The following is a 55,050-nucleotide window of genomic DNA, read 5'->3' as shown; positions in this document are numbered from 1 at the left end:
CCCCGCCAGCCACCCGCGCAGGGCCGAGGCGTCCAGCGCCGCCACCTGCGGGTCGAGGGCCAGCAGGTCGATGCCGCCGGGACCGACCAGCGCCGCCAGCACGGGACGGGCGTCCGGGCCGGGCAGCGTGAAGTCCAGCAGCGCCGCCGTCTGCGGCGACCAGCGCAGCACGCGCGCGACCTGCGCGACCAGCGGTTCGCTCAGGGTGGGGTGCAGCGGGCCGGGACCGCTGAACATCCGCTCGGGGGCCGTCACGAGCGACTTCCGCAACTGGGCAGGGAAGAACGGCAACACACAGACAGCGGCAGCAGAGCGGGGGGCAGCATCGCCCCGAGTGTAGGCGATGGGCGGGCGCACCGGCGCGGGAAAAACCGTCAGTTGCACCCGGCAGCGGAGGCGCCGCCCGTGACGGCCGGTCGTGGTGTCCCGCGCGGCGCAACTGCAACCCGCGCCGGCATTCAGTGTGGCCCGGCCCGCCTAGAATGACGCTCATGACGGACGTTTCCACCACAACCCCCACCACCCCCCTGACGCGCGGCGAGGTGCCGCGTGACGTGCTCGTGGCGTGGCTCAACGAGTACCTGAATGTCGGCGCGTACCCGGACCCCAGCCTGAACGGCCTGCAGATCAGCGGCACCGACGTGATCCGCCGCGTGGCCGTCAGCGTGGACACCAGCCTCAAGACCCTCCAGCATGCCGCCGACAGCGGCGCGGACCTGCTGATCGCGCACCACGGTCTGTTCTGGGGCCAGCCGCTGCCCGTCACCGGCCCGCACCGCGACCGCCTGCGCGCGGCGATCATGGCCGACCTGAACCTGTACGTGTCGCACATTCCGCTGGACGCGCACCCGGAAGTCGGGAACAACGCCATGATCGCCCGCGCCCTGACCCTGCAGAACCTGCGCCCGTTCGGGGACTGGCAGGGCCACAAGATCGGCCTGGCCGGCGAACTGCCGTTCGAGCAGACCCTGCAGGACTTCGCGGACCGCGTGCAGAAACTCACGGGCGAGATCTGCCTCGTGCACGGCGGCGGGCAGTCCCCCACCGTTCACCGCCTGGGCATCCTGAGCGGCGGCGGGGCCGGCAGTGTCGCCGAGGCCGCCGCGATGGGCCTGGACACCCTGCTGACCGGCGAACCCGAACACAAGCACTTCCATGACGCCTTCGAGTACGGCGTGAACGTCGTGTACGCCGGACACTACGAGACCGAGGTCTTCGGCGTGCGCGCCCTGGCCGCCCGCCTGGAAGACGAGTTCGGGCTGGCATGGCAGTTCCTGCACCACCCCACCGGCCTGTGACCGGGACCGCGACCCACCCGCCCGGCGGCCTGTTCATCTCGCTCGAAGGCCCCGAAGGCGCGGGCAAGAGCACGCAACTGGCCCGCCTCGCCGCGCAACTGGAAGCCCACGGGCAGACGCACACCGTCACCCGCGAACCCGGCGGCACGCCCCTGGGCCTGCGCGTGCGCGAGGTCCTGCTGGACCCGGCCCTGACCATCGACCCACTGCCGGAATTCCTGCTGTACTCGGCCAGCCGCGCCCAGCTGGTCCGCAACGTCATCCGCCCGGCACTGGAACGCGGCGAGGTCGTCCTCTGCGACCGCTACGCCGACTCCAGCCTCGCGTACCAGGGCGGCGGGCGCGGCCTGAACGCAGGGTTGCTGCGGCAGATCACGCAGGAGGCGACCGGGGGGCTCACGCCGCACCTGACGGTCCTGCTGGACCTCGACCCGGCCGTGGGCCTGGAACGCGCCGCCCGCCGGGGGCAACCCGACCGGCTGGAACAGGCGGACCTGGACTTTCACCGCCGGGTCCGTCAGGCCTTCCTGACGCTGGCCGCCGCCGACCCCGACCGGTTCCTGATTCTGGACGCCACGCAGGACCAGGACACCCTGGCGGACCTGATCTGGCAGGCTGCGCAGGCCCGCCTGCCCTGATACGGACTGCCGTTTATTTCGTTAACAGATCGGTGGTGTTCCGATCTGTCGGCGAAACAGACGGAATCCGTATGATACGGACAGCTGCAAGGCACGCGCCGCCCCGGAGTCCGGTGGCGGCGCGCGTGTCGATCGGCGGTGAACTTCTGCTCAGCGGCGGGGCGCGGCGCGGCCACCCACGCCGGGATCGACCTTCACGCCCGGCACCTTCACCTCGAACAGCGTGCCCCAGCGTTTGCCGGTCAGCAGCAGCGTGCCGCGTTCCGGCACGAACGCAATGCCGTTGGGCACGTCGTCGAAGGTCAGGGGCCGCCCGGCCTGCGCGGCGTCCCGGCTGGCCTCGCGGGTCAGGGCGGACACGTCGATCCAGGCGGTGACCTTCCCGGTCTGCGGGTCGATTCGCGCGATCCGGTCGGTCAGCCACACGTTGGCGTACACGCTGCCCTGCACGTACTCCAGTTCGTTCAGGTTCTTCACGGGCTGCCCCTGGTCCGTAACCCGGACGGTCCGCACGGCCCGGAAGGTTTTCGGGTCGCGCCACACCAGCGAGGACGTACCGTTACTCATGATCAGGTGCTTGCCGTCGTGCGTGAGGCCCCAGCCCTCGCCGCTGTACCGGAACCGGCCCGTTTCCTTCAGGGTCGCGGCGTCGAACGTGAAGGCCACGCCCTCCTGCCACGTCAGGTGGTACGCCGTGGACCCCAGGACCGTCACGCCCTCACCGAACGCAGTGGGAATGGGTGTCGCCACCTGAAGGTCGGGCTTCCCGGTTTTCAGGTCGGTGCGCCGCACGCCGGAACGCCCGGTCTCGCCGGTGCTTTCCACGTACCGTCCGCCGCCCAGGTACTGCAACCCCTCGGTGAATGCCGCGCGGTCGTGCGGGTAGCGGGCCGTGACGACCGGAACGATCACCGGCGCCGCCGGAGTGGCCGCAGCCGGGGCTGACGCGGTCTGGGCCGCAGCCGGGCCGCCCGCAGGCAGGAGCAGGAAGGGAAGCAGGAGAAGGGAACGCCGCACGCCCTCATGGTAGACCGAGCCGGGCCGCAGACCTTCATGCTTCCTTGAGGGCTGTCCAGAACAGGGCCGCGACCTGCGCCGCTCATACGGACTGCCGTCTGTTTCGCCGCCAATCCGAGTCCGGATCAGCCGGTTCCCAGGACGGCCGCCGCGCCCTCCCGGACCGCCGCGTGCGGGTCGTCCAGCAGTGCCCGGACGTGTCCCGGTTCACCCCACTGGCCCAGCGCCCAGGCGGCCGCCTCGCGCACCTCCCAGGCGGGGTCCTGCGCGCCCAGCAGCAGCAGCGGCCAGCCGCGCGGGTCGCGGGTGTTGCCCAGGACCGTCAGGGCGTTGCGGGCCATGCCCTTGCGCCGGGGGCGCAGGAACGCCGTGCCCGCCCACTGCCGCTCGAACTCCCGCTCGCTGACCCCGAAGAAACGGCTCAGGTCCGGGTGCGCCAGGTGCGGGTCGGGTTTCAGCAGGCGTGCCAGCGGCCCGGCCTTCACGGTCCACGGGCAGACCTCGCTGCACACGTCGCACCCGAACAGCCAGTCGCCCACCCCGGCCCGCAGGTCGTGCGGCACCGGGCCACGGTGTTCGATAGTCAGGTACGAAACGCAGCGCCGCGCGTCGATGGCGCGGTCCGGGCCGATCGCGCCGGTCGGGCAGGCCGTGACGCAGCGCACGCAGCGGCCGCAGCGGTCCGGGTGCGCCGCGCCGCCGTCCGGGGCGGGCAGGTCGGTCAGGACAACCGCCAGCGTCACGAACGCCCCCAGGCCCGTGTTGATGGTCATGCCGGACCGGCCGCGCCAGCCCAGCCCCGCGCCGGACGCGAACAGCCGCTCCATGACCGGCCCGTGATCCACGTACCCGCGTGCGCGCACGCCCAGCGCCGCCGCCTCCTGCTCCAGGCGGGTCAGGACCGGCTGCAACTGATCGTGGTAGTCCGGCGTCCAGGCGTACCGCGCCACGCGGCCCACCCGCACGCCCCCCTCTGGACGGACGGGCGGCGCGAAGGCATGCGACACGCCCAGCACCAGCACGCTCCCCACACCCGGCAGCCGCTGGGCGGGATCGGCCCGCACCGGTAACTGCCGTTCCAGGTAGGTCATGCCCGCGTGCCGTCCGGCGTCCAGCCACGACTGGTATTCCTGCACGGCGGCGTCCGGTACCGGTGCCGGAGCCCAGCCGACCGCGTCGGCGCCCAGCGACAGGGCCAGTTCGGACAGTTGATCGGCCGGACTGCTCATACGGGCTCCGACTGAATGGGCTGCAAAGCCCGTCGGGTCCGAGCGGATGCGAGTGGGAGCCGGGCGGGTTCCGGACGTGGAGCTAGCAATCCGGTGACGTTCCGGATTGCTGGCGAAACAAACGGAATCCGTATCACGGGGCGCAGTATGCCCCGAAAGCAGCCCGGCCGACCGTGCCCGGTGACTGGAGTGGATGACCCTTACCCGAGTTGCGCGGCAGCCGCCCCGTCCAGGAACCACACGGGGCCGGTCACGCCCGCGACCGGGTGGTTGCCCTCGCCGCGCTGCACCTCGGCCAGCACGCCCGCCTTGCCTGCGCCCGTGACCAGCAGCCAGCGCTGACGCGCGGCGTTGATCTCGGGGAACGTGAAGGTCAGGCGCTCCGTGTCGAGTTTCGGCACCCGGTTCGCCGTGACCCGCCCACCGGCGTTCAGGGCGTCCGTGCCGGGGAACAGGCTGGCGGTGTGCCCGTCGTCGCCCATGCCCAGCAGCACCACGTCCAGTTGCGCGGGCAGCGCCTGCGCGTAGGCCTGCGCGGCGTCGCTCAGCGGGCGGACCTCGCCCTCCATGCGGCGCACCTGTTCCGGCGGCACCGGCACGTGCCGCAGCAGTTCCTCGTGCGCCAGGCGGTAGTTGCTGTCCGGGCTGTCCGGCCCGACCGAGCGTTCGTCGCTGAAGTACACGTGCGTGGCCTCCCACGGGACGCCGGGCAGGTCGCGCAGCGCGGCGTACATCAGTTTCGGGGTGCTGCCGCCGGACAGCGCCACGTGAAACGCGCCGCGCGCCGTGACGGCCTCGCGGGCCGCCTGCACGAACGCGTGCGCGGCGGCCACGGCCGTCTCCTGCGGGGTGGGGAAGACCCGGCGTTCACTCAGGGCGGCGCTCACAGCGTCTCCTTGGCGAGCGCCCAGGCGTGCTCGAACACCTCGCCGCGCTCCGGGCGGGCCATCACGCGCGCCAGTCCGTCGGCCAGCGTCATGGTGGGCACCGGCACCTCGGATTCACGGTTCACGCCGTCCCAGCGGCACGTCAGGCGCACCACGTCGTTCCCGGCGCCACTCTCGGCGCTCAGCACGAAGCGCACGCCGTCGCCCAGCAGTTCCACGCCGCACAGGTCGCCGTTCTCGCGCCCGCAGCGGCCCGAACGGAACTCCACGTTCCGCAGGTCCGTCCAGCCCAGCGTGTCGGCAATGAATCCCGCGTACAGCCGCGCCGGAAGGTCCTTCTTCCCGGCGTGCCGGACGATCAGCCGGTCGATGCGCGGCAGTTGCCGGGCCGCGTCGGGGCTGTCGAACACCTGCGCCAGCGCCTCACGCCACGGCGCCGAGCGGCTCCAGCCCAGGTCCGCCAGCGCGTAGTGCCGCGAGGGCGGCATGTCCAGCGTCAGGCTGTCCACGATCACCTGATCGGCCAGGTCGGTCAGTTCGGCCAGCAGCGTGCCCTCCGGGCGGCTGTCCGCGCCCCACCACACGTGGTTCACGGTGGCCGGGCGGATCAGCGGCAGGATCGCGCCCTGAAGCTGCTCGGCGCTGGCCTCCAGCGTCAGGCGTTCCACGTACAGCCCGCCGGTCTGCGGTACGAGGCTGGCGTGCACGGTCAGGTCGTCCGTGCCGTCCATCACGCCGATGATCTGCCGCCCCGCGTACCGGCCCTCCAGGCCCGCCAGTGCCGCCTGCACGCGCTCCAGGTGTTTTTTCACGGTCAGGGCGATGATGTTCCCGGTGTACGCGCGGGTCTCGACGTTCGTCTGCACCCACAGTTCGTCCAGCGTCACCTGGGCCTTGCGGACGGTCGTGTCCACCGGGCCCAGCGGTTTCAGGTCGGTCGCGTAGGTCATGAGTGCCCTCCGGGCAGGCGGATGGCGGACAGCGAGTGGCTGATGGCTGATGGCTGATGGCGGATGGGGAGGATCTGATCCATCACCGGTCCTCCATACTTCAGCGTCTTCACAGGCGCCGCCAGCGGCGGTCGTCGCCCATCAGTTCGTCGGCCTCGTCCGGACCCCAGGTGCCGGACGTGTAGTTCGGGAAGTCTGGTCCCTTCTCGCGGCGGCCCGGTTCGGCCTCCCAGACGTCCAGGATGCCGCTCACGATCTGCCACGCCAGGTCCACCTCGTCCTCGCGGGGGAACAGCGTGGCGTCCCCGACCATCGCGTCGAGCAGCAGGCGCGAGTACGGGCTTTCCAGCTGCGCGCCGAACGCGTCGTAGCGGAAGTCCATGACCACCTCGCGCAGCACCATCTCCTGCCCCGGCGTTTTACTGCTGAACTTCAGGCTCACGCCCTCGTCCGGCTGGATGCGGAAGGCCAGCACGTTGCGTTCCAGCCCACCGGGGAAGATGCCCAGCGGTGGGCGTTTGAACACCACGGCGATCTCCGTGACCTTCTTCGGCAGCCGCTTCCCGGTCCGCAGGAAGAACGGCACGCCCTGCCAGCGCCAGTTGTCCACTTCCAGTTTCAGGGCCACGTAGGTGGGCGTGACACTGCCGGGCTTCACGTTCGGTTCCTCGCGGTAGCCCGTGACCTTCTCGCCGTACATGGTGCCCGGCCCGTACTGCCCGCGCACCGCGACCGACTTCACGCGGCCCGACGGGATCTCCTTGACGGCGCGCAGCACCTTGACCTTCTCGTCGCGGATGGCGTCCGCGTCGAAGGCGGCCGGGGGTTCCATGGCGGTCAGCGCGAACAGCTGCATCAGGTGGTTCTGAAGCATGTCGCGCACCACGCCCGCCTCCTCGTAGTACCCGGCGCGGCCCTCCAGGCCCAGGTCCTCGCTGGCCGTGATCTGCACGTGATCCACGTACCCACGGTTCCACAGCGGCTCGAAGATCGCGTTCCCGAAGCGGATCGCCATCAGGTTCTGCACGGTCTCCTTGCCCAGGTAATGGTCGATGCGGTACACCTGCGACTCGTCCCAGACCTTGTGAATGGCGTCGTTCAGTTCGCGGGCACTGGCCAGGTCACGCCCGAAGGGTTTCTCGATCACCAGCCGGCGCCAGCCCTCGCTCTGATCCGCCAGGCCCAGGCGGCCCAGGCCGTTACTGATCGGCTCGAACAGGCTGGGCGGGGTCGAGAGGTAGAACAGGGCGTTCTTGCGCCCGCCGTGCGCTTCCTCGGCCCGGTCGAGTTCCTTGCCGACCAGGTCGTACACCTCGTCCCCGGCGAAATCACCGTACTCGTAGTACAGCAGGTCCCGGAATTTCTCCAGGCTGCCGGGCTGAATGGCGTCGGTCTCCTTGCTTTCCTTCAGCGCCGCGATCGCGTAGTCCTTGAAGGCCTCGTCCGTCATCTCCTGACGGCCCACGCCCACGATGTTGAACGCACTGCCCAGCAGGCCGTCCTGCCACAGGCCGAACACGGCGGGCAGCAGCTTGCGGCGCGACAGGTCGCCGGTCGCGCCGAAGATCACCAGCGTGGCGGGTTCCGGCGCGCGGTTGCGGCGCATCAGCGCCCGGAAGGGATTCTGGCCGTCATGACCGGGCGCCGAGCCGTCCTCGACCCGGCCTGCCGTGCGCGCCGGTTTCCGGGCGGAGGTCTGCGCGGTCTTCACGGTGGCTCCCCGCCCGGCCGGAGCAGGCTGCGCCACGCCCACCGTGCGGGCCGCGAGGTCCGTCTCCACGTTCGCCTTCACCTTCGCCGCGCTGGCCTTGCCCGCACCCTTCCTGCCCGCACCCTTACCGGCTGCGCTCCCGGCCGGAGCCCCGGCAGCGGCTTTCGGGTCGGCTTTCGAAGTCGCTTTTGAAGTGGCTTTCGTGGGGGCTTTCGGGGTGGCCTTCGCGGCCGCTTTCTTCGGGGTGCTCATTCGTCACCCTTCACACGCTGCTGGCCGGTCTCGCCCAGCTGCTCGGCGCTGCTGCCGTCCCCTCCGCCGCTGCGGCCGATGTTCGCCGGGGCCGACGCACTGGGGTGATCCCCGGCCTGCACTTCCGGCACCATGCCCTCCTTGCGGGGCGTCTCGACGGTCTTGACCGCGTGCCCACCGAAGGCGCGGCGCATGGCCGAGAGCATCTGCCCGGCGTAACTGACCTCCTGCTGGCTGCGGAAACGCATCTGCGTGGCGAGCGTGATGACCGGCGTGGGCACGCCCAGCTCGATGGAATCGATGATCGTCCAGCGGCCCTCGCCGCTGTCGGCCACGTAATCCGAGAGTTTCTCGAACTCGGCCTTGTTCTGCAGTGCCTCGGCCGTCAGGTCCAGCAGCCACGAACGCACCACGCTGCCGTGACGCCACAGTTCCGCGATCTGCGCCATGTCCAGGTTGAAGCCCTGGTGGGCTTTCATCAGCTCGAACCCCTCGGCGTAGGCCTGCATCATGCCGTACTCGATGCCGTTGTGGACCATCTTCACGTAGTGGCCGCTGCCGGCCGGGCCCATGCGTCCCCAGCCGCGGTCCGCGCCGGGCGCGAGCACCTCGAACACCGGGCGCAGGCGTTCGACGGCCTCCTCGGTCCCGCCGATCATCATGGCGTAGCCTTCCTGAAGGCCCCACACGCCGCCGGACGTGCCGACGTCCACGAAGTGAATGCCCACCCTGGCGAGTTCCTGGGCGCGCTGCACGCTGTCTTTGTAGTTGCTGTTGCCGCCGTCGATGACGATGTCGCCGGGTGCGAGGCGCCCCGCGAGGTCGTCGATGACGCTCTGGGTGATCTTCCCGGCGGGCACCATCATCCAGACGGCGCGCGTACCAGGCTCGCCGAGCGAGGCGATCAGTTCGTCCATGGAGCGCGCGCCGCGGGCGCCCTGCGCCTCGATGTGCGCGACGCTGTCCTCGCTGCGGTCGAAGCCCGTGACCTCGATGCCGCCGCGCGTGAGCCGCAGGACCATGTTGCCGCCCATCTTGCCGAGTCCAATCATGCCGATCTTCATTGCGTGACCTCCTGCCGTCCGGAACCGATTCCAGTCCGGCGGCTTTACCGCCCGCCACTATACGACTGCGCTGCGGGCCTCCCATCTGTCCTCAGCTCACGTTTCGGCCCTGAGCTGTTCTGAAGGGCAGGTGGGGGCGGCCACGTCCCGGAGCTGTCCGGCGTGTGCGGCGCGACCCGGAGCGGCTGGGTACTCATGAGGCTGAGTACTCATGAGGCTGGGCAATCCATGAGAGAGACCGTGTTGACATATATCTGTTGAAACAACTACTTTGGAAGACAGGTCTCCCACTGTCAGGGGACCGGCCACGCCAGGAGGACACCCCCGCACGAAACGCTGCTTCCGTCACCCGGCCCGGCCACCGCAGGGAGACAATGACCCACACATGCCAGACACCCTGACCACGGACACCGTAAGTCCAGACGCCCCGACCTCCGCCACCCAGCCCGGCGCACCCGGCAGCCTCCAGCACCAGGCGTACCTGGCCCTGCAACGCCTCGCCCTGCGCCAGCAGCACGAATGTTCGGAACTGCTCCGCGAGTACGGCCTGAGCGCCCCGCAGTTCAACGTGCTGCGCATCCTGCGCGGCGCAGAAACGGACGGCCTGACCTGCAGCGAGATCAGCGACCGCCTGCTCGTGCACGACCCGGACGTGACCCGCCTGCTCGACCGCCTCCAGAAGGCCGGACTGGTCAGCCGCGACCGCGACCGCCCGGACCGGCGCATCGTCGCCACCCGCCTGACCCCCGCCGGACACGACCTGCTGGCCCGCATCGACCGGCCCCTGATGGAGCTGCATGCCCAGCAGTTCGCGCACCTGAGCGGCACCCGGCTTCAGCAACTGCTGACGCTCCTGACCCCCCCGGAGGACACCCCATGACCACCCTGACCCCCACCACCGCCGACCGCACCGACCTCGCCCTGCTGCTGATCCGCCTCGCCGCCGGACTGGTCTTCGTCATGCACGGCATTCAGAAATTCTTCACGTACACGCTGCCCGGCACCACCCAGGCATTCACGCAGATGGGCGTACCCGTGCCCGGCATCAGCGCCCCCCTCGTCGCGGGCGTCGAACTGATCGGCGGCCTGCTGCTGATCGCGGGCGTCCTGACCCGCTGGGCCGGCGCGGCCCTGGCCGTGAACATGCTCGCCGCCATTGCGCTGGTCCACCTGAAAGCCGGGTTCTTCAACCCGAACGGCGTGGAATTCCCGCTGGTCCTGCTGGCCGCTGCCGCCGCGCTGGCCGTCGCCGGCCCCGGCCGTTACCGCCTGCCCGCCGGCCCCGCCTGAACCAACAGGGCCTGAACCCAGAACGCGCGCGGCCTGACCTGCGTTCCGCCCCCCGTCACGACCGGGTAGGCTGAGTTTCATGGGCAGTCACCTGTGGTGGTACGTCGAACCCTACGAACCGGATGTCGCGGTCGTCCTGCACCGGGTCCGGCAGCGTGAATTCCAGGCGGGCCGGTACTCGCCGGTCATTCCGTACCCGGCGTTCCCGGTGACCGCGCACTCGCCCGCACCGGGAACGCCGCACGACAGCATCGACGACGCCCTGGAAGCCGCAGACGCCGACGGCACGCGCACGATCCTGGACGTGCCGGGCCTCGCAGCCAGCGACGACGACTGGGGCATGAGGCAACTGAGCGACGAGGCACTGCTGAACCTGTTCGGCACCACGCAGCCGACCCTGACGCAGGTGCAGGCCAGTGACGCACTGACCGAACCCCTGGGCCGGGGAGAGAGTCTCTACGTGGTGGCCTACGCGGCCGGGCAGCCCGCGCACCTGTACTTCACCGGCTACTCCTTCGACTGATCCAGGCGGCCCGACCCGGACCCTGTGCCCGGAGAGACCAATGCCCGCGCCACCCGGTGCTACCGTACCCTCATGACCGCCACCGTCCCCACCGGAACCGCCCTGCTCGACCGGGCCGCGCAGGGCGAGCGCCTGCACCACGCCGAGATCGAGGCGCTGTACGCCCTGCCGCTGCCCGACGTGGCCGCCGCCGCGCACCACCTGCGCCTCGCGCGCCGCGACCCGCGCACCGTATCGTTCCTGATCGACCGGAACATCAACTACACGAACATCTGCAACGTCGGCTGCAACTTCTGCGCCTTCTACCGCACGCCCCGCCAGAAAGACAGTTACACCCTGGATTACGAGCAGATCAGCCACAAGATCCGCGAACTCGAGGCGGTCGGCGGCACGCGCATCCTGCTTCAGGGCGGCGTGAACCCCGCGCTGGGCCTGAACTACTACACCGGCCTGCTGCGGCACGTGAAGGCCAACCACCCCACCATCCGCATCGACGCCTTCTCGCCCGAGGAGGTGCTGTTCATGGAGAAGACCTTCGGGCACACCCTGGACGCCCTGCTGGACATCCTGATCGAGGCCGGACTGGACGGCCTGCCCGGCGCGGGCGGCGAGATCCTGGAAGACGACGTGCGTGCCAAGGCCGCGCCTGCCCGCATCCGCAGCGAGGACTGGTTCCGCATCATCGACGCCGCGCAGCGCAAGGGCCTGTACACCATCGCCACCATGGTCATCGGGTTCGGTGAAACGTACGCGCAGCGCGCCAGTCACCTCCTGAAGATCCGCGACCAGCAGGACAGGGCGGCCCGCGAGTACGGCGGGAACGGCTTTTCCGGTTTCGCCATGTGGACCCTGCAGACCGAGCACACCCGCCTGCACGGCAAGGCGCCGGGCGCGACCGCGCACGAGTACCTGCAACAGCTGGCCATTGCCCGCATCGCGCTCGACAACGTGCCGAACATTCAGGCGTCATGGCCCGCGCAGGGCTTCAAGGTCGCGCAGTCCGCGCTGTACTACGGCGCCAATGACCTCGGCAGCACCATGCTCGAGGAGAATGTCGTCTCGGCGGCCGGGGGGCACGGGCGGCACAACGCGACCGTCCGCGAACTGATCCGCATCGCCGTGGACGCCGGATTCGACCCCGCCATCCGCAACAGCCGCTTCGAGATCATCGAACGCCCGGACGTGAACGCCATCCTGGCGCGCGGCGAGACCAACCCGGAAGGGGACCGCGCCGTCGGCGCCTCTGCCGCCCGCTGACCCTGCTGCTCGCTGACTCTGCTGCCCGCTGAACCACAGACAGACGCACGCACCTGCCGGAACGGACCGGGGTGCGTGCGTCTGTCTTCAGTTGTGTCTTTTCGCGGTGCCGTCTCTCCTGGGGCCACCCGTGTCGGTCAGGCCGCGCCGGGGTAGCGGTACGCGGCGTCGCGGCGTACCTGCCGTTCGATGTCGTCCAGGGTCGCGGCGTACAGTTCGGCACTCACGCGGCCCAGCAGTGCCAGTTCCAGCGTGGCCTGTTCCAGCGTGTCGTGCACGCTGCGGTGCTGCCAGCCCGGCCCCTCGGCTTCCAGGCGCACGCGGCCAGCTGCGGTGAGAATCCTCACGCGGCCAGCGTCCAGCCGCGTATCGCTGAAATGACGGGGAACGTTCATGCCCACAGCATAACCAGCGCGCATGACGGGCGCATCCGCCAAAGTAATGATGTCTTCACGCAGCGGGCGGCCGTTACTGTGGCCTGTCCCGCTCCGACCCTTTCTGCTCGGCGGTTTTCTGCTCGGCGCGGCGGCGCAGTTCGGCTGCGAGGTCCGTGAAGTCCTGCGCGCCCGGCAGCACCCGGCGGGACTCCTGCTTGGCTTCCTGCACGACCCGCACCTGCTGGTCCCTTGAGGCGGGCAGGCCCAGCGTGCGCCGCTCGAAGTAGTTCTGCGCCAGTCGGCCCAGCGCGAACGTCCAGCCGTACACGGCGGGCGCGGTGATCAGGCCGCCGATCACGGGCAGCGCCAGTTTCGCCAGTCCGCGCATGACCTGCCGGGCGGCGAACCCGTACGCGAAGGTCACGCCGAGTTCCTGCGCGATCTCGCGGGCGCGTTCGCTGCTGACATCGAAGCCGTAGATCTTGCCGATGTGCAGCACCATCTTGGCCTGCACGGGCGAGATCAGCAGGATGTCCGCGAAGGGGATGGGTTCCACGGCAATCGCGCCGGCCAGCAGAGCGGCGCTCTTGATGACTTCCTCGACGTTCTCCTCGCGGCTCAGGGCCGGGTCCACATCGAAATTGAAATTGTCCAGCACCTGTTTCACGAGCGGCGGCAGCATATCCCCGAGTGTACCGCCGCCGCCCGGAGGCGCGTGAGGCTGCCTTCACCGTCCCTGCACGCCCCCCCCCCGCGCACTCCCGCGTCCCTCCGGTCACGCTTCCGGTCACGCTTCGGGGCATGCTTCCGGTCACGGCAGGAGAACGGGCACGCGCAGGGGGGGAGGTCGCGTGCCCGGTCGGAGGGAAGGATGAGGGGCATAACACCACTCGCCTCTCATGGTACGTACCGTCCCTTACACCCGCATGACAGGCAGCTCAGGGTGAACTGCATCAAGACCGGATGCGCCGCTCATCCCGGCCTGGGCGGCGCCGCTCAGCGTTTCCAGCGGACGCCGTCCTTGGTGTCCTCGACAGTCACCCCCACCTTCGTCAGGGTGTCTCGCAGCTCGTCGGCCTCGGCGTACTGCTTGTTCAGGCGGTAGTTCTGCCGGGCCTTCAGGACGAGGTCCATCAGGGCGCCCACCACCTGCGAGTCGTCGCTCTGCGTGGGGGCCGCGCCGCCCGCGAACAGGCCCAGCACCTCGCCACCAAGGTCGCGGTAGGCGCGCTGGGCGGCTTCCAGCGTGCCGCGCGGCACCTCGCCCGTGTTCATGGCGGCATTCAGGTCGGTGGTCAGCCCGAACAGCGCCGCGACGGCCTTGGGCGTGTTGAAGTCGTCGCGCAGGGCGTCCTCGAACGCCTGGACGTGCGCGGCGATCTTCGCGTCCAGCGCGGCGTTCTGCCCGGCAGGTGCATTCGGCAGGCGGCGTTCGACCTCGTGCAGCGCCTCGGTCAGGCGGCGGTATCCGCTGCGGGCCGACTCGAAGGCCGCGTCACTGAACTCGGTGATCGAGCGGTAGTGACTGCCGACCAGCAGGAAGCGCACCACCATCGGGTCGTGCTGCGCCAGGACGTCCTGAATGGTCAGGAAGTTGCCCTTGCTCTTGCTCATCTTCTCGCCGCCGATGGTCAGCATGTTGTTGTGCATCCAGTACCGCGCAAACGCGTGCCCGGCCGCCTCGGCCTGCGCGATCTCGGCCTCGTGGTGCGGGAACTGCAGGTCCAGGCCGCCGCCGTGAATGTCGAAACCCTCCCCGAGGTACTTCAGGCTCATGGCGGAGCACTCGATGTGCCAGCCGGGAAAGCCCACGCCCCACGGCGACTCCCAGCGCATGATGTGGCCGGGCTCGGCGTTCTTCCACAACGCGAAGTCACGCGGGTCGCGTTTCTCCTCGCGGACCGCCTCGCGCACGCCTTCCTCCTGATCGTCCAGTCGGCGGCCCGACAGCTTGCCGTACTGCGGCCAGGAGCGCACGTCGAAGTACACGCTGCCCGCCGACTCGTACGCGTGGCCCTTCTCGATCAGTTCTGTGATCAGCGCGATCTGCTCGCCGATGTGACCGGTCGCGCGCGGGTTGATGCTGGGCTTCAGGACGTTCAGGGCCTCCATGTCTTTCACGAACGACCACATGTACTTGTCCGCGACCTCCATGGGCTCCAGCTGCTCCAAGCGGGCGCGGGCGAGCATCTTGTCCTCGCCGTCGTCGGAGTCGTTCTGGAGGTGGCCCACGTCGGTGATGTTCGCCACGTACCGCACCTTGTACCCGAAGTGCGTGAACGCCCGGCGGATCACATCGAACGCGACCTCCTTCTTCGCGTGGCCCAGGTGCGCGTCGCTGTACACGGTCGGCCCGCACAGGTACATGCCCACCCGGCCCGGCGTGGTCGGCTCGAAGGTGACCTTCTGGCGGGTCAGGGTGTCGTACAGGACGATGTTCGGATCGGGCAGGCGGGGTTCGGGACGCTGGGTCATGATGTCTCCTCGTTCAGTAGGCGATACGTTCAGTAGGCAATAAAAAGACCGCGCCACATAGATCAGGGGCGCGGTCACGGACGCTGGGCTGCGCGTGGGCCGCTAGGGAAGGCAACACAGGGTCGTCATACGTTTAATGTAGCAGAGAAGACCCGCCCGGCAAGGCCGCCGCCGGTTCCGGCACGGGCGCATGCGGCCGGTGCAGCGCGCCCAGCAGCGTCTCCGTGAACGCCCGGATGACCGGCAGGTTCGCGCGGTGCGGCAGGGTCGCCAGCGCCAGCGGCCGCATCAGCCGCTCGGGCAGCGGGAGTGCCACCAGCCCGGCAGGCAGGGGTTCCAGCGCCAGCCGGGGCATCACGCTGACGCCCAGCCCGTGCGCGACCATGCCCAGAATCACGCTGTCCTCTCCGATCTCGGTCACCTGCTCCGGCTGCACGCCGCAGCGCCGCAGGTACCCCATCACGCGCAGGTTGCAGGTGTTCGGCCCCGGCGCCAGCAGCAGCGGCCCTCCCAGGTCGTCCGGCGTGACCGGGTGCGCGCCGCGCCGCGCGGGTGCCACGAACAGGTACTCGTCCATGACGAGCGGGGTCAGGCGCAGGTCCGTCCAGTTCTCCTCGATCACGATGGCCGCGTCTGCCCGTCTGCGCCGCACCAGCCCCTCGCCGCCGCCCTCGGCCTCCCCGTCAAGGAGCTGCACCGTCACGCCCGGATGCTGCGCCCGGAACGCCGCCAGCGCCGGTGGCAGCAGGTGCGTGGCGGTCGAGCGGAACGACGCGACCCGCAGCATGCCGCGCAGTTGCGTGTCCTCCTGCGCGGCCAGCAGCGCGTCCCCCGCCGCCTGCACCGCCGCGCGCGCGTGCGTCAGCATCCGCTCGCCCGCCGGGGTGGGCACGGTCCCGGTACGCCCCCGGCGCAGCAGCGGCCGCCCCGCCAGCACCTCCAGCTTGCTGATCGCCTCGCTGAGCGTGGACTGCGACACGCCCAGCTCCGCCGCCGCCTCACTGAAGCCCCCGGCGTCCGTCACCGCCAGCAGGGCGCGCAATTGCGCCAGGGACGGCAGAACGACTGAGGTGGGGCGCGCAGAGGTCATGCCCCAGTGTAGGCCGCGCCCACCCCCGCCGGTATCGGGAAAACCGATGCGCTGTGCGCGGGGCAGCGTCCGCGCCGATGGTCAGCCCCGCCCCCGCAGGCGCACCCTGAGGGCATCACCGGCCACCCCGGCCGCGCCCCCAGAGGTAACCCCCATGACTGCCACCCTGCACTCCACGGCCCGCTTCCCCCTCACCCCCGACCTCCAGCCCCCCGCCCGGCAGGCTGACCCCACTGCACCCCTGCACAGCCTGCCCCTGTACAGCCTGGAGGTCATCGCCCCCGGTGGACGCGCCCCGCAGCTCGACGGCTGGACCGTGCAGAGCTGGCCCGTCGCCAGCCTCGGCGACCTGACCATCCAGGCCCGCCCCGACCACCACCCCGCCGCCCCGGACGACCTGCGCGCCGCGCTGACCCGCGCCGGATTCACACCCCTGGGCCCCATCCGCACCCACCGCTGAGAACCGCCGCGCCCGGCGCCATGAAGACCAGGACCATGAAGACCGGCCACATGAAGACCGGCCGAATCGTCCCTTGACCGGATCATCACAACGCGGCACGATACTGGCCGCATGAACAGCGACCACCCCCCTCAGCAGGCCAGCGCCGATCCAGTCCACCCGGGACCGGCCAGCGCCGGGCAGCTGAGCGTCTCGCTGGTCACCGTGCGCTTCCTGCGGATGCTGAGCATCACCCTCGAACAACTCGACGCCGTCCGGGACGCCAACGACCGCGCCGAATTCGCCGGACTGACCGCCCGCGCCGAAACCCTGGAAGCCGAAACGAACGCCCTGGAACGCGAGATCGAGGACCTCTGCCTGCACGCCTTCGCCGCCGGACTGACCGAACAGGAACTCGCCTTCCACCTGATGGTGTTCCGCAGCCTGTCGAACCTCGAACGGGTCGGGGATTACGCGTTCACGGTCGCCCGCGACCTGGAGACCTTCGCGCCCCGCGCCCGCAGCGCCACCCTTCAGGACGTGCTGCCCCTCGTGCGCCTGCTCTCGGAGATGCTCGAACGCCTCGCCTACGCCTTCGCCGAACGTGACGTGAACGCCGCCCGCGACGTCATGCGCCTCGACTACGAACAGGTGGACGCCCTGTACGAGCAGATGCAGCGCGCCAGCCTCACCCGCCTGCTCGAACGCCCGGAAGACACCAGCGTCGCCCTGACCGCCAGCCGCATGGCCCGCAACCTCGAACGGCTCGGGGATCACCTCGTGAACGTCGCCGAACGCCTCGAACACGTCGTGACCGGCCTGAACCCAGCCTCAAACTGAACCCGGCCCCCACCTGAACCGCGCGCCCACCGGCAACGGGACGCGGGGTGCTCCTGATGGAGGGCACCCCGCGCGTCTGTGGCCTGCGGCGATCAGGCGACCGGCGCGACCCGGTCCGTGTGAATGGCTCGCTCCTCGCTCTGCGCGCCCTTCAGCAGCGGCATGACCAGTTCCCCGAAGCGCCGCGCCTCCTCCTCGTGCGGGTAGCCGCTGAAGATGAACGAACTGAAGCCCATGTCCTCGTAGCGGCGGATCTTCGCGGCCACCTGCTCGGGACTGCCGATCAGGGCCACGCCCACGCCGCTGCGGGCCATGCCCACGCCCGCCCAGAGGCCGGGTTCGACCATCAGGTCCGCGTCCAGTCCCTTCATCATGTCGATCTGGCGTTTCTGGCCCACGCCGTCCACGTGCGCGTGGCTCGCCACGAACGCCGCCCGCACCTCCGGGTCCACGCGGCTGATCAGACGCTCGGCGGCCGCGCGGGCCTCGGCCTCGGTCTCACGGACGATCACGTGCGTCCGCAGCCCGTACCGCAACCGGCGGCCGGTCTTCGCCTCCAGCGCCCGCATCTGGTTCAGGCGCTCGGCAAGCATGTCCTCGCGTTCGCCCCACATCAGGTACACGTCCGCGAGGTCCGCCGCGATCTCCTGCGCCACCGGAGACGCCCCCCCGAAGTACAGCGGAATCGGCTGCACGGGCGCCGGGTCCAGCACCGCGTTCTCGAAGGCGTACAGGTCACTGCGGAACGACTGCGGCGGCGGGGCCGTCCACAGCTGCCGCAGGATCTGCATGAACTCCCGCGTGCGCTCGTAGCGCTTGCCGTGATCCTCGTTGTCGCCGTACATGGCGTTCTCGGCGGGGCTGCTGCCCGTCACGATGTTCAGCCGCACCCGCCCCGGGAACAGGTTCTGCAGGGTGGCCAGCATCTTGGCGTACATGGCCGGGTGGAACATGCCGGGCCGCACCGCGATCAGCAGCGCCGGATCGGTCGGCGCGCTGCGCGCCAGGGCCGCCACGGCCGCCGTGTAGTTCTCGTGTTCGCTGTGGTAGTTCGTGGCGGTCAGCAGTGCCTCGAAACCCGCCTCGCCCGCCGCGCTGATCAGCGACTGAAGGTACGCCAGCGTGGGCTTACGCGGCGGCTTGGTTTTCGTGCCGATGAACTCGCCGTCACGGGACAGTTGCAGAAACCACAGGAATTCGGACTGGGAAGGATTGGTCATAACAGGTCACCTGAAGAAGGGGAGGGCAGTGGGATGTGGGTCGTGGACAGCGGGTTGGTTCCATCAACCATGAACCGTCAACCGTCTACGCCTTGACGCCTCCGGCGGTCAGGCCGGACACGAAGCGTTTCTGGAAGATGGCGATCAGCAGCACGAGGGGCACGGTGGCGACCACGACGGCGGCGGCGATCAGCGGCCAGGGGAACGCGAATTCGCCCTGGTAGAGGGTCACGCCGACGGACACGGTCCGCATGGACAGTTTGGTGTTGAAGCTCAGGGCCAGCAGGAATTCGTTCCAGGAGTTCACGAACACCAGCAGCGCGGCCGTCACGACGCCCGGCGCGGAGAGTGGCAGGACCACGCGGGTCAGGGCGCCCACGCGGGTGGTGCCGTCTACCATGGCGGCCGATTCGAGGTCGCGGGGGATGGCGCTGAAGAACGCCACCAGCGTCAGGATGCCGATGGGCAGGCTCAGCGCGGCGTAGGGGAGGATCAGGGCGGGGTAGGTGTTCAGCAGGTTCGCGCCGCGCATCAGGCGGAACAGCGGAATCAGGAGGCTGACGACCGGGAACATGCTGAACGCCACGACGGCCGTCATGAGCAGGCCGCGCCCGCGCAGGTTCAGGCGGGCCAGGGCGTACGCGGCGGGCACGGCGGCCGCGATGCACAGCACGGTGCTCAGGAGGCTGACGGTCAGCGAGTTGAAGAAGAACTGCGCGAACGGCTGCTCGCTGAACACCCGGGCGTAATTGCTGAAATCCAGTTTCGAGGGCAGGTACTGCACCGGGAACTTCTGAAGCTCGCCTTCGGTTTTCAGGCTGGTCAGCAGCATCCAGATGAACGGGAAGAACCCGCCCACGATCAGGGCGGCCAGCGCGGCGGCGCGGCCCAGGCGCTGGGCGGGGCTCAGGTTCTCGTGTGTCTGTTCTTCCATCAGGAGTTCGCTCCGTCCCGCACGAAGCGGACGTACACGGCGGTCACGGCCAGACTCAGGGCGAACAGCGCGACGCTGAGGGTCGCGGCGTACCCGAAGTCCAGGAATTCGATGCCCGTGCGGTAGATGTACACGCCCAGCGTCTCCAGCAGGCCCTGTGCGGGCGCCTGCTGAATGAAGGTGTACGGGATGTCGAACACCTGCACGGCGCTGATGGTCCGGAAGATGAACGCCACGGCGAGACTGGGGGCCAGCAGCGGCAGGATCACCCGGAAGAACGTCTGGGTGGGGGTCGCGCCGTCCACCTGCGCCGCCTCGATCATCTCTTTCGGGATGCCCTGAAGGCCGCCCAGCACGATCAGCGCCACGAAGGAACTGGTCTTCCAGACGATCGTGACGACCATCGCCAGGACGCTGAGGCCCGGCGTGCTGAGCCAGCGCAGCGGCTCGTCGATGAGCCCGGCGCGGACCAGCAGGTCGTTGAACACGCCGTACTGCGCGTTGAACAGCCACGCGAAGATCAGGCCCGTGATGACGGGCGGCATGGCCCACGGCAGCAGCAGCGCCACGCGCGCCAGTCCGCGGGTCCGGCCCGGCAGGTGCGCGGCGAGCGCCATGGGAATCCCGACCAGGAACGAACCGCCGACGGTCATCACGCCGAAGAACAGGGTGTTACGCAGCGCCTGCCCGAAGCGGGGGTCCTCCAGCATCTGCGCGTACTGTTTGAGGCCCACGAAGCCCGTCAGCCACGGTTCGGTCAGTTTGTTCAGGTACAGGCTGTCACGGAAGGTGGTCAGCATCGGGAACAGCAGGACGCCCAGCAGCAGTGCGGCGGCCGGAAGCAGCAGCAGCGCGGCCAGTTGCGCCTCGCTGGGTTCCCGGCGGGGTCGGCGGGCCGGGGTGGGGTTGGGTGTGGTCATGAGGGTCACGTCTTTCGGGCGGGGGGGCGAGGGTGTCCGGGCGGGACGGGTCCGGCAGGGAGGGGGCGGCGCGCTGTCGACCGGCGCGGCGCCCCCCTGCCGGTGTCCTGACGGCGCTTACTTCAGCAGCGGGGTCAGGTCGCGTTTCATGTCGCTCAGGGCGGCGTCCACGGTCTTGCTGCCGGCGACGGCGGCCGAGACGTTGTTGCGGATGATCTCGCTGACGCGCGGGTAGGCGGGCGTGACGGGGCGCGGGCGGGCCTTGGTCACGATGGGGTACAGGGCCTTGAAGTGCGGGTTGGCGGCCAGCACGCTTCGGTCGTTGTACAGGCTCTTGCGGACCGGCAGGTACGCGCCCTTGACGGCCATTTCCTGCTGCACGCCGCTGCTGGCCATGAATTGCAGGAGTTTCACGCTGGCGGCCTTGTTCTTGCCGAAGGCGTTCACGCCCCATTCCCAGCCGCCGGTGCAGGTGGCGGTGGCGTTCTTGCCGAAGGCGGGCAGCGCGGCCACGCCCACGTCGCCCTTGACCTTGGTGGGCTGGGGGCTGTTGCCCTGGAAGTGCGCCCAGGCGTAACTCCAGTTCAGGCCGAACAGGACGTTCCCGGCCTGGAACTGCTGGCGGGAGTCGTCGGTTTTCATCTCGGCGCTGGCGGCGGGGGCCAGTTTGGTCTTCACGGCGTTCACCAGGAAGTTCAGGCCCTGTTTGGCGGCGGGGCTGGTCACGTCGTCCGCGCTGCCGCCGCCGGTCCAGGTCATTTCCAGGAAGTTGCAGACGGTGCCCTCGATGGGCGCGCCCTGGAAGTTGAAGCCCTGGAGGCTACCGCCCTCGGCTTTCTGGATGCGGGCGGCGGTCGCGGCGAGTTCCTCCCAGGTCTTGGGGACCTTGGCCTTGTACTTCTCGAGCAGGTCCTTGCGGTAGTACAGGAACTGCGCGTCGGTGAAGGCGGGCATGGCGTACAGCTTGCCATTCACGGTGGCGGCGTTGATGGGGCCGCTCAGGAAGGCTTTCAGGTAGGTGTCCTTGCTGGGCAGGTAGGCGTCGAGCGGTTCGGCCCACCCGGCGGCGGCGAAGGTGGCGGTGCGGACCACGTCGATCAGGAAGATGTCCAGGGTGCTGTCCTTGGCGGCCAGGACGGTGGTCAGGTACTGGTTCTGGGCTTCGCTGGTGGCGCCGCCGGTTTCGATCTTGATCCTGATGTTCGGGTTCTGTTTCTGGAAGCGGTCGAACAGCGGCTGGAAGATTTCCGGGCGTTGCTGGCTGCCCATGAAGACGTTCAGGGTGGTGGTGGCGGCGCTGGCTCCGCTCAGGAGGGTGGCGGCGGCCAGGGCGAGGGACAGGGTGATTCGGGTGCGCATGGTGGGACCTCCGGAGGTGGGGTGAGAGACGGAAACGGAATAGTGGACTTGTTTTATCAACAAAGCCCACGCCGGTCCAGTCACCCAGGAACGACTCCACTACACAGGCAGCCCGGACAGCGGGAAGGCGCGCCCGTCTGACGGGCCTCCGGCGGCTCAGCACTCGACCGTGAACCGGCACTCGGTGAACCGGCCGCCGGGTTCCGGACACACGCACGGCGCTGCGCCGCCCCGTGACTGCCCCGCGAACTGCCCTGCCAACCGAACCACCAACCGACCCGTGGCCGCCCTGCACTGGCGCCCGTTGCTGCTGCCCCGTGCCGCTGCTCTGTGCCGCTGCGCAGTGGATTGATGAATGAACTGACCCCCACAGCATGCCACGTCTGAACCGATACAGCCAACCACCCGTCACGGCGTCCAGGGCGCCCCTGCACCCCCGCCACACATGGAAGCGCTCCCGCCGCCATCAGGGCGCACCCGGCCGGAATCGCGGGCCGCCCGCCCCCAACCGCGCCCGCCGCCGCCCAGCACGCGCCGTACACTGACCGGCATGACCACAGCCGACATGCCCCGCTGGCGCACCGACGACCTGTATGCCAGCCTGACCGACCCGCAACTGGACCAGGACCTCGCCGCGCTCGGGCAGGACGTGCAGGCCCTGGAAACACTGTTCGACACGCACGCCGTCCGCGCCGGGTCGCCCGTCACGCCCGCCGCCACCGACGCCGCGCTGGGCGAACTGAACGCCGTCCTGACCCGCCTGGGCCGCGTGCGCGCCTTCGTGTACGCCTTCGTGACCACCGACAGCCGCGACGAGACCGCCCAGGCCCGCATGGCCGCCCTGACTACCCTGAGCCTGCCGCTCGGGCCGCTGGGCGCCCGCCTGACCGCGTGGCTGGGCGGCCTGGACGACGCGGCCGTTAGCGACCTGCTGGAGCAGAGCGCCGAGGCCCGCGCGCACGAGCACCGCCTGCGCCGCGCAGCCGAACTGGCCCGCCATCAGATGACCCCGCCCGAGGAGGACCTCGCCGCGCGGCTGCACCCCGCCAGCGGCGGCGGCTGGAACAAACTGCACGGCAACGTCTCCAGCACCCTGAAAGGCGAGTACCGGGGCCAGCCCCTGCCCGTGACCGCCCTGCGCGCCCTGGCCAGCGACCCCGACCCGCAGGTGCGCCAGGATGCCTACCACGCCGAGGTGGCCGCCTGGAAGACCCAGGAGACCGTGTTCGCCGCCTGCATGAACGGCGTCAAGGGCGAGGAGGGCACCCTGTCCGCCCGGCGCGGCTTCACCGACCCCGTCGCCCCCAGCCTGATCAGCAACGGCATCGACCGCCAGACGCTGGACGCCATGCAGGCCGCTGTCGTCCGCTCCCTGCCGGACTTCCGCCGGTACTTCCGCGCCAAGGCCCGCCACCTGGGCAAGACGCAACTGGACTGGTGGGACCTGTTCGCCCCGGTGGGCCAGAGCGAAACCCACTGGGACTACGCTGCCGGGGAGGCGTTCGTGCAGCGCCAGTTCCGCGCGTACAGCCCCGCCCTGGGCGACTTCGCCGCCCGCGCCTTCCGTGAACGCTGGATCGACGCCGGCCCCCGCGACGGCAAACGCAGCGGCGCGTTCTGCATGAAATGGTCCGGAGCGGACAGCCGCATCCTGATGAACCACGACCCCAGCCTCGACTCGGTCAGCACCCTGGCGCACGAACTGGGCCACGCGTACCACAACGTGCAGCTCGGCGGCCTGCGCCCCCTTCAGCAGGAGACGCCCATGACCCTCGCGGAGACCGCCAGCATCTTCTGCGAGACGATCATCCAGAACGCCGCGCTGGCCACCGCGCAGGGCGCCGAGCGCCTGTACGTCCTCGAAACGCAGCTGATGGGCCACGCGCAGGTCGTCGTGGACATCCACAGCCGCTTCCTGTTCGAGCAGGCCGTCTTCGAACGCCGCGCCGCCGGCGACCTGAACCCCAGTGACCTGAACACCCTGATGGTCCAGGCCCAGCGCGACACCTACGGCGACGCCCTGAACACCCCGCATCCGTACATGTGGGCCGTCAAACCGCACTACTACGGCCGGAGCTTCTACAACTACCCGTACACCTTCGGGCTGCTGTTCGGGCTGGGCCTGTACGCCCAGTACGAACAGGCCCGCGCCCAGGGCCAGGAGGCGGACTTCCAGGCCCGCTACGACGCCCTGCTGGCCGCCACCGGACAGGCCACCCCACTGGCCCTCGCCGCGCGCTTCGGCATCGACCTGCACGCCCCGGACTTCTGGGAAGGCAGCCTGAACGTCATCCGCCGCCAGATCGACGCCTACGAGGCCACCACGCAGGCGTAAACGGGCAGGGGTAAACAGGCAGTGGGGAGTGGATCAGGGTATTCGCCCTGCCACTCCCCACCCCCCCCGCCTCAGCGCACGCGCACGTCCTGATCGAACCACGTCAGCACACGCTCATTGCCGAAGGGCCACACGCTGACGCTGGTGGCCTGCGCGGCTTCCTGCGCGAACTGCGGCAGGGGACCGTGATTCTTCGGCGTGACGTTCCAGGCCGGCGCGTCGTGCGGCAGGCCCGCCAGTTCACGGGCGCGGGCCAGGCCGGTGCTCAGGTCCCCGAGTTCGTCGATCAGGCCGCGTTCCAGGGCGTCGTGCCCGCTCCAGATGCGGCCCCGGCCCAGTTCGTTCACGCGTTCGCGGCTGAGGTTGCGGCCCTCGGCGACGCGGGCGGTGAAGCGGTCGTACACCTCCAGGATGCCCTTCTCGACGTGGTCGCGTTCCTCGTCGGTGTACGGACGGGACGGCGAGTACATCAGCGCGCGGTCGCGGCCCACCCGTTCCGGGTTCAGGCCGTGACGGCGGTTGAATTCGGTCATGACGGGCTTGCCGCTGACCACGCCGATGGAGCCGGTCAGGGTGTACGGCGACGCCACGATGGTCCTGGCGTGCGTGGCGACGTAGTACCCGCCCGAGGCGGCGTACTCGCCCATGACGACCACGACCGGTTTCTCGCACGTGGCGACCTCGCGCCAGATCAGGTCGCTGGCCAGGGCGCTGCCGCCCCCGCTGTTCACGTACAGCACGACCGCCTTCGTGGCCTTGTCCTCCTTCGCGCGGCGCAGCGCCGCCACGACCGTGTCGGACCCGGCCATCGGGCCGCCCAGCAGCGGCAGCGGAACGGGGTTGGTGCGGCTCTTGCCGGTGATGATCGTGCCGATCAGCGGCACGACCGCCACCCGCCCCGCCTTCGCGTTCGCGGGCCGGTGCGGGGTCAGCAGGTCCAGCACCGCCTCGAAGGGCCGGGAGGCCGGGCCGATCAGTTCGTCCTCGTAGGCGACCTTGGTGATCACGCCCGCCTCCAGCGCCGCCTGGGCGCTCGTGAAGTCCGCGCTGATCCACCCGGCGGCCACCCCGGGGCTCACGCCGCGCGCGGCCGCCAGATCGTTGGCCCAGGCGGCTTCCAGCCCGTCCAGGTACGCCTGAAGCTGCTCGCGGTTGTGGTCGTCCATGTGATCCTGCGAGAAGCGCGTCAGGGCGGCCTTGTACTCGCGGACGCGCAGGTTCTCGAACTCGATACCGCGTTTCTTCAGGAACTCGCCCAGGAAGGTGCTTTCCACCCCGAAGCCTCCCAGGTTCACCTCGGCGGATTCCGGCGCGACCAGTTCGCCCGCGCCGCTCGCGGCGATCAGGGTGGTCATGGTCAGCTGCGGCAGGTACGCCACCACGCGTTTCTCGGCGGCGAGGTCCGCCAGGATGCCCCGCACCGCGTGCGCGGACGCCGGGGACGCCGTGAACTCCCCGAAACGCACCAGCACGCCGTGCAGCCACGAGGCCGCGCGGAGTTTCTGCACATGCGCCGCGAGCGCCTCGACCGATTCGGTACGGCTGAGCAGCGCCGCCAGCGGACTCCCCGGCTGCCGCTCCGGGTACGGGCCGCTCAGGTCCAGTACCACCCAGGTGGGCCGGGTCACGCCGCCCGGTAACGAGTCCTCGCTGTTCAGGAACGGGAGTTTCAGGTTCATGCCCAAGGCTACGCGCCGCCCACCTGAGAAGTTCCGCCAGCGCCCCGCGAACCGCGCCCCAGGCGTTCACCCATGACGGCCGCCCGCGCGCTCAGCAGCGCCGCCGCGTCGGCGGGCAGCAGGTCGCGGGCCGTCTCGTCCCACAGGGCCAGCCAGCGGTTCAGGTGCGCGGCCCGCACGCCCAGGCCCGCGTGCGCGGCGTTCAGGTTCCCGCGCCACGCGGCCCGGCCCGGCTCGCCGCCCAGCAGCGTCACCCAGAAGTCCGTCACGCGTTCCAGGTGCGCGGGCCAGTCCTCCACGTGCGCCGCGAACACCGGCCCCAGCAGGTCGTCGGCCCGCGCCCGCACGTAGAAGGCCGTCACCACTTCCCTGACCGCCGCCACGCCGCCGACCTCCTCCAGCGGTGAACCGGGCCGCCGGTCCGACCAGCCGGGCAGCGCCGCCAGGAACGAGGTAAGCACGGGCGGCGGCACCTGCGCTTCCGCCCAGGCGACCGCGCGGCCCACCGTCCAGTGCAGCGGTTGCCCACCGGCCCAGGCGTGCGCCTGCGCGCCGCGCGGCAGGGCAGAGCGGTCCGGTGCCGAACCCCCGGACGCCGTGACGGCTGCGCCCAGCGCCCGCCCCAGCAGCGCCGCGCCCGACCCCCACCCCAGCACCGGCACGCCCCGCCGCAGCGCGCCCGTCACCAGGGCCAGCACCTCCCAGCGCTCCGGGTGCGCCCGCACGTCCGCGACCGGCAAACCGTCATGCGGCAGCAGCAACCCCGAGGCGCCCGCCAGCCGCTCCGGACGGGCCGCCTGCACCGCCCAGCCGCTCAGGTCCGGCCCGGGCTGTCCGGGCAGCGGCAGGGGAGAGGTGGACAGCAGCGTCCCGGTCGGTGGCGGCCCAGTCATCCGCCCAGCATACCCACGGCCCCCGGCTGGACGGCCCCAGTCTTGGCCCAGTCCTGCATGGCCCGGCATGCGAAACGGACCTCCACCGCCACTGCGTGAAGGTCCGCCGCGCGCCCCGGTTCAATCGGAGTCCGGATCAGTTCAGGGTCTTGATGAACGCCTGCATGTTCGCGATGTCCGAATCGGTCAGCTGCGTCTCGTTGAAGCGCGGCATGACGGCCCCCAGTTCACGGTCCGGGGTCTTGCCTTCACGCAGGGCGGTCGTGAACTGCGCCAGCGTCCAGTTCTTCGGGCCGTCGGCCCCCACGAGGCTCGGGCCGATCTGACCCTGACCGTTCGCGCCGTGGCAGGCGGCGCAGTTGCTGCTCGCGTAGAGTTTCTCACCGGCGGCCACGTCACCCTGCGGCTCGGCGGCGGCCGCCGTCTCGGTGGGTTCCTGACCGGTCGCGCCTTCCTCGCCGGGCGTCGAGTCCGCCTGGGTGCCCTCGGTGCTGGCGGCCGGGGTTTCGGGGGTGGTCTGTTCGCCGCTGGCGGCCACCGCGCCGTTCTCGCCGCCCTGCGTGCCGCCCTCGTTCGCGGCGACCGCGTCGCCCTGCGCTCCGGCGGGACCTGCCGCTCCGGTCGTCGTGCTGTTGGCGCTGGGCGCCTCCTCGCTGGGAACCGCCGCGCCCTCCTCCGAGTGGGACTCCTCGTGGTGGGGTTTGGTGGCGATGTTGTACGCGGCGAACGAGCCGCCCAGCGTCAGGGCCAGCAGCAGCGTCATGGAGACGGCGAACGTGTTCTTCATACCCGCGAGCTTACCATACGGTCAGGGGGCGTTTGACCGCCCAGCACGCACCCCGCGCGCCCGGCGGCACCCCGCACTACACTGCCCGTATGCCTCCCCTGCGCCTCGCCAGTCTGACGTGCAGCAACACCGACATCCTGCACGCCCTGGGCACGACCCGGCAACTGGTCGCCGTGGACAGCCACAGCGACGCCCCCGGCCTGGAGCACGCCACGCGCCTCGGCCCGGACCTGAACATCGACGTGGACGCCCTGATCGCCGCGCGCCCCGACCTGGTCCTGGCGAGCCTCAGCGTGCCCGGCATGGAACGCGTGGTAGACGCCGTGCAGGCGGCGGGGCTGCCCACCCTGATCCTCGATCCCGTCAGCGTCCCGGACGTGCTGCGGGACATCCGCCTGATCGGCGCCGCCACCGGCCAGCCCGACCACGCGGGCGCCGTGGCCGACGCACTGGAACGCGACCTGGCCGCCCTGCACCGCGCCCACGCCCGCCCGCCGCGCGTGCTGGTCGAGTGGTGGCCCCGGCCCATCATCGCCGCCACCCGCGACTCCTGGGTCACGGACCTGCTGGCCGGACTGGGCGCCGGGAACGCCCTCGCGGACCGCGCGGGCCGCAGCGCGCCCCTGACCCTGGACGAGGTCCGCGCCGCGCAGCCCGACCTGATCGTGTGCTCGTGGTGCGGCGCGAAGAAACTCCGCCCGGAGGTCATTGAGGCGCGCGGCCTGGGCGTGCCGGTCGTCGCCATTCACGAGAGCGGCCTGGGCCGCCCCGGTCCCCGCCTGCTGGAGGGGGCGCGGCAACTGCGCGCGGCGCTGGACGCCCTGCCCGGCCAGCCGTAACGCTTACCCCTCCGCCTCCCAGCCCAGCACGGCCCGCAGGCCACTCAGGCAGTCTGCGCGGTACGCACCCAGGTCCGGGTCCGGGTCCGCCAGAAAACGCACGCTGAGGCCCTCGACCAGCGCCCGCAGCAGCCGCGCCCGCCCCTGCGCGCCCGCCTCGCCGGACAGCCGCGCCAGTTCCAGATCCACCGCCAGCGAATCCGCCAGGAACGCCCGCTGCACCTCCATCAGCGCCGGGTCGCGCGTGGCTGCCGCCAGGAAATCCAGCGACACCGTGTAGAACCGCCGGGTGTTCTCCAGACCGTAAAACTGGTTGTCCACGTACGCGCGCAGCTTCCCGTCCGGCGACCCGGCCTGCCGCACCGCGCGCCGCGTCGCCACCGCAATGGTCCGCGAGAAGCGCCGCATGACGGCCGCCAGCAGCCCCGCCCGGCTGCCGAAGTGATACACCAGCGTGCCCCGGCTCACGCCCGCATGCGCCGCGATGTCCGCCAGCGTCACGCCCGCATAGCCCCGCTCGTAGATCGCCAGGTACGCCGCCTTCTCCAGCGCCGCCCGCCGCGCACGGTCCTGAATGGGATTCACCTTGCGCGCCATGCCGCCCAGCATCCCGGCTGCGCGGGCCGAGGTCAAGGGAGGAGGGGTGCGGGAAGCCGTGCCCGGTCCCCACGGCCTGCCTCCCGCGCCCCGCGTCCCTTCACGCCAGCAGCGCGACCAGCAGCGTGACGCTGAGTGCCGCGAGGCCCATGCCGATGGAGCTGGCGGCCCCGGTGTGCTCGCCTTCCTCGCGGGCGCGGGCGGTGCCGATACCGTGCGCGACGGCCCCCAGGGCGATACCACGCGCCAGCGGGTGCGTGACGCCCAGGGCACTCAGGACGGGCGGGAGGATCAGCGCGCCGATCAGGCCGGACAGGACGGCCAGCGTGGCGGCCAGCGCGGGCGGCGCCTGCGTGAACGGCGCGAGTTGCAGCGCGACGGGACTCGTGGCGGGCGCGGTCAGCAGGGCGCGCGCGGCGTCGGGCGTCAGGTGCAGCAGGTGGGCCAGTCCGGCGTCGGCGGCCACGGCGATCAGGGTGCCGCTCAGGCCGCCGAGCAGCAGCGCGCGCCACTGCCGGGCCAGCAGGGCGCGCAGGCGGTACAGCGGCACGGCCAGCGCCACGACCGCCGGGGCGAGCAGGGTGGTCAGGGGCTGCACGTCCCGCAGGTACGTGTCGTACGGCACGCGTGTCAGCAGCAGCAGCGCGGCAACGATCAGCGTGCCGATCAGGGTGGGGTTCGCCAGCGGGGAGCGCAGCCGCAGTTGCGCCAGCACGCCCGCCGCAAAGGCCAGCAGCGTGACGGTCAGCCAGATCACGGCCCGGCCTCCGGTTGGCCCGGGCTGCCTTCCGGGCGCAGCAGCCGCGAGGCGAGCAGGCCCGCCGCGCCCGCGCCCAGCAGCAGCGCGGCCGTCATGACCAGCAACCACAGGCCCCACGCGGCCCCGGCACTCAGGAATTGCAGGAAGCCCACGGTGGCCGGCACGAACAGCAACCCCAGGATGCCCAGCAGGCCGTCGGCGGCGTCCGCGATCCAGTGCAGGCGCACCACTCCGGTCCCCAGCGCCGCCCACAGCAGCGCCATGCCCACCACCGACCCCGGCAGCGGCAGGTGCAGCGCGCCCACCAGCGCCTGCCCCAGCGCCGCGAAGGCCATCAGGACGCCCAGGCCCAGCAGGAACCGGGCCGGGCCGTTCAGGCGGGCCGTGACGGACGCCGCGCCGCTCACTGAATGCCGCGCACGTCAGCTGGCGGGTGCGTTCAGGCGGGCCAGCATGCCGCGCACGACCTGCTTGGCGTGCCGCGCGACCAGCGGCATGAACTCGCGGTAATCCACCTTCGCGTCGTGGTCGGCGGTGTCGCTGACCGAGCGGATCACCACGAACGGCACGCCCGCCTTGGCGCACACCTGCGCGACCGCCGCGCCCTCCATCTCGGCGCAGGCCGCGCCGAAGCGGGTCCAGAGGCGCTGCACGCCCTCACGGGACGCGATGAACTGATCGCCGCTCGCCACGCGGCCGTCCAGCACGCGCACGCCCTCCACGTCCCGCGCGGCCTCCAGGGCCACGGCGCGCAGCGTGTCGTCGGCGGGCCACGCGGGCAACTCGCCCGGCACCGTGCCGACCTCGTACCCCAGCGGGGTCACGTCCACGTCGTGCTGCACGAGGTCCGTGCTGATCACGATGTCACCGACCCGCAGTTCCGGGTGCACGCCGCCCGCCACGCCCGTGAAGATCACGCGGGTCGCGCCCTGCGTCAGCAGGTACGTGGTGGTCATGGCGGCGTTCACCTTGCCGATCCCGCCGCGCGTCAGCAGGACCGGCACGCCGTCCAGCGCGCCCCGGTGCAGGGTCACGCCGGGGAACGTCAGGTCCTCGCGGCCCCGCAGGTCCGCCAGTAACAACTCGATCTCTTCGTCCATCGCGCCAATAATCGCCAGCATTCCTCAGAGTGTACGCGCATGAACGCCGCCCCGGGCGGAAACTCACGCGGCCCGCGTATGCTCGGGCACATGACCGACGCCGGACCCAAGCCCGCCGATCCCCGCGACACGCTGGCCCCCGCCGCACTGAACCCCGCCACTCTGGACCCCGCCGCGCTGCGCCACCCGGACTCCCTGAAATGGACGGCTTTCGACCCGGACGTGATTCCCATGTGGGTCGCGGACATGGACTTCGCGGTCGCGCCGCCCATCATGGATGCCCTGCGCGCCCGCCTGGACCGCAGCCTAGGCTACGCGCAACTGACGGGCGACCCCACCCTGAAAGCGCAGCTGAGCGAGTCCCTGGCCCGCCACGGCCTGAGCGGCCTGGGTGCCGAGCACATGACCTTCCTGCCCGGCGTGGTGCCCGGCATCTACGCCGCCGTGCACGCCCTGACCAGCCCCGGCGAGCCCGTGGTCACCATGACGCCCGTGTACCACCCCTTCCACCTGGCGATCACCGACCAGGACCGCCGCGTGGCCGGCGTGCCCCTGCGCGACGCCGACGGCGGGTACGAGATCAACTGGGCCGCCATGGACGCCGCCTCGCGCGGGTCGCGCCTGCTGCTGCTGTGCCACCCGCACAACCCCACGGGCCGCGTGTGGACTGCGCAGGAACTCGGGAAACTCCGCGACCTGGTGCTGGCCCGCGACCTGTTCGTCATGAGCGACGAACTGCACGCCGACCTGCGCTACACGGACGGCCCGTTCGAGAGTTTCGCCGCCGACCCGCGCGTGCAGAGCCGCACCGTCACCCTGACCGGCCCCTGCAAGGCCTTCAACACCGCCGGACTGGGCATCGGCGTGATGGCCAGCCACAACGCCGCGCTGCTGTCCCGCGTGCGCCGCGCCGCCGGGGGCCTGATGGGCCACGAGAGCGCCCTGAGCATCACCATGTGGCAGGCCGCGCTGCGCGACGGCGGCCCCTGGCTGGCCGACACCGTCGAGTACCTGCGCGGCAACCGCGACTTCCTGAGCGCCTACCTGCGCCAGCACCTGCCGTGGGTGAAATTCCACGAGGCGCAGGCCACCTACCTCGCGTGGCTGGACCTGCGCGCCCACCCGCGCGCCGCCGACATCCAGACATTCCTGCTGGAAGAAGCCAGGATCGCCGTGCACGACGGCCCGGTCTTCGCGCACGAGGGCCACAAACCCCAGTACCAGGGCTTCATCCGCCTGAACTTCGCCACCAGCCGCGAACTGCTGACCGAGGCCCTGAACCGCATGACCGCCGCCCTGAACCGCGAGATGTAAGGAGGCAAGTGGGGAGTGGGTCGTGGTCGTTCCACTTCCCGCTCCCTGTTTACTGTGCGGTGCGGGTTACACGGACTCCGATTGAATGGGTTGCAAAACCCGTTCAATCCGAGCGGACTCGTAGAGCTGCGCAGCAGAGCGAGTAGGAGAAAAACGGGTTCCGGGCGTGGAGCTGGCAGATCGGTGGTGTTCCGATCTGTCAGCGAAACAGACGGAATCCGTATTACTGCGCGGTCAGGGCGCGCAGGTTCTCGATCAGGGGGCGCAGGCGCGCGGCGCGGACTTTCAGGGCGGCGCGGTTCACGATCAGGCGCGCGGTCGAGTGGAACAGTACCTCGACTTCCTCGAGGTTGTTGGCTTTCAGGGTGCCGCCGGTCTGCACGAGGTCCACGACCGCGTCGGCTAGTCCGGTCAGGCAGGCGAGTTCGATGTTCCCGCTGAGTTTCACGGTCTCGGCGGTGATGCCGCGCGAGTGCAGGTACGCGCGGGCGGCGCGGGGGTACTTGGTGCCCACGCGGGTGATCTCGCCGGTCGCGCCGACCTCGCGGATCAGGGACAGGCGGCACCCGGCAAAGCGCAGGTCCACCGGTTCGTACACGGTGCGGCCCGACTCGATCAGCACGTCCTTGCCCACGATTCCGGCGTCGGCCACGCCCAGGTCCACGTAGATGGGCACGTCCTGGTTACGCAGTTCCAGGATGGTCACGCCCGGAAACTCGTGCCGCAGCGCGCGGGATTTTTCCGGCATGGTCAGCGGCAGCCCGGCCTGTGACAGCAGCGCGATGGCGTCTTCCAGGATGCGGCCCTTGGGGAGCGCCAGGGTCAGGTGGTCGGCGCTGCGGGCGGGAGCCGGGGTCATGCCGTCACCTCCGTGCCGTTCAGGTCCGTGCCGTTCAGGTCGGTGAAGGTCAGGCCAGCGGGTGAATCGCTGACCCAGCGGCGGATGCCGCGCGCCTCACTGAAGGCCAGCAGTTCGGCCCGGTCGTCCGTCCAGGCGAGTTCCGCGTGCAGGCCCTGCGCCCGCGCGGCGCGCGCCCCGTTCAGGTCCAGGGCCAGCACCACTTCCGGCTCGGGCGGCAGGACCGGCGCGAGCGCCCGCATCAGCCGTTCCAGCCCCATCGCGAAGCCCGCGCCGGGCAGCCCGCCTTCCAGCGCGTAGCGGCCGCCGCCCAGCACCGGCTGGTTCAGGCCCGCCGAGTACGCCCGGAACGTCAGGCCCGTGTAGTACCCGTAGCGGCGGCTGACACCCAGGTCGAACAGCAGCGGCCCGCCGTACAGCGCCGCCACGGCCCGCAGGTGCGCGACCGCCTCCTGCGCCCGCACGCCCGGCGCGAGCGCCTGCGCGGCGTCCAGCACTTCGGGGCCGCCGTACAGGTCCGTCAGGGCGTGCAGCGTGCCGCGCACCGTGTCGCTCAGGCCGTGCTGCGCGGCCAGCAGGTCCACGTCCGCGCCGCTCTTGCGGTCGATGGCGTCGTGCACCGCCGCGCGCGCCTCGCCGTTCAGGCCCGCGTCCTCCAGCACGGCGTCCACGAAGCCCGGGTACCCGACTTCCAGTTGCGCCTGCACGCCCGCCACCTCGATGGCGGCCGCCGCGAGGTGCAGCAGTTCCGCGTCGGACTGCGCGGTCTGCACGCCGATCAGTTCCACGCCCAGCTGGTTGAATTCACGCAGGCGGCCCAGTTCGCTGTTCATGGCGCGCAGCCACAGCCGACCCCCGTACTGGAGCCGCAGCGGGAACGGCCCCTGCGGGAAGCGCGAGCGCACCAGTCGCCCCACGGCGGTCGTGAACTCGCTGCGCAGCGACAGCACCTCGCCGCCCGAATCGATCAGCTTGAACGCCAGGGCGTCCTGCGGGTGGTCCGCGCGGGCGAACTCCAGCGCCGGAACCTCCACCCCCCGGTACCCCCACGCGCTGAAGCACGCACTCAGGCGGGCGCGCAGGGCCTCGCGCTGCGACCATTCGGGCGGCAGCACGTCACGCGTGCCCTCCGGAATGAACCCGGCGCGGGCAGATGGACGGTTGGACGGACCGGAAACGGACGAACTCACGCCCGGCATTCTAGACGCCGCCCGCCAGCGGACCGTCACGCCCACCCGTTTTCGCTCCCGGCCCGCCACGCCCACCCGTTTTCGCTCCCGGCCCGCCACGCCCGGCCGCGTCTATACTCGCGGTATGCTCCGCCGCCCGTTCTCCCGCGCCGCCGCGCCCGCGCTGCTCCTGACGCTGGCCGCCGTCCTGGCGGGATGCTCCCGCACCACCGACACCTTCACGCCGCACATCAGCGTCACCAGTGACGGCAACGCCAGCCGCGAACAGAGCTTCCTGATTCAGGGGTACGTGCTCGACGACGTGGGCGTCACGCAGGTCGCCGTGGACGGCAAACCCATTCCCATCCAGCCGGGCAGCGACAAACTCGCGCGGTTCCAGTTCCGAACGATGCTCAGCACCCCCACCGGCAAGTACACCGTCACCGCCCGCGACGCCGCCGGGAACGAGGGCAAACTGGTCCTGCCGGTCAGCGTGGACCCGGTCAGGCCGGTCATCAGGGTCACGCGGTTCGAGCGCAGCGGCGGCGTCGTGCGGGTCGCCGGGACCGTCACCGACGACAACCGCGTGGCGCAGATCCTGGTGGACGGCAACCGCCTGAACATCACGCCCGGCAACAGCGTGGACTTCTACGCCGAGACGACCGGCATCTGGGCGGACATCGAGGCGGCGGACGCCGCCGGGAACCGCGCCACCCTCCGCGCCCGCTGACCCACCCCGCGCCCCCCGACAGGGGCAGGGCAGGAGTGGCCCTTCATCATCCGTGCGGATGACGGTGCCGTCAGGCGGCGCGGGGTAGCCTGTGCCTCATGCACGATCTGACCGCCCTGATCCTCTCCGCTTCGTACTTCGGCATTCTGGCCATCGTCTTCGCCGAAACCGGCCTGCTGGTCGGATTCTTCCTGCCCGGAGACAGCCTGCTGCTGGCCGCCGGGGTCCTGGCCGCCAACGGCGACCTGAACCTGGGGGGCGTGATGGCCGCCGTGATCGTCGGCGCGTTCGTCGGGTGCGTCGTCGGGTACTGGATCGGGCACCGGTTCGGGCGGGGCATCTTCTCGCAGCAGAACGCGAAGTTCTTCAAGCCCGAGTACATCACCCGCTCGGAGTTGTTCTTCCAGCGTTACGGCTGGCTGGCCGTGATCCTGGCGCGCTTCGTGCCGGTCGTGCGGACCCTGGTGCCCACCATGGCCGGCGTGAGCCGCATGCCGCTGGGCCTGTTCAACCTGTACAACATCGTCGGCGCGGTCCTGTGGGGCGTCAGCGTGCCCGCACTGGGCTACTACCTGGGCGGCCTGATCCCCAACCTCGACCGGTACATCCTGATCATCGTGGGCGGCGTGGTCGTGGTGAGCGTCATTCCCATCATCTTCAAGGTCGTTCAGGCCCGCCGCGCCTGAAGTCCACCCTCCCGCACCCCCCCAGCCCCCGTCCGAAGCCCGGTCCGGGGGCTTTCTGCGGCCCGTCCCGTCCGGCCCTGAACGGCACCCACGCGCACGGTTCCCGGCCCGCCGCGCCGCTAGCCTGCGCGGATGCCCGCCCGCCGCCCGCCCACTGCACCCGCCGCGCCGCCCACCCCGCAAGCTCTGACTGTGCCCGGCACCTTCCTGCCGGTCAGCGCCCGCCTGGAAGCCGAGTACCTGCCCGGCGGTCCCGCCCCCCTCACGGGCCGCCCGGAGACGCTGCTCTCGGGCCTGATCCGCACCGTCCTGGGTCAGCAGAACACCCGCGCGGCCGCCGCCCGGCAGTACGCGGCGCTGCGTGAAAGCTACCCGCGCTGGGAGGCGGCGTTGCTCGACGGCCCGGACGGCATCGAGGGCACCCTGAAAGCAGCGGGAGGCGGCCTGCACCGCAGCAAGGCCCGCCACATCCACGCGCTGCTGGAAGCGCTGGACGACACCGGAACCCTGAGCCTGGAGGGCCTGCGCGACCAGAGCGACGCCGACGCCCGCGCCCGCCTGGAAGCCCTGCCCGGCGTGGGCCGCCACACCGCCAGCCTGATCCTGCTGTTCGACCTGCGCCGCGCCGCCATGCCGGTCGAGGGCAACCTGGACCGCCTCGCACGGCGGCTGGAGTGGGTGCCGGACACCTGGACGGCCGCGCGCGTGGTGCGCTGGTTCGACGCGGTCACGCCCCCCACCTGGGCCGCCCGCGCCGCCCTGCACGTCGCGGGTGTGCGGCACGGGCGCGAGGTCTGCACGGCCCGCCACCCCCGCTGCGACACCTGCGTCCTGGCGGACCTGTGCCCGTCGGCGGCGATCCTGGGTCCGTCCGGGCGGGCGTGACCGCCTGCTCGGGGGGTTGACCGCTATGCTCGGGGGCATGACCGCTTCCCACTTCTCGCAAGAACTCTCGGTCGCCGCCGCGCTGGCCCGTGAGGCCGGGGCGCTGCTGCTGGCGCACCTGCGCGCCGGGTTCACCGTGGAACACAAGACGAGTGCCGACGATCCCGTCACCGTCGCCGACCGCGAGGCCTCCGCGCTGATCATGGCCGCCCTGGCCGCCGCGTTCCCCGACGATGGCCTGCTGAGCGAGGAGGAAACCGACGACCGCGCCCGCCTGAACCACGACCGCGTGTGGATCGTGGACCCCATCGACGGCACCAAGGAGTACTCCACGGGTCTGCCGGACTACTGCGTCAGCATCGGCCTCGCCGTGGGCGGGCAGCCCGTGCTGGGCGTCGTGTACGCCCCGGAAACCGACGAACTGTTCACGGGTGTCGTGGGGCAGGGCGCGTTCCTGAACGGCCAGCCCGTCGCCGCCCCCAGCCGCGGCCCGGACTGGCGCGTGGCCGTGTCGGACACCGAACACAGCCGCGAACTGCACGCCACCCCCCTGAGCGGCATGAAACCCAGCGGCAGCATCGCCCTGAAACTCGCCCGGATTGCCGCCGCGCAGGCCGACGCGACCTTCACCATGTCCCCCCGCAGCGAGTGGGACATCGCCGCCGGGCACGCCCTGCTGCGCGCCGCCGGGGGCAACCTGACCCGCCGCGACGGGCGCGCCATCACGTACAACCAGCCGCGCCCGCACGTGGAACAGGGATTGATCGGCGGGCAACCGCAGGCGACCGCGTGGCTCGCCGAACAACTGCGCGCCCTGCACCTGCCCACCGCGCACCTGGGCGTGCAGGCCCACGAACCCGCCTGGGCCACCCTGAACCCCGCCGACCGCGCGGCACTCCAGGGGCACCCCGGCGTGAATGTCCGCCACGCCGACGGGCACCTGCTGGCCCTGCTGGTCGTGAACCCCGACACCAGGCAGGTGCAGCGCGCCGAGGGGGACGCCTTCCACCTCGACCGCCTCACGCGGGACGTGACGCGCGCCCTGGGCACCGTCGCCCCGGTTACCGCCCAGCCCTGAACGCATGACCGACCTCTCAGCGCACGTCACCCTCAAACCCCTGCTGGACTTCACGCCGCCCGAATGGCGCACCCTGCACTCCTTCTTCCGCAGCCGCGAACTGGCCGACTGGAACGACGCCAAACCCATCCGCATGCCCGAATGGCTGTTCCGGCGCGTCATGCAGGACGAGGAACGCACCGGCGAACGCCACGGCTTCGGCGTCATGGACGAACACGGCCGCCTGATCGGCAGCGCCGAACTGTACGACCTGCGCCCCCCACCCCCCCTGAGCGCCACGACCGGCACGCTGGGCGTCATGATCGGCTACCCCGACCTGTGGGGACGCGGGTACGGACGGCAGGCCGTGCAGGCCCTGCTGCACTGGGCGTTCCGGGAACGGGACTTCCCGCTGTCCCGCATCCGCCTGACCACCTTCGGCCACAACCGCCGCGCGCAGCGGGCCTTCCTCGCCTGCGGCTTCCGCGAGGTCGGCCGCACCGAACGGCAGGGCCGCACCGACGTGCACATGGAACTCACCCGCAGCGAATGGCTGGCCCTCCAGACAGACGCCCTCCAGGGGGCACCGGACCCGTCCACGCCCGAAGGGGAATAATGCAGGTATGCGTGTCCTGCTGCCAGACCTGCCCGACTTCCGCGCCCTGAGCCAGCCCGACGAGGGAGGCGTGCCCGGCGTCACCCTCGACCACTACGACCGCGCGCACGTCCCGGACGGCCCGGCCGACGGCGTGGTCCTGTGGATGACCGGCCCGCAGACCCGCGAACGCCTGCTACAGGTGCCGGGCCTGAAATGGGTGCTGACCCTGACCGCCGGCATCGACCACGTACAGGGCCGCCTGCCAGACGGCGTGGCCCTGTTCAACGCCAGCCGCCTGCACGACCGCGCCGTCGCCGTGCACGCCCTGACCGGCATGCTCGCCGCCGCGCGCGGCCTGCACGCCTTCCGGGACGCGCAGGGCCGCGCCCAGTGGGCCAGTCCCGCCCTGCCCACCGACTCCCGCCTGGGCACCCTGGACGGCCTGAACATCGTCCTGTGGGGCTACGGGCACATCGGCCGGAACCTCGAGGAACTCCTCGCCCCGCACGGCGCGCACGTGCGCGGCATCCGCAGCACCACCCCCACCGACGAACGCGACGAGCTGCTGCGCGCCGCCGACTGGGTCGTGCTGCTGCTCCCCAGCACCCCCGACACGCGCGGCGTCGTGAACGCCGACACCCTGGCCCTCCTGAAACCCGACGCGTGGCTCATGAACGTCGGGCGCGGCAACCTGATCGTCACGGACGACCTCGTGCAGGCCCTTCAGGAACACCGGCTGGGCGGCGCGTTCCTCGACGTGACCGACCCCGAACCCCTGCCCGCCACGCACCCACTGTGGAAGCTCCCGAACGTGATCATCACACCCCACATCGCCAGCACCACCACCGACCTGATCCGGCGCGGCGCGCACCTGACCCGCGACTTCCTGATCGACCTGCAACAGGGCCACGAACCCGACGGACGCGTCACCGCCGGCCGCACGTACTGACATGAACCGCGACCGGGCGCTGGTCGCCGCTCAATTCGCCCTGCTGGCAGTCATTCTCGCGGGCGGGCGACGGGGGAGAGGTCGGCCCCGATCCGTCCAGGCGGCAGGCGCGGCGCTGGGTGCCGGTGGCCTGACTCTGCTGATCTGGAGCGGGCGCACGCTGGGGCGGAACCTCACGCCACTGCCCACACCAGTCGCGGGAGGGACGCTGGTGCAGCGCGGCCCGTACCGGCTCGTGCGGCACCCGATCTACACGGCGCTGCTCCTGCTCTCGGGCGGCTGGACGGTCGCGCGGGGCGGACGGGTGAGTGTGACGGGCACCCTCCTGCTCGGGGCACTGCTGCGGCACAAGGCAGGCATCGAGGACACGGCGCTGGCCGGACGTCACCCCGACCACGCCGCGTACCGGGCGCACACCGGGGCGTTCCTGCCGCGCACCGGCAGGCGCTGAACGAAGCCTCAAGGTGGACCGGCCACCCCGGCGGCTATCCTCACCCATGCACCTGCCACCGCACGCCATCCGGCCCGACTACGCGGGCGGCAGCGTCCTGAACCTCGCCGCGACGCTCGGCGCGCACCACGGCGTGCCCACCCACCACGCGCCGTACCGCCACCCGCTGCCTCTGGACGGCGCGCGGCACGTCGTCCTGATCGTCGTGGACGCCCTGGGGGCCGGGCAGTTGCGGGACGCGGTCACGCGCGGGGACGCGCCCACCCTGGCATCCCTGACGCCCGCCCCCGGCCCGGTTACCAGCGTGTTTCCCAGCACCACCATGGCCGCCCTGACCACCCTCCACACCGCCCGCGCGCCCGCCGAGCACGGGTACCTGGGCCTGACCGTGTGGCTGGACGAGGCGCAGGCCGTCGTGAACCTCATCCGCCTGTACGACGTGTACACCCACGCCCCGCTGGAGGACGCGGGCTTTCTGGCCGCCGTGCCGTCCCTGTACCGCCAGTTGGATAACCGGGGTGTGGCCGCGCACGTCGTCATGCCCGCCGCGTACCAGCACAGCGTCCTGACCCGCTGGGCCTGCGATGGCGCCGAGTACCACGCTTACGCGCAGCCCGAGGAAACGCCAGAGCTGACCGCCGCGACCGTCCAGCCGGGGCAGCCGTCGTACACGCTGGTGTACTTCCCCGACTACGACCTGATCTGTCACGGCTCCGGCCCCGACAGCCCGGAGGCGCACGCCGAACTGCGCCGCACCGACCGCATCGTCGGTGACCTCCTGGCCGCGCTGCCCCGAAACGGGGACACGCTGGTCGTCCTCACCGCCGACCACGGCCAGAGCCCCCAGCCCCCGGACGGCTACGTGGACGCCATCACGAAGAAGGTCATGAAAACGGCCCTGCGCGGCCCCGTCGCCGGGGAGGAACGCGCCGCGTACCTGCGAACCAGCTCCGACTACCACGCCGAGATCGCGGCGCTGCTCGCCCCGCACGCCACCCTCCTGACCGCCGACGACGCCTGGACCGGCGGCCTGTTCGGCCCACCCGCGCACGCCGACCCCCGCTTCCGCCCGCGCGTGGGTGACCTGATCGCCGTCCCGCACCCTGGACACGCCATCCGCCGCCCCACCAGCCCCGCCCCCATGCTCGGCCTGCACGGCGGCTGGACCGCCGAGGAGATGCTGGTGCCCGTCCTCAGCGTGCGGGTCTAGCCCAGCCAGCGCAGGTGAGGGGTGACGTCCTTTACGTGGTCGCCCCAGTGGATGTCGTGGGAGAAGCGCAGCCACGCCAGCGCATCGGCCCCGCCCGTGTCGGCCAGCGCGAGAGCGGTGCCCAGGTCAAGGGCGAGGTCGGTCAGGTCGTCCAGCGCGTCGCCGATCTCGGCGGGGAGGTCGCAGTGGCCCAGGGCGCGTCCGGTGGCCGGGTCGTAGAAGCCGGGTTCCGGCCACGCCCGGGCGATGCGGGCGCGCAGGTCGCGGTACTCCTCGCGGGGGAGCGTGTCTGCGTCCGGGAGGTTGAAGGGCAGCGCCTGAACTTCCCGCCGCAACCCGTCGAGCAGGTCGGCCAGTTCGCCGGGCGTGCAATCCCCCCGTTCCAGCAGGGATGTGTGAACCCGGCGCACCAGCGGCAGCATCAGGACAGCAGGACCGCCGGACGTTTCTTCGGCGGGGCTTTCGGTTCGGGCAGGGTGGGGACGTGGTCCTCGATCAGCCCGCCGCCCAGCAGGCGTGGTCCGGCGTACAGCACGGCGCTCTGGCCGGGCGCGACCGCGAACTGCGGGTCCTGGAAGGCCAGTTCGAAGCCGCTCTCGTCGGCGCGGATCACGCGGGCCTTCACGGGCGCGGTGCGGTAACGGACCTGCACCTCCAGTTCGTGGGGCAGGTCCGCCAGGTCGATCAGGTAGTTGGCACTCTGCGCCTTCAGGCCGGTCCACAGGCAGTCGTCGTAGTCGCCCACCCAGACGGTGTTCGTGTCGGGTGCCAGGTGCACGACGTGCCGCACGCGGTGCGACTGGTACAGGCCCAGGCCCTTCTTCTGGCCCAGCGTGTAGAACTGCGTGCCCAGGTGCTCCCCGACGACCTCGCCGCTGCTGATCTCGCGGATGAAGCCCTGCGCCTGCGGGATGTGCTCGGCGACGAAGTCCTGCACCTTGCCGGGCACGAAGCAGATGTTCTGACTCTCGGGTTTCTGCGCCGTCAGCAGGCCGCGTTCCTCGGCGATCTGACGCACCTGCGGTTTCTCCAGTTCGCCCACCGGGAACAGGATGTACGGCAGCGCGTCACGCGGCGTGCCCCACAGGAAGTACGTCTGATCCTTGCGGGGATCGTCGCCCCGGTGGAATTCCACCTCGCCCCGCGCGTTCTCCACGCGCTTCACGTAGTGACCGGTGGCGACGTAGCGGCAGCCGAGCATCTTCGCCTTCTTCACCAGTTCGTCGAACTTCACCTTGGTGTTGCAGTTCACGCAGGGGTTCGGCGTGCGCCCCTTGCTGTACTCGTCGATGAACGGCCCCACGATGTGCCGCTGGAACTGCTCGCGGTAATCCAGCAGGTAGAACGGCACGCCCACCTGCTCGGCCACGCGCCGCGCCTCGTACGCCGCGTCCGGCGAGCAGCACGAGTCGAAGGTGTCCGTGCGTTTGTCGTCCGGCCAGAAGCGCATCATCGCGCCGACCACCTGGTACCCCTGGTCCTTCAGCAACGCCGCCGTCACGCTGCTGTCCACGCCGCCGGACATGGCGCACAGCACCCGCTCGCCCGCCACAGGAGCAGCCGGAAGGGGAACGGAAGGGACAGGCGAGGTGGGTGCGCTCATACAGCCGCGCAGCTTAACAGAGGCGCCCAGAGTCGGCGGTGACGCGCGCGGCAATTCGGCCCGCTCCCCGCCGGGCGCCCGTGTGGAGCGCACCACCCGGCCCCCACCCTGCCACGGGCCGCCCGCTACACTTCCCGGCATGAGCCTCTCGCCGGAGCACTTTCACGCCGCCGCGCACGCGTACGGCACGCCCCTGTACGTCTACGACGCCGCCGAACTCGACGTCGCGCTGGCCCGCGTCCGCGCCGCGTTCGGGGACGCCCGCGTGTACTACGCCATGAAAGCCAACCCCAACCTGACCCTCCTGCGCCGCCTGCACGCCCAGGGTGTCGGTTTCGAATGCGTCAGCGCCGGGGAACTCGCCCGCGCCGCCCGAGTGGGCGCCACTGGTGAGCGCATCCTCGTGAACGGCCCCGCCAAGACGCCCGGCGAGTACGCCACCGGCGCGCAGCTCGGCGCGACGTTCATCCTCGACCGCGAAGAGGAGGTCCGCCTGCTGCCCCCCGGCTCCCGCGCGCTGGTCCGCGTGAACCCCGCCCTGAACGTCAGCACCCACGACCACCTCGCCACCGGCGCCGCGGGCAGCAAATTCGGCGTGACCCCCGAACAGGCCCCCCGCGTGCTGGACGCCCTGCGCGCCGCCGGGCACACCGCCCTGGGCCTGCACGTCCACATCGGCAGCGCCATCCGCGACGCGCACGACTTCACCGCCGCCTTCCACCGCCTCGGCGAACTGCGCGCCCACACCGGCCCGCTGGCCGTCCTCGACGCCGGGGGCGGCTGGGGCCTGGGCGCCGACCTGCACGGCATCGCCCGCGAAGCCCGCGCCGCCGCCCAGGCCTTCGGCGCCGAGCTGTGGGTCGAACCCGGCCGGTACCTCGTCGCGCAGGCCGGCACCCTCCTCACCCGCGTGGTCGGCACCAAACGCACCGGCCGGAACTTCGTGCTGGTCGACGCCGGCATGACCGAACTGCTGCGCCCCATGCTGTACGGCGCGCAGCACCCCGTCACGCCCCTCTGGGACCGCAGCGGAACCGACACCTGGGACCTCGCCGGACCCGCCTGCGAGAGCGGCGACCTCCTCGCCCGCGACCTCCGCCTGCCCGACCCGCACCCCGGCGACCTCCTCGCCATCCACGAAGCAGGCGCGTACGGCGCCGCCATGAGCAGCACCTACCTCACCCGCCCCCGCCCCCCCGAGGTTCTGCATGACGCGGGCACCTGGACCGTCATCCGCCAGCGTGAAACCCCGCAGGACATCTGGCACGCCGAAGAGACCGGAGCGTAAGCCGTGAGCAGCGGGAACAGTTCACGGGCGAGCGTCCGTACGTCGCAGGAGCGGCAGGCGCAGGCGCGGCCCCGCCCGGACGTGGCGTGCCGCGCGTGTTCGGGCGTGAACGTGACGGTGCAGTTCGGGAAGTACGGGTACTACCTGAAGTGCGCCGACTGTGGCGGCAACACGCCGGCCAAGCCGGTGTGCGCGGCGTGCGGGCAGCCGGGCAAGGTCAGCAAACGCGGGCTGGAGTTCACGGCGACCTGCGCGGGCGGGCACTCCTGGGCGTACTGGACGAACCCGGCCTGAGCGGGGGGCAGGAAGCGAGGCGCAGTCAGGCCCATTTCCTGCCCCCGCTCCCTGTTCAGAAGCTGTCGCTGCCGCCGATGCGGACACCCTGGTAGTAGGCGTACGCGGCGCTGTAGCAGGCGGGGCGGGCGTACCAGCTCTTGGCGGCGCAGATGCTTTTCATGTTGGTGTAGAAGGCGTCGTCGGTGGTGGCGCGGTTGGCGTCGGTGCGCTGGTAGATTTTCAGGTTGCGGTACCCGAAGTCGTGCACGTTGCAGGCCGGGCGGAAGTCCTCGCGGTAGCCGAGGCCCAGGCCGTCGGGGGCGCTGCATCCGTCGCGGGTCCAGTCCAGGCCGGGGTAGGGGAGGCTGGTCGCGGCGTACGCGGCGTACTGGGTGTTGTAGTTGCCGACGGTGCCCCAGCCGGTGCGTTTGATGTACGCGAGTCGGTCGCCCGTCAGGTCCAGGCCGGTGATGGCGGGCGCGGCGGGCAGGGTCAGGATGCTGGGCGTCTCGCCGTACGCTTCGCGCAGCGCAGCGATCAGGCCGGGGTCGTTGCCGTAGCGGGCCAGGATGGCCTGACTGCCCGTGTCCTGCAACTCGGGTCGGTCGGCGTAGGTGCTGAGCTGCTGGGGCGCGCCGGTCTGCGAGCATGCGGCGAGCGTCACCGAGAGCAGGGCGGCGGGCAGGGCGGGCAGCTTGAATGAACGCATGGCGACTCCTGTGTTCAGGTGCGGGGCGGGGCGTGGGTTACGGGTCGTTTCTCAGTGTACGGCGCGCTGTCAGGTGAATGCCAGGGCGGGTATCATGGGCGGCGATGACGGTTCCTCCTGTTTCTGCTCCTGCCGTGCCTGACACGACCCGCGCCCGCATTCAGCAGGAGGCGGCGCGGCTGTTCGTGCAGAGCGGGTACCACGGGGTCAGCATGCGCGAGGTGGCCGAGGCGGTCGGCGTGACCAAACCGGCCCTGTACCACCATTACGCCGACAAGGAGGCGTTGTTCCTGGCGATGCTGGAGGGCACCCTGGCGGGGCTGGCGCGGCTGGTCGCGGCGGCGAACTCGCAGGTGGGGATCCGCCTTCAGCTCGATACGCTGGTGTACGAGTTGCTGGCCAGCGCGCCCGAGCAGCGGGTGGGGTTGCAACTGGCGAGCGAGTTACGGCACGTGAGTGCCGAGCGGCGCGGCGCGTTCGAACGCGAGTACCGCCGCGTGTGGATCGGGGGCCTGTCCGAACTGTTCGAGCTGGCGGCCGCGCGGGGCGAGTTGCGTTCGGATGTGGCCCCGGCGATGCTGGCGCGGGCGTTCCTGGCGCTCACGTACCCGCTGGTGACGGGCGCGCCGCCCAGCGATCCGCAGGGCATGGGGCGGGCGCTGCTGGCCGTGTTCCTGGACGGCGCGACGTCCCGGCCCGAACTGAACGGATGATACGGACTCCGGTTGAATGGGCTGCAAAGACCGTTCAATCCGAGCGAAGCGAGTAGGGGAAAACGGCAGTCCGTATGAGGTCATTCCCGGTTTCATGAAGGGCCTTGAGCGTCCTGCCATGTTGCGGCGGATGTGCGCCGTCAGCATGAGCGTCGGTCGCGTGGCACGGGCGCGGTGGCAGGGCAGGTGACGGAGTTCCTGGGCGCGCGTGTCAGCGTCCGTTTTCTGCATTCAGGGAGTGACCAGGATGGAATCACTGTTCGGTTGGATCACGCAGCCCGAGGCCTGGCTGGCGTTCGGCACGCTGCTGCTGCTGGAAGTCGTGCTGGGGATCGATAACGTCATTTTCATCTCGATCCTGGCGGGCAAACTGCCGCCGGAGCAGCAGCAGCGCGCCCGGACCATCGGTCTGCTGGGGGCGATGCTCATGCGGCTGGGCCTGCTGTTCTCGATCAGCTGGATCTACAGTCTGAAAAATGAGCTGTTTCAGGTATTCGGGCAGGGCTTCTCGGGTCGGGACCTGATCCTGATCTTCGGCGGGTTGTTCCTGCTGTACAAGGCCGTCAAGGAGATGCACGAGCAACTCGAGGGTCCGCATCACGGTGCGGGCGCGTCGGCGGGCGCGGTGGTGGGGGCGAACTTCGCGGCGATCATCGGGCAGATCATGCTGCTGGACCTCGTGTTCAGCCTCGACAGCGTCATCACGGCGGTCGGGATGGCGGACGATATCGGCGTGATGGTCTCGGCGGTGGTGGTGACGGTGGCGATCATGCTGGTGGCCGCGCGGCCCATCGGGGAGTTCGTGCAGGCGCACCCGACCGTGAAGATGCTGGCCCTGTCGTTCCTGCTGCTGATCGGCGTGAACCTGATCGCGGACGGTTTCGGGTTCAAGATTCCCAAGGGGTACACGTACTTCGCGATGGGCTTCGCGATTGCGGTGGAACTGCTGAACCTGCGTGTGCGGCGCGGCACGCCGGTGCAACTGCACGGCTCGGACCGGCAGCCGGACTGATCCGCGCCCTGAGCGTCTGCGCGCCCCTGCCTACCCGGTGGGGGCGTTGTGCCGGGTGCCGCCGGTCGGTGGGGCTGCCGTCCGGCCGGGCCAGTTGGCGAGGGCCGCGCCGCCGAGGATCACGGCGGCGGCCGCCCAGACGGTCAGCGGCAGTCGTTCGTGCAGCAGGGCCGCGCCCAGCATCAGGGCGATCACGGGGGCCAGGGTGTTCCAAACGCTGGTGCGGGCCGCGCCGAGCACCTGCGCGCCGCGCGCCCACGCGAGGTACGCCACGACGTTCGCGCCCAGCCCGCTGAGTGCCACGCCCGCCCACGCCAGTGGCGGCGTGCCGCCCAGTTGCACGTGCGGCGCGGCGTACAGCAGGTACGGCAGGCTGCCCAGCGCGAGGCTGAACGCCACGAACGGCAGCGCCCCCAGCCGCCCGGACAGCGTGCGGTTGAACAGGGTGTACAGCGCCCAGGCGGTCGCGGCGGCCAGCAGCCACGCCATGCCGCCCGGCGTGACGGGCGATCCGGGTTGCCGGGTCAGGAGCAGCAGGGTCAGCAGGCCGCCGAAGGCCACGGCCACGCCCGTCGCCTGCCGCCGCGTGACCCGCGTGCCCAGCAGCAGCCCCAGTGGCAGCACCAGCACGGGCACCATGCCGTTCACGACGCCCGCCACGCCCGCCGGGGAGAGCCGGATGCCGATCAGGAACAGCGTCTGGAACACGCTGTTGCCCAGCAGGCCCACGCCCGCGACGGTCAGCCACGTCTGCCACGTCCAGCGGGGCCAGCCGTGCGCGCGGACGGCCAGCGTCACCAGGACCGCCGAGGCCAGCAGGAACCGCCCGGTGTTGATGCTCTCGGCGTTCAGGTGTGACAGCAGTGTCTTGAGCAGCACCACGTTCCCGCCCCAGATGGTCACGGTGACGATCACGCCGGTCAGTGCCAGGCGCGTGGCCCGCGCGTCGGGTCCGGCCAGGGTGGCCGGGGCGGCTGGATGGGTGGGGAGCACGTCCGGGAAGATACCCCGCCGCTGCGGTGCCCGGCCGCGTGGACGGGACGCGCGCCGCAGCGTGCCCTGATCCGGTAGGATGACCCGGCCTGAAGGAGATCATCACTGTGCCCGTTACCCGCCTGGAAATCTGTACTGAACACCTCACCATCGATCAACGCGAGGACCTGCTCGACGCCGTCTGGACGGCGCTGCGCATCAGCCCCGGCATGGTCACGGCCGACGGGAACGTCGAACTGGCCCTCAAGCACTGCGGCGAGTCCGTGCCCGCCGAGGACGCCCCGCTGGTCCGCGTGAACGACATCGAGTACCGCAACGTCACGCCCGAACGCCTCGTGACCCTCATGAAACGCTGGTCCCGCTGACCGCCGCGTAGAGCGGCCCGCACCCACGGCAACCGGGGGGCGTTTCTCTGCTGCTCTGCGGCGCAGCTCTACGAGTCGCATCCGTTCGGATTGAACAGGCTCTGCAACCCATTCAATCCGCGTCTGTACCAGGGGCGTTGCGGTTCAGGGGCGTTGCGGCGCGGCGGAACTGGTGGCGGGTGCGGGCAGGTGCCCGGTCCGGGCGTTCAGGGCGTTCAGCGCGGCGTTCAGGCAGGTGTCCTGGCCCTGGGTGGTCAGGGCGCGCAGGTCGGTGGGGGCCGGCACGTCGGGCGTCACGTGCGCCGGGAGCGGCGTGCCGTCGGGCCAGTAGGCGCGCAGGACCGTGACGGACACCACTCCGCCGTCCGGGAGGGGTTCGAGGGTCACGCCGCTGTTCCCCACGCCGCGCGTGACCTCGCCCACGGCCAGCGCCCCGGCCCGCTGCGCGTAGTACGTGAAGACCTCCGAGCACGAGGCGGTGTTCGGGCCGACCAGCACGGCGGCCGGGCCGCGCCACACGGCCGTGTCCGGCGGACGCTGGCGGTCCTGCGGGCCAGCCGGACGGCCCTCGATCCCGGCGTACATGGTGCCGCCCGTGCGGAAGCGGCTGCGGTACTGGGTAGGCGCGAAGATACTGGCGGCCGCCACGCACTGCGTCAGGCTGCCGCCCCCGTTGAAGCGCAGGTCGATCAGCAGGGCGCGCGCTCCTTCGCGTTCCGCCTCGCGCACGCGGGCCAGGAACTGCGCGGCCGTGTCGGACGGCAGGAACGACGCGACCGAGATCAGCGCGGTCCGGCGGTCCGGCCCGACCCAGTTCAGGGTGGGTTCGTCCCGCGCGCGCAGGGTGGCGGTCGTCAGGGTCAGCGGGCGGGGCGCGCGGCCCGGCGCGGTCACCTCGACCTGGATGGGCTGCGCGGCGCGTTCCAGTCGCGTGAATTCCCTGGCGCCCAGCAGGTCCGTGCCGGGCGCGGCCTGATCGTCCTGCGTGCCCGCGCCCGTGCCATTGCCGGTATCGGCGCTGGGGGTGGGGTCCGGGTTCTTCCCGGCGGGCGCGCCGTTCACGCGGGTCAGCAGGTCGAACGGGCGCAGGCCTGCCTGCTCGGCCGGGCTGCCCGGCATGACCGACGCGACCAGCAGCCCGCCGGGCACGCTGACCACCCGCGCGCCCGTACGGGGCACCGCGAGGTTCTCCTGCACTTCCCGCAGGCGCAGCGCACTTTCCGGGTCGCGCACGCTGGTGTGGGCGTCCCCGACCTGCGTGAACAGTTCGGTCAGGACCTCGCGGGCCGTCTCGAACGGGCAGGCGTCCCCGGCAGGCGCGCAGCGTTCCTCCAGGGTGCGGCCGTACTGCTCGGTCAGGGCTTTCAGGTCGGCGGTACTCCAGCCGTAGTAGTCACGCAAGACACGGGTGGTGGCGTCGCGGTACAGGTCCGTGGCCGGACTGGCGGCCGCCAGTGGCAGCGCCGCGCACAGCAGGGCGGCCGTCAGGGCCGACCACGTGCGGCGCCGACGGATCGGGTTCAGCGGCACCTGACGGCGCGGTGGTGGATTGAAGGACACCTGCACAGGCTAGAGCACCCTGCACCCACCACAAAAGCGCGCCGGGCACCTTATGAGACCCTGACAGGTGTGCGGCGCCTCTGCCCCCCTTCAGTCAATGGGGGGGATGATGGGGGGAGTCCGCACAGGCGCATGCGGGGGCTGTACGGACTCCGATTGAATCGCTTACAGAGCCGCTGGGTCCGAGCGGATGCGGGTGGGAGAGAAGCCGGCTCACAGCGCAGCGAACGGCAGTCCGTATTACAGGCGGGCGCTGGCCTTCATTTCACTCAGCTTCAGCGTGTCGCCGAACAGACTGCGCCCCTCACTGAAACTCATGCCGAAGTACCCGTGCCCGCCGCGCGCCGCTGCGTCCAGGGCCGCGCCGCCCAGCGAGAACGGCATGCCCTGTCCGGCCTTCAGGGTCAGCGTCCCGATCGCCTGTGCCTGCTCGCCCGCCTCGCTGCACACCAGCATGCGCGGCGTGGCGAGCGACGCCGGGTACTCGGTGCAGGTGGCAGGCACATTACTCAGGTCCGGGCGGATGTACATGCCCACGCGGCTCAGCGTTCCGGCCGCCGTGGTGTACGTGGCGTTGCCCTCCACCTTGAACCGAGACAGGGCCGCCGGGACCGAGTTGCCCTTCAGCGAGTCGGTGTACAGGTACACGACCTTCCCGTTCAGGGTGCCGCTGTCCGGCAGGTTCAGGGTGCTGTCGGGAACGTCCACGCTGGGCGTGGGAATCAGGCCGCACGACCCCAGCAGCAGCGAGGCGGCGACAGACAGGACGGCAGGCATCAGGCGGGCGGGACGGTTCATGCCCGCCAGCGTAGCAGCGGCACCTGCGCCGCCGGAACCGCCCCGCCTTACAGTCACGTTCACGCGCCCCTCTGGTACGCTGCTGCGGTGAAGAAGTCCCCCACCGTCACCCTTCAAGCCCAGGCGGTGCGCCGCATCGCGGGCCGCTACCCGTTCGGGCACAGCGGCGACATCGCCCGCGCCGACGACGGCATCCAGCCCGGCGAGGTCGTGAACGTCCGCGCCGAGGGAAGCACCCGCCTGATCGCGCGCGGGTACTTCAACCCGCAGGGAGCCACGCCGCTGAGGTTGCTGACCTGGCAGGACGAGGACATCGACCTGAAGTTCTACCGCGCCCGCGTGAAGGCCGCCCTGGCACGCCGCGAGGGCCGCATCCTGAACACCGACGCCATGCGCGTCCTGCACGCCGAGGCCGACGGGATGCCCGGCGTGATCGCCGACCAGTTCGGGTCCGTCCTGAGCGTGCAACTGCGCAACGCCGGTGTGGAACGCCACCGCGACCTGATCGTGAAGGCCCTGAAGGACGAGACCCGCGCCGCGAGTGCCTTCGAGCGCAGCGACACCGGCGAGCGCCGCCGCGAGGGCCTGGACCTCGTGACCGGGACCCTGTGGGGCGACGTGCCGGAGCGCGTGGAATTCTTCGAGGACGACCTGCGCCTGCACTTCGCGCCGATGGACGCGCAGAAGACCGGCTTCTTCCTCGACCAGCGCGACAACCGCCGCCTGATGGCCTCGCTCGTCCGGCCCGGCGCGGGCTTCCTGGACGTGTACTCGTACACCGGGGGCTTCAGCCTGCACGCCGCGAAGGCCGGCGCGAAGGCAGTCGCCATCGACAAGGACAACGTCGCCCTGGCCGCGCTGGAACAGGCGGCGCGCAGTAACGGCCTTCAGGTCGGCGTGCGCTGGGGCGACGCCCTGGAAGCCCTCGCCGCACTGGAAAAGGACCGGCGGACCTTCTCGGCCATCGTCCTCGACCCGCCCACCCTCGCCAAACGGCGCGACGACGTACCCCGCGCCAAACGCATCTTCACCGACGGCGCCGCCAGCGCCCTGCGGATGCTGGAAAGCGGCGGGCACCTGATGATCAGCACCTGCGCCCACTACATCCGCGTGGACGACCTGCTCGACGCCGCCCGCGTCGCCGCCGCCGAGGCGAACACCGACGCCGAGGTGCTGGACGTGACCTACCAGCCCGCCGACCACCCGCACCTCCTGAGCGTCCCCGAGAGCCTGTACCTCAAGAGCATCCTGCTGCGCAAAGCCTGAAGGAACGCGCAGGGCAGAAGGTGGCCGCGCGTACCCTGCCGCGCGGGCGGGGCGGGCAGCATCGGGTATGTCTGCCCGCCGATTCCTGCTCCTCAGCGTGCCGCTGTCCGGCGTGGCGCTAGCCCACTACGCCACGCCGCTGCCCCTGAGTGCCGTCGCGCCCGCGAAGGCGCAGTTCGGGCTGCCGTTCGCAGGGCCGCCCGGCCCGGACACCTGGATGCTGGGCCAGGGCTACGGGAACACGACGGGCGCGTACCGGCAGCGGCGCAGCACGTACGGGAACCTGCAGGGCATCCATGCGGGCCTGGATTTCAGTGCGCCGTGCGGCACGCCCGTGCGGGCCATCGGGGACGGCGTGGTGGCCGAGGTGGACGGCCCGCACGGCAGCCCGCCGCACAACGTGGTCGTGAACCACGCCGGGAACCTGTCCAGTCTGTACGGGCATCTGCGGGTGCGCTCCAGCGTGCGCGTGGGGCAGCGGGTGACGCGCGGGCAGGTCATCGGCGAGAGCGGCGACTCGCAGGGCACGTGTGTCAGCGCGCCGCACCTGCACCTGGAACTGCGGGACCGGTCGCACCAGCGCTTCCTGAATCCGCTGCCGTACATCGCGGCGGACTGGAATTCACTGGCGCTGGCCGGGAGTTTCGGGCGGGGCTACGAGTACGACCTGGAGCGTCCCCGGCGCTGGCAGACGCCGGACTCGCAGCCTGCCGCGCTGCGGGGCGGCCCGCTGCTGAACGAGTACCGTCAGCCCTGGCCTCCCGCTGCCGGGGGTGCCCGGTGAAGCGCACCCTGCTGGCCCTGGCGGCCCTGCTGCTGGGTGCGGTGGAGGCCGCCACCCTTCCGTCCCGCGCGGTCCTGAGCGGTGAGTGCTGCCCCGGCGTGGTCTGGACACCCGACTCCCGTGCGCTGCTGTTCCTGGATGGACCCCCGGCGCGCGGCTCGACCGGCATCTACAGCGTCCCGGCGACCGGGGGAGAGGTCACGCGGCGCTTCTCCAGCGTGGCGTTCTTCTCGCCGTCGCTGCGCTGGGCGGTGCGGCCCGGTGCGGGCGAGGCGACCACCCTGGAACGCCTGACCGACGGGCGGCGCTTCACGCTGCCCACCTACGGAGCGGATGTCACCTGGACCGCCGCCGAGACACGACTGGCGTACGCCCGCAGCGACACGAGCGGCAACTACGACCGCCGCGTCACGCGGGTGTTCGTCGCCGACGCCTTCGGCGCGCCCCGGCTGGTGGCGACCCTCTCGGGCGGCAGCATTCACGGCTGGCTGGACGACACCACCCTGCTCCTGAGCGGCAAGCCCAGTGCGGCGGCCCGCGACCGTGACCTGTTCACGCTGAACACCCGCACGGGCGCGCGCCGGGTGCTGAGGTCCGCGCTGAACCTGCGCTCGGTGACCATCAGCCCCGGCGGACGGCAGGTCGCGTACACCGTCGCCTTCGACAGCGCCGCCCGCAACGGCCTGTGGGTGCAGGGCACCGCCAGCGGCAGCCCGCGCGAACTGAGCACCTTCGGCTCGTACCGCTGGCGGGACGCCAACCGCCTGCTGCTGATCCCCCTGAACGCAGCGGGCGGCCCGCACACCCTGCGGCAGTACGACGTGACCGCGAACGCCTGGAAGACGCTGGGCGACCTGGGCGATCAGGTGCGGCTGGCCGACTGGTCCGTCAGTCCCGACGGGCGCCTGCTGAACTACCTGAGTGCCCGCGACGGGAACGTGCGCGTCCTGACGCTGCCCTGAGCCTGCCCAGAGCCACAGAGCTGGGGCCGGAGCCGCCTTCAGCGGGGTCCCGCTCCGGCGCGGACGGCAGCGGGCACCGTGCGGGCGTCCTGCGGGGGGGCGACGGTCAGCTCCGGCGTCCAGGTGACGTTGCCGGTCAGCGGGCGCGCCGGGTTGGCGGCGTTGAACGCGGCGAGCAGGTCCACCTCAGTCCCGTCAGTCAGGACGTTCCCGGTCGCGCGGACCTGCGGCAGGTCCAGGTCGGGTTTACTCCAGTTGTACAGCACCCGGTCGGGCGTGACACCTGCCGGAAGCCCGAAGGCGTTGTTCTGCACGACCAGTTGCGCGCCGACGCCCGCGCCGATGCTGTAGCCGTACGTGGCGGGGTCGGTGATCTCGTACAGGTTGTTGTACAGGTGAACCTGCCCGAAGCGGACGCGCGGGACGCGCTGCCCCAGGTTCCGGAAGAGGTTGTGGTGCAGCGTGACCCGCAGCCGCCCCCGGTCCGAGGTGGGCACGTCCGGCGCGGCGGGTTTGTCGGTCGAGCCGATCAGCATGCTCTTGTCGTGGTCGCGCAGCACACTCCAGGACACCGTGACGAGGTCCGAGCCTTTCGTGATGTCCAGCGCCCCGTCGTGCACCTGATAGGGGCGGCCCAGCAGGGTGGGCTGCGCCTGGTCCGGGTTGCGGCCGTCGCTGAGGTCCACGCGGTCCACCCAGACGTGCGTGGACGTCACGATGCTGATCAGGTCGTACTCGGAGTTCCAGTTGCCGGTCGCGCCGTCGGTGGGGTCCCAGGCGGGGAAGCAGTCGGCGGCGTCCTCCAGGGTCAGGTTGCGGATGATGACGTTGTCGGCCTTCTCGACCCACAGGTTCAGGTGGGTCAGGCGGGCGCCGCGGTCCAGGCCGATCAGGCTGGTGTTCGACCCGACCCGCACCTTGACCTGCGCCGCCTGCCGCTGGGCGCTGGCCCGGCGGGCGTCCTCCAGCGGCCCGGCGGGTTTCTGGGTGCGGCCGTACGTGGCGGGGTCGTAGGCGTTCAGGTAGGCGTCCAGGGTGTAGCCGCCCTCCTGGAAGTCCGTGCAGGTCAGCACTCGGCCGTCGGGGGCGGTCATGCCGTCGATGGTGCCGCGCACGTAGATCAGGCGGGGGGTGCCGTCGCCGTTGCCCAGCGCGCTGATCAGTTCGGCGTGGGTGCTGACCGTGAAGGTGTGGGCGGCGTCGGCGCGGCTGCCGCCGGTGGTGCCGGTGCCGCTGGCGGCCCAGCCGTTGCGCTCGGGGAGGCTCTCGCGGCCCAGTGCCTGTCCGGCCGGGGGGCGGGTGAGCGTGCAGGCGCTGAGGAGGACGGTCAGGGCGGTCAGCTGAAGCGGGGTACGGCGCATGGATGCTCCTGGGCGCGGCGGGCACGCGGGGGCGAGGCCCGGCGGGTCAGGCCGGGCAGCGGTGAGGGGGCGGGTGCCCCTGCGGGCAACCGGTCTGAGTTATCGATTACCCAGACCGTAACACTGCCCTGCCGAACCGTCAACCCGCCTGCCCCACGACAGGTGGCGAATGAGGAATCCCCCCATGTTCGGATGCTGCCCTGACCTGCTAGACTGTCTCGTTTCCGAAGCGGAGGCGGTGCCTTACGCGTTCAACGTAACCCCCGGCGGCCCGGTCTACGTCTGATTCCTGCTGTTCAGGCCGCACTTTTCAGGGAGAATCCACCTTGCAGAACAATCTGATCGTGAAGGGCGCGAAGGAGCACAACCTCAAGAACATCACGGTGGAACTGCCGCGCGACCAGTTCGTGGTGATCACCGGCGTGTCCGGCAGCGGCAAGAGCACACTGGCCTTCGACACCATCTACGCCGAGGGCCAGCGCCGCTACGTCGAGAGCCTCAGCGCGTACGCCCGGCAGTTCCTGGGCCTGATGGAGAAACCCGACGTCGAGAGCATCACCGGCCTGTCCCCGGCCATCTCCATCGACCAGAAGACCACCAGCCACAACCCGCGCAGCACGGTGGGCACCGTCACCGAGATCCACGACTACCTCCGGTTGCTGTATGCCCGCGTGGGCACCCCGTACTGCCCG

General features: G+C 71.0%; 59 protein-coding genes (2 of these 59 running past the window's edge). 28 read left to right on the top strand and 31 right to left on the bottom strand.

The features are described from left to right. On the bottom strand, positions 1-255 hold the beginning of the coding sequence (locus tag IEY70_RS02645; protein WP_189063435.1) for a transthyretin-like family protein. Its footprint begins 1,977 nt before the window's first position; the window shows 255 of its 2,232 coding nt (coding positions 1-255); its start codon is at positions 253-255; the stop codon falls past the left edge of the window. A 236-nt stretch (positions 256-491) separates the two neighbouring features. Between IEY70_RS02645 and IEY70_RS02640 the strand changes: the two genes are divergently transcribed. Beyond that, positions 492-1,298, top strand: coding sequence for a Nif3-like dinuclear metal center hexameric protein (locus IEY70_RS02640; protein WP_189063434.1), 807 nt, complete (start codon positions 492-494; stop codon positions 1,296-1,298). Beyond that, entirely contained in the window at positions 1,295-1,936 is a 642-nt protein-coding gene (gene tmk, locus IEY70_RS02635) for a dTMP kinase (protein ID WP_229777572.1), read from the top strand. Before IEY70_RS02640 ends, tmk begins: the two co-directional genes overlap by 4 nt. 150 nt (positions 1,937-2,086) lie before the next feature. On the opposite strand, the gene IEY70_RS02630 is transcribed toward tmk, so the two are convergent. From IEY70_RS02630 to gnd, 6 genes are all read right to left on the bottom strand, one after another. After that, positions 2,087-2,953: a glutaminyl-peptide cyclotransferase gene (locus IEY70_RS02630; RefSeq protein WP_189063432.1), complete on the bottom strand. Its 867-nt coding sequence runs from the start codon at positions 2,951-2,953 to the stop codon at positions 2,087-2,089. 125 nt (positions 2,954-3,078) lie between these two features. Next, a complete protein-coding gene (gene queG, locus IEY70_RS02625) occupies positions 3,079-4,182 on the bottom strand; it encodes a tRNA epoxyqueuosine(34) reductase QueG (RefSeq protein WP_189063431.1) in 1,104 nt (367 codons plus the stop codon). Between the two features lie 200 nt (positions 4,183-4,382). After that, positions 4,383-5,069, bottom strand: a complete 687-nt coding sequence (gene pgl, locus IEY70_RS02620) for a 6-phosphogluconolactonase (RefSeq protein WP_229777571.1) — start codon at positions 5,067-5,069, stop codon at positions 4,383-4,385. Next, positions 5,066-6,019 (bottom strand): glucose-6-phosphate dehydrogenase assembly protein OpcA, encoded by a 954-nt coding sequence (locus tag IEY70_RS02615; protein WP_189063430.1) that lies wholly within the window; start codon positions 6,017-6,019, stop codon positions 5,066-5,068. The genes pgl and IEY70_RS02615 overlap by 4 nt, the downstream gene beginning before the upstream one ends. A 109-nt stretch (positions 6,020-6,128) precedes the next feature. Next, positions 6,129-7,625, bottom strand: coding sequence for a glucose-6-phosphate dehydrogenase (gene zwf, locus IEY70_RS02610; RefSeq protein ID WP_373290737.1), 1,497 nt, complete (start codon positions 7,623-7,625; stop codon positions 6,129-6,131). 353 nt (positions 7,626-7,978) lie between these two features. After that, the gene (gene gnd, locus IEY70_RS02605; RefSeq protein ID WP_189063428.1) at positions 7,979-9,046 is read right to left on the bottom strand and encodes a phosphogluconate dehydrogenase (NAD(+)-dependent, decarboxylating); all 1,068 of its coding nucleotides are present in this window, start codon (positions 9,044-9,046) and stop codon (positions 7,979-7,981) included. Between the two features lie 385 nt (positions 9,047-9,431). Between gnd and IEY70_RS02600 the strand changes: the two genes are divergently transcribed. From IEY70_RS02600 to mqnC, 4 genes are all read left to right on the top strand, one after another. Beyond that, on the top strand, positions 9,432-9,926 hold the full coding sequence (locus IEY70_RS02600; RefSeq protein WP_189063427.1) for a MarR family winged helix-turn-helix transcriptional regulator: 495 nt from the start codon (positions 9,432-9,434) through the stop codon (positions 9,924-9,926). Beyond that, positions 9,923-10,336: a DoxX family protein gene (locus IEY70_RS02595; RefSeq protein ID WP_189063426.1), complete on the top strand. Its 414-nt coding sequence runs from the start codon at positions 9,923-9,925 to the stop codon at positions 10,334-10,336. The genes IEY70_RS02600 and IEY70_RS02595 overlap by 4 nt, the downstream gene beginning before the upstream one ends. A 79-nt stretch (positions 10,337-10,415) precedes the next feature. Then, on the top strand, positions 10,416-10,859 hold the full coding sequence (locus IEY70_RS02590; RefSeq protein ID WP_189063425.1) for a hypothetical protein: 444 nt from the start codon (positions 10,416-10,418) through the stop codon (positions 10,857-10,859). A gap of 72 nt (positions 10,860-10,931) precedes the next feature. Further along, on the top strand, positions 10,932-12,116 hold the full coding sequence (mqnC, locus tag IEY70_RS02585) for a cyclic dehypoxanthinyl futalosine synthase (RefSeq protein WP_189063424.1): 1,185 nt from the start codon (positions 10,932-10,934) through the stop codon (positions 12,114-12,116). A 137-nt stretch (positions 12,117-12,253) separates the two neighbouring features. Here the strand turns inward: mqnC and IEY70_RS02580 are convergent, their stop codons facing one another. The 4 genes from IEY70_RS02580 to IEY70_RS02565 form a co-directional block, all read right to left on the bottom strand. After that, complete coding sequence (locus IEY70_RS02580; RefSeq protein WP_189063423.1) at positions 12,254-12,511, bottom strand: hypothetical protein; 258 nt, start codon at positions 12,509-12,511, stop codon at positions 12,254-12,256. A gap of 73 nt (positions 12,512-12,584) precedes the next feature. Then, a complete protein-coding gene (locus IEY70_RS02575) occupies positions 12,585-13,175 on the bottom strand; it encodes a YcjF family protein (RefSeq protein ID WP_189063422.1) in 591 nt (196 codons plus the stop codon). Between the two features lie 314 nt (positions 13,176-13,489). Beyond that, positions 13,490-14,968, bottom strand: coding sequence for a cysteine--tRNA ligase (gene cysS / locus IEY70_RS02570; RefSeq protein ID WP_189063421.1), 1,479 nt, complete (start codon positions 14,966-14,968; stop codon positions 13,490-13,492). A gap of 133 nt (positions 14,969-15,101) precedes the next feature. Next, positions 15,102-16,058 carry a LysR family transcriptional regulator gene (locus IEY70_RS02565; RefSeq protein WP_189063420.1) on the bottom strand — a complete coding sequence of 319 codons (957 nt, stop codon included), beginning with the start codon at positions 16,056-16,058 and terminating at the stop codon, positions 15,102-15,104. Positions 16,059-16,212: 154 nt separating this feature from the next. On the opposite strand from IEY70_RS02565, the gene IEY70_RS02560 reads away from it, so the two are divergent. Continuing rightward, positions 16,213-16,518, top strand: coding sequence for a hypothetical protein (locus IEY70_RS02560; protein ID WP_189063419.1), 306 nt, complete (start codon positions 16,213-16,215; stop codon positions 16,516-16,518). 219 nt (positions 16,519-16,737) lie between these two features. Next, entirely contained in the window at positions 16,738-17,337 is a 600-nt protein-coding gene (locus IEY70_RS02555) for a phosphate signaling complex PhoU family protein (protein WP_189063567.1), read from the top strand. Between the two features lie 92 nt (positions 17,338-17,429). Here IEY70_RS02555 and IEY70_RS02550 read toward each other — a convergent pair whose 3' ends face one another. The 4 genes from IEY70_RS02550 to IEY70_RS02535 form a co-directional block, all read right to left on the bottom strand. Beyond that, positions 17,430-18,557 carry an LLM class flavin-dependent oxidoreductase gene (locus IEY70_RS02550; protein WP_189063418.1) on the bottom strand — a complete coding sequence of 376 codons (1,128 nt, stop codon included), beginning with the start codon at positions 18,555-18,557 and terminating at the stop codon, positions 17,430-17,432. 85 nt (positions 18,558-18,642) lie between these two features. After that, positions 18,643-19,491 carry a carbohydrate ABC transporter permease gene (locus IEY70_RS02545; RefSeq protein WP_189063417.1) on the bottom strand — a complete coding sequence of 283 codons (849 nt, stop codon included), beginning with the start codon at positions 19,489-19,491 and terminating at the stop codon, positions 18,643-18,645. Continuing rightward, positions 19,491-20,411 carry a carbohydrate ABC transporter permease gene (locus IEY70_RS02540; RefSeq protein ID WP_189063416.1) on the bottom strand — a complete coding sequence of 307 codons (921 nt, stop codon included), beginning with the start codon at positions 20,409-20,411 and terminating at the stop codon, positions 19,491-19,493. Before IEY70_RS02540 ends, IEY70_RS02545 begins: the two co-directional genes overlap by 1 nt. A 117-nt stretch (positions 20,412-20,528) precedes the next feature. After that, positions 20,529-21,770: an ABC transporter substrate-binding protein gene (locus tag IEY70_RS02535; RefSeq protein ID WP_189063415.1), complete on the bottom strand. Its 1,242-nt coding sequence runs from the start codon at positions 21,768-21,770 to the stop codon at positions 20,529-20,531. A 550-nt stretch (positions 21,771-22,320) separates the two neighbouring features. Between IEY70_RS02535 and IEY70_RS02530 the strand changes: the two genes are divergently transcribed. Continuing rightward, a complete protein-coding gene (locus IEY70_RS02530; RefSeq protein ID WP_229777570.1) occupies positions 22,321-24,105 on the top strand; it encodes a M3 family oligoendopeptidase in 1,785 nt (594 codons plus the stop codon). A gap of 71 nt (positions 24,106-24,176) precedes the next feature. Here the strand turns inward: IEY70_RS02530 and IEY70_RS02525 are convergent, their stop codons facing one another. The 3 genes from IEY70_RS02525 to IEY70_RS02515 form a co-directional block, all read right to left on the bottom strand. Beyond that, on the bottom strand, positions 24,177-25,784 hold the full coding sequence (locus tag IEY70_RS02525; protein WP_189063414.1) for a S49 family peptidase: 1,608 nt from the start codon (positions 25,782-25,784) through the stop codon (positions 24,177-24,179). 8 nt (positions 25,785-25,792) lie between these two features. Then, positions 25,793-26,677, bottom strand: a complete 885-nt coding sequence (locus tag IEY70_RS21235; RefSeq protein ID WP_189063413.1) for a group III truncated hemoglobin — start codon at positions 26,675-26,677, stop codon at positions 25,793-25,795. Positions 26,678-26,813: 136 nt separating this feature from the next. Further along, a complete protein-coding gene (locus tag IEY70_RS02515; RefSeq protein WP_189063412.1) occupies positions 26,814-27,464 on the bottom strand; it encodes a c-type cytochrome in 651 nt (216 codons plus the stop codon). Positions 27,465-27,562: 98 nt separating this feature from the next. Here IEY70_RS02515 and IEY70_RS02510 point away from each other — a divergent pair, with 98 nt between their 5' ends. Continuing rightward, positions 27,563-28,303 (top strand): helical backbone metal receptor, encoded by a 741-nt coding sequence (locus IEY70_RS02510; protein ID WP_505706061.1) that lies wholly within the window; start codon positions 27,563-27,565, stop codon positions 28,301-28,303. A gap of 3 nt (positions 28,304-28,306) precedes the next feature. On the opposite strand, the gene IEY70_RS02505 is transcribed toward IEY70_RS02510, so the two are convergent. From IEY70_RS02505 to IEY70_RS02490, 4 genes are all read right to left on the bottom strand, one after another. Then, the gene (locus tag IEY70_RS02505) at positions 28,307-28,900 is read right to left on the bottom strand and encodes a TetR/AcrR family transcriptional regulator (protein WP_189063410.1); all 594 of its coding nucleotides are present in this window, start codon (positions 28,898-28,900) and stop codon (positions 28,307-28,309) included. 100 nt (positions 28,901-29,000) lie between these two features. Then, positions 29,001-29,657 carry an LrgB family protein gene (locus IEY70_RS02500; RefSeq protein ID WP_189063409.1) on the bottom strand — a complete coding sequence of 219 codons (657 nt, stop codon included), beginning with the start codon at positions 29,655-29,657 and terminating at the stop codon, positions 29,001-29,003. Continuing rightward, positions 29,654-30,067, bottom strand: coding sequence for a CidA/LrgA family protein (locus tag IEY70_RS02495; protein WP_229777569.1), 414 nt, complete (start codon positions 30,065-30,067; stop codon positions 29,654-29,656). The genes IEY70_RS02500 and IEY70_RS02495 overlap by 4 nt, the downstream gene beginning before the upstream one ends. A 15-nt stretch (positions 30,068-30,082) precedes the next feature. Beyond that, positions 30,083-30,781, bottom strand: a complete 699-nt coding sequence (locus IEY70_RS02490) for a 5'-methylthioadenosine/adenosylhomocysteine nucleosidase (RefSeq protein WP_189063408.1) — start codon at positions 30,779-30,781, stop codon at positions 30,083-30,085. 69 nt (positions 30,782-30,850) lie between these two features. Here IEY70_RS02490 and IEY70_RS02485 point away from each other — a divergent pair, with 69 nt between their 5' ends. Then, on the top strand, positions 30,851-32,074 hold the full coding sequence (locus tag IEY70_RS02485; RefSeq protein WP_189063407.1) for a MalY/PatB family protein: 1,224 nt from the start codon (positions 30,851-30,853) through the stop codon (positions 32,072-32,074). 223 nt (positions 32,075-32,297) lie between these two features. On the opposite strand, the gene hisG is transcribed toward IEY70_RS02485, so the two are convergent. Together hisG and IEY70_RS02475 are read right to left on the bottom strand one after the other, a co-directional pair. Further along, on the bottom strand, positions 32,298-32,933 hold the full coding sequence (gene hisG / locus IEY70_RS02480; protein ID WP_189063406.1) for an ATP phosphoribosyltransferase: 636 nt from the start codon (positions 32,931-32,933) through the stop codon (positions 32,298-32,300). Next, a complete protein-coding gene (locus tag IEY70_RS02475) occupies positions 32,930-34,132 on the bottom strand; it encodes an ATP phosphoribosyltransferase regulatory subunit (protein ID WP_189063564.1) in 1,203 nt (400 codons plus the stop codon). The genes hisG and IEY70_RS02475 overlap by 4 nt, the downstream gene beginning before the upstream one ends. Before the next feature lie 115 nt (positions 34,133-34,247). On the opposite strand from IEY70_RS02475, the gene IEY70_RS02470 reads away from it, so the two are divergent. The 8 genes from IEY70_RS02470 (at position 34,248) to IEY70_RS02435 (ending at position 40,668) form a co-directional block, all read left to right on the top strand. Next, on the top strand, positions 34,248-34,832 hold the full coding sequence (locus IEY70_RS02470; RefSeq protein WP_189063405.1) for a hypothetical protein: 585 nt from the start codon (positions 34,248-34,250) through the stop codon (positions 34,830-34,832). Between the two features lie 98 nt (positions 34,833-34,930). Next, on the top strand, positions 34,931-35,518 hold the full coding sequence (locus tag IEY70_RS02465; protein ID WP_189063404.1) for a DedA family protein: 588 nt from the start codon (positions 34,931-34,933) through the stop codon (positions 35,516-35,518). A gap of 132 nt (positions 35,519-35,650) precedes the next feature. Beyond that, positions 35,651-36,403: an endonuclease III domain-containing protein gene (locus IEY70_RS02460; RefSeq protein ID WP_189063403.1), complete on the top strand. Its 753-nt coding sequence runs from the start codon at positions 35,651-35,653 to the stop codon at positions 36,401-36,403. A gap of 37 nt (positions 36,404-36,440) precedes the next feature. Further along, positions 36,441-37,481 carry a 3'(2'),5'-bisphosphate nucleotidase CysQ gene (locus IEY70_RS02455; protein WP_189063402.1) on the top strand — a complete coding sequence of 347 codons (1,041 nt, stop codon included), beginning with the start codon at positions 36,441-36,443 and terminating at the stop codon, positions 37,479-37,481. A gap of 4 nt (positions 37,482-37,485) precedes the next feature. Beyond that, positions 37,486-38,076 carry a GNAT family N-acetyltransferase gene (locus IEY70_RS02450; RefSeq protein WP_189063401.1) on the top strand — a complete coding sequence of 197 codons (591 nt, stop codon included), beginning with the start codon at positions 37,486-37,488 and terminating at the stop codon, positions 38,074-38,076. 7 nt (positions 38,077-38,083) lie between these two features. Then, positions 38,084-39,007, top strand: a complete 924-nt coding sequence (locus IEY70_RS02445; RefSeq protein WP_189063400.1) for an NAD(P)-dependent oxidoreductase — start codon at positions 38,084-38,086, stop codon at positions 39,005-39,007. 1 nt (position 39,008) lies between these two features. Beyond that, positions 39,009-39,458: a methyltransferase family protein gene (locus IEY70_RS02440; protein ID WP_189063399.1), complete on the top strand. Its 450-nt coding sequence runs from the start codon at positions 39,009-39,011 to the stop codon at positions 39,456-39,458. A 46-nt stretch (positions 39,459-39,504) separates the two neighbouring features. Beyond that, positions 39,505-40,668 (top strand): alkaline phosphatase family protein, encoded by a 1,164-nt coding sequence (locus IEY70_RS02435; RefSeq protein WP_189063398.1) that lies wholly within the window; start codon positions 39,505-39,507, stop codon positions 40,666-40,668. Here IEY70_RS02435 and IEY70_RS02430 read toward each other — a convergent pair. Further along, positions 40,665-41,078, bottom strand: coding sequence for a DUF5063 domain-containing protein (locus IEY70_RS02430; RefSeq protein WP_189063397.1), 414 nt, complete (start codon positions 41,076-41,078; stop codon positions 40,665-40,667). The two genes, IEY70_RS02435 and IEY70_RS02430, sit on opposite strands and share 4 nt — an antisense overlap. Before the next feature lie 11 nt (positions 41,079-41,089). Beyond that, the gene (gene mnmA, locus IEY70_RS02425; RefSeq protein ID WP_189063396.1) at positions 41,090-42,271 is read right to left on the bottom strand and encodes a tRNA 2-thiouridine(34) synthase MnmA; all 1,182 of its coding nucleotides are present in this window, start codon (positions 42,269-42,271) and stop codon (positions 41,090-41,092) included. Between the two features lie 139 nt (positions 42,272-42,410). On the opposite strand from mnmA, the gene lysA reads away from it, so the two are divergent. Together lysA and IEY70_RS02415 are read left to right on the top strand one after the other, a co-directional pair. Next, positions 42,411-43,559 (top strand): diaminopimelate decarboxylase, encoded by a 1,149-nt coding sequence (gene lysA / locus IEY70_RS02420; RefSeq protein WP_189063395.1) that lies wholly within the window; start codon positions 42,411-42,413, stop codon positions 43,557-43,559. A gap of 3 nt (positions 43,560-43,562) precedes the next feature. Then, a complete protein-coding gene (locus IEY70_RS02415; RefSeq protein WP_189063394.1) occupies positions 43,563-43,853 on the top strand; it encodes a hypothetical protein in 291 nt (96 codons plus the stop codon). A gap of 55 nt (positions 43,854-43,908) precedes the next feature. On the opposite strand, the gene IEY70_RS02410 is transcribed toward IEY70_RS02415, so the two are convergent. After that, positions 43,909-44,544 (bottom strand): phospholipase A2, encoded by a 636-nt coding sequence (locus IEY70_RS02410; RefSeq protein ID WP_189063393.1) that lies wholly within the window; start codon positions 44,542-44,544, stop codon positions 43,909-43,911. Positions 44,545-44,648: 104 nt separating this feature from the next. On the opposite strand from IEY70_RS02410, the gene IEY70_RS02405 reads away from it, so the two are divergent. Both IEY70_RS02405 and IEY70_RS02400 read left to right on the top strand, forming a co-directional pair. After that, on the top strand, positions 44,649-45,257 hold the full coding sequence (locus tag IEY70_RS02405; RefSeq protein WP_189063392.1) for a TetR/AcrR family transcriptional regulator: 609 nt from the start codon (positions 44,649-44,651) through the stop codon (positions 45,255-45,257). A 247-nt stretch (positions 45,258-45,504) separates the two neighbouring features. Next, a complete protein-coding gene (locus IEY70_RS02400) occupies positions 45,505-46,269 on the top strand; it encodes a TerC family protein (RefSeq protein WP_189063391.1) in 765 nt (254 codons plus the stop codon). A gap of 30 nt (positions 46,270-46,299) precedes the next feature. Here the strand turns inward: IEY70_RS02400 and IEY70_RS02395 are convergent, their stop codons facing one another. Continuing rightward, on the bottom strand, positions 46,300-47,262 hold the full coding sequence (locus IEY70_RS02395; RefSeq protein ID WP_229777567.1) for a DMT family transporter: 963 nt from the start codon (positions 47,260-47,262) through the stop codon (positions 46,300-46,302). A 107-nt stretch (positions 47,263-47,369) separates the two neighbouring features. Here IEY70_RS02395 and IEY70_RS02390 point away from each other — a divergent pair, with 107 nt between their 5' ends. Next, positions 47,370-47,627, top strand: coding sequence for an NAD(P)H-dependent oxidoreductase subunit E (locus IEY70_RS02390; RefSeq protein ID WP_189063390.1), 258 nt, complete (start codon positions 47,370-47,372; stop codon positions 47,625-47,627). A gap of 144 nt (positions 47,628-47,771) precedes the next feature. On the opposite strand, the gene IEY70_RS02385 is transcribed toward IEY70_RS02390, so the two are convergent. Together IEY70_RS02385 and IEY70_RS02380 are read right to left on the bottom strand one after the other, a co-directional pair. After that, a complete protein-coding gene (locus IEY70_RS02385) occupies positions 47,772-49,187 on the bottom strand; it encodes a S41 family peptidase (RefSeq protein ID WP_229777566.1) in 1,416 nt (471 codons plus the stop codon). Positions 49,188-49,427: 240 nt separating this feature from the next. Beyond that, a complete protein-coding gene (locus IEY70_RS02380; protein WP_189063389.1) occupies positions 49,428-49,985 on the bottom strand; it encodes a hypothetical protein in 558 nt (185 codons plus the stop codon). A gap of 87 nt (positions 49,986-50,072) precedes the next feature. Here IEY70_RS02380 and IEY70_RS02375 point away from each other — a divergent pair, with 87 nt between their 5' ends. The 3 genes from IEY70_RS02375 (at position 50,073) to IEY70_RS02365 (ending at position 52,997) form a co-directional block, all read left to right on the top strand. Next, complete coding sequence (locus IEY70_RS02375; RefSeq protein ID WP_189063388.1) at positions 50,073-51,251, top strand: class I SAM-dependent rRNA methyltransferase; 1,179 nt, start codon at positions 50,073-50,075, stop codon at positions 51,249-51,251. Positions 51,252-51,318: 67 nt separating this feature from the next. Then, positions 51,319-52,035: a M23 family metallopeptidase gene (locus tag IEY70_RS02370; RefSeq protein WP_189063387.1), complete on the top strand. Its 717-nt coding sequence runs from the start codon at positions 51,319-51,321 to the stop codon at positions 52,033-52,035. Then, positions 52,032-52,997 (top strand): hypothetical protein, encoded by a 966-nt coding sequence (locus IEY70_RS02365; protein ID WP_229777565.1) that lies wholly within the window; start codon positions 52,032-52,034, stop codon positions 52,995-52,997. The genes IEY70_RS02370 and IEY70_RS02365 overlap by 4 nt, the downstream gene beginning before the upstream one ends. Positions 52,998-53,035: 38 nt before the next feature. Here IEY70_RS02365 and IEY70_RS02360 read toward each other — a convergent pair whose 3' ends face one another. Continuing rightward, positions 53,036-54,358, bottom strand: a complete 1,323-nt coding sequence (locus IEY70_RS02360) for a pectate lyase family protein (protein ID WP_189063386.1) — start codon at positions 54,356-54,358, stop codon at positions 53,036-53,038. 326 nt (positions 54,359-54,684) lie between these two features. Between IEY70_RS02360 and uvrA the strand changes: the two genes are divergently transcribed. After that, positions 54,685-55,050, top strand: the 5' portion of a protein-coding gene (uvrA, locus tag IEY70_RS02355; RefSeq protein WP_189063385.1) for an excinuclease ABC subunit UvrA. It continues 2,727 nt past the right edge of the window; only the first 366 of its 3,093 coding nucleotides appear in the window; it begins with the start codon at positions 54,685-54,687; its stop codon lies beyond the right edge, outside the window.

The sequence above is a fragment of the Deinococcus seoulensis genome, from assembly GCF_014648115.1.
In the GTDB taxonomy this organism is placed as follows: domain Bacteria; phylum Deinococcota; class Deinococci; order Deinococcales; family Deinococcaceae; genus Deinococcus; species Deinococcus seoulensis.
The sequence above is the reverse complement of the archived record's forward strand: the minus strand, read 5'-3'. Positions and strand labels throughout refer to the sequence as shown.

Coding starts and splice junctions, on each gene's coding strand:
- IEY70_RS02640 (WP_189063434.1), top strand. CDS start 492: ATGACGGACGTTTCCACCACAACCCCCACCACCCCCCTGACGCGCGGC.
- queG (WP_189063431.1), bottom strand. CDS start 4,182: ATGAGCAGTCCGGCCGATCAACTGTCCGAACTGGCCCTGTCGCTGGGC.
- IEY70_RS02615 (WP_189063430.1), bottom strand. CDS start 6,019: ATGACCTACGCGACCGACCTGAAACCGCTGGGCCCGGTGGACACGACC.
- zwf (WP_373290737.1), bottom strand. CDS start 7,625: ATGCGCCGCAACCGCGCGCCGGAACCCGCCACGCTGGTGATCTTCGGC.
- gnd (WP_189063428.1), bottom strand. CDS start 9,046: ATGAAGATCGGCATGATTGGACTCGGCAAGATGGGCGGCAACATGGTC.
- IEY70_RS02600 (WP_189063427.1), top strand. CDS start 9,432: ATGCCAGACACCCTGACCACGGACACCGTAAGTCCAGACGCCCCGACC.
- IEY70_RS02595 (WP_189063426.1), top strand. CDS start 9,923: ATGACCACCCTGACCCCCACCACCGCCGACCGCACCGACCTCGCCCTG.
- IEY70_RS02590 (WP_189063425.1), top strand. CDS start 10,416: ATGGGCAGTCACCTGTGGTGGTACGTCGAACCCTACGAACCGGATGTC.
- mqnC (WP_189063424.1), top strand. CDS start 10,932: ATGACCGCCACCGTCCCCACCGGAACCGCCCTGCTCGACCGGGCCGCG.
- IEY70_RS02580 (WP_189063423.1), bottom strand. CDS start 12,511: ATGAACGTTCCCCGTCATTTCAGCGATACGCGGCTGGACGCTGGCCGC.
- IEY70_RS02575 (WP_189063422.1), bottom strand. CDS start 13,175: ATGCTGCCGCCGCTCGTGAAACAGGTGCTGGACAATTTCAATTTCGAT.
- cysS (WP_189063421.1), bottom strand. CDS start 14,968: ATGACCCAGCGTCCCGAACCCCGCCTGCCCGATCCGAACATCGTCCTG.
- IEY70_RS02565 (WP_189063420.1), bottom strand. CDS start 16,058: ATGACCTCTGCGCGCCCCACCTCAGTCGTTCTGCCGTCCCTGGCGCAA.
- IEY70_RS02560 (WP_189063419.1), top strand. CDS start 16,213: ATGACTGCCACCCTGCACTCCACGGCCCGCTTCCCCCTCACCCCCGAC.
- IEY70_RS02555 (WP_189063567.1), top strand. CDS start 16,738: ATGCTGAGCATCACCCTCGAACAACTCGACGCCGTCCGGGACGCCAAC.
- IEY70_RS02550 (WP_189063418.1), bottom strand. CDS start 18,557: ATGACCAATCCTTCCCAGTCCGAATTCCTGTGGTTTCTGCAACTGTCC.
- IEY70_RS02545 (WP_189063417.1), bottom strand. CDS start 19,491: ATGGAAGAACAGACACACGAGAACCTGAGCCCCGCCCAGCGCCTGGGC.
- IEY70_RS02540 (WP_189063416.1), bottom strand. CDS start 20,411: ATGACCACACCCAACCCCACCCCGGCCCGCCGACCCCGCCGGGAACCC.
- IEY70_RS02535 (WP_189063415.1), bottom strand. CDS start 21,770: ATGCGCACCCGAATCACCCTGTCCCTCGCCCTGGCCGCCGCCACCCTC.
- IEY70_RS02530 (WP_229777570.1), top strand. CDS start 22,321: ATGACCACAGCCGACATGCCCCGCTGGCGCACCGACGACCTGTATGCC.
- IEY70_RS02525 (WP_189063414.1), bottom strand. CDS start 25,784: ATGAACCTGAAACTCCCGTTCCTGAACAGCGAGGACTCGTTACCGGGC.
- IEY70_RS21235 (WP_189063413.1), bottom strand. CDS start 26,677: ATGACTGGGCCGCCACCGACCGGGACGCTGCTGTCCACCTCTCCCCTG.
- IEY70_RS02515 (WP_189063412.1), bottom strand. CDS start 27,464: ATGAAGAACACGTTCGCCGTCTCCATGACGCTGCTGCTGGCCCTGACG.
- IEY70_RS02505 (WP_189063410.1), bottom strand. CDS start 28,900: ATGGCGCGCAAGGTGAATCCCATTCAGGACCGTGCGCGGCGGGCGGCG.
- IEY70_RS02490 (WP_189063408.1), bottom strand. CDS start 30,781: ATGCTGGCGATTATTGGCGCGATGGACGAAGAGATCGAGTTGTTACTG.
- IEY70_RS02485 (WP_189063407.1), top strand. CDS start 30,851: ATGACCGACGCCGGACCCAAGCCCGCCGATCCCCGCGACACGCTGGCC.
- hisG (WP_189063406.1), bottom strand. CDS start 32,933: ATGACCCCGGCTCCCGCCCGCAGCGCCGACCACCTGACCCTGGCGCTC.
- IEY70_RS02475 (WP_189063564.1), bottom strand. CDS start 34,132: ATGCCGGGCGTGAGTTCGTCCGTTTCCGGTCCGTCCAACCGTCCATCT.
- IEY70_RS02470 (WP_189063405.1), top strand. CDS start 34,248: ATGCTCCGCCGCCCGTTCTCCCGCGCCGCCGCGCCCGCGCTGCTCCTG.
- IEY70_RS02465 (WP_189063404.1), top strand. CDS start 34,931: ATGCACGATCTGACCGCCCTGATCCTCTCCGCTTCGTACTTCGGCATT.
- IEY70_RS02460 (WP_189063403.1), top strand. CDS start 35,651: ATGCCCGCCCGCCGCCCGCCCACTGCACCCGCCGCGCCGCCCACCCCG.
- IEY70_RS02455 (WP_189063402.1), top strand. CDS start 36,441: ATGACCGCTTCCCACTTCTCGCAAGAACTCTCGGTCGCCGCCGCGCTG.
- IEY70_RS02450 (WP_189063401.1), top strand. CDS start 37,486: ATGACCGACCTCTCAGCGCACGTCACCCTCAAACCCCTGCTGGACTTC.
- IEY70_RS02445 (WP_189063400.1), top strand. CDS start 38,084: ATGCGTGTCCTGCTGCCAGACCTGCCCGACTTCCGCGCCCTGAGCCAG.
- IEY70_RS02440 (WP_189063399.1), top strand. CDS start 39,009: ATGAACCGCGACCGGGCGCTGGTCGCCGCTCAATTCGCCCTGCTGGCA.
- IEY70_RS02435 (WP_189063398.1), top strand. CDS start 39,505: ATGCACCTGCCACCGCACGCCATCCGGCCCGACTACGCGGGCGGCAGC.
- mnmA (WP_189063396.1), bottom strand. CDS start 42,271: ATGAGCGCACCCACCTCGCCTGTCCCTTCCGTTCCCCTTCCGGCTGCT.
- lysA (WP_189063395.1), top strand. CDS start 42,411: ATGAGCCTCTCGCCGGAGCACTTTCACGCCGCCGCGCACGCGTACGGC.
- IEY70_RS02410 (WP_189063393.1), bottom strand. CDS start 44,544: ATGCGTTCATTCAAGCTGCCCGCCCTGCCCGCCGCCCTGCTCTCGGTG.
- IEY70_RS02405 (WP_189063392.1), top strand. CDS start 44,649: ATGACGGTTCCTCCTGTTTCTGCTCCTGCCGTGCCTGACACGACCCGC.
- IEY70_RS02400 (WP_189063391.1), top strand. CDS start 45,505: ATGGAATCACTGTTCGGTTGGATCACGCAGCCCGAGGCCTGGCTGGCG.
- IEY70_RS02380 (WP_189063389.1), bottom strand. CDS start 49,985: ATGAACCGTCCCGCCCGCCTGATGCCTGCCGTCCTGTCTGTCGCCGCC.
- IEY70_RS02370 (WP_189063387.1), top strand. CDS start 51,319: ATGTCTGCCCGCCGATTCCTGCTCCTCAGCGTGCCGCTGTCCGGCGTG.
- IEY70_RS02360 (WP_189063386.1), bottom strand. CDS start 54,358: ATGCGCCGTACCCCGCTTCAGCTGACCGCCCTGACCGTCCTCCTCAGC.